At 41.2% G+C, this 57,671-nt stretch carries 60 protein-coding genes (2 of these 60 running past the window's edge); all 60 read left to right on the forward strand.

The window, feature by feature from the left end:
- On the forward strand, positions 1-461 hold the 3' portion of the coding sequence (locus tag ACFFGV_RS11195) for a MotE family protein (protein ID WP_377347790.1). Its footprint begins 136 nt before the window's first position; the window shows 461 of its 597 coding nt (coding positions 137-597); the start codon falls outside the window, past its left edge; it ends in the stop codon at positions 459-461.
- A 29-nt stretch (positions 462-490) separates the two neighbouring features.
- Entirely contained in the window at positions 491-2,026 is a 1,536-nt protein-coding gene (locus ACFFGV_RS11200; protein ID WP_377347792.1) for a flagellar hook-length control protein FliK, read from the forward strand.
- Positions 2,027-2,035: 9 nt separating this feature from the next.
- Complete coding sequence (flgD, locus tag ACFFGV_RS11205; protein WP_377347794.1) at positions 2,036-2,470, forward strand: flagellar hook assembly protein FlgD; 435 nt, start codon at positions 2,036-2,038, stop codon at positions 2,468-2,470.
- 17 nt (positions 2,471-2,487) lie between these two features.
- Positions 2,488-2,862, forward strand: coding sequence for a TIGR02530 family flagellar biosynthesis protein (locus tag ACFFGV_RS11210; RefSeq protein ID WP_377347796.1), 375 nt, complete (start codon positions 2,488-2,490; stop codon positions 2,860-2,862).
- A 78-nt stretch (positions 2,863-2,940) separates the two neighbouring features.
- Positions 2,941-3,741, forward strand: coding sequence for a flagellar basal body rod protein FlgG (gene flgG, locus ACFFGV_RS11215; protein ID WP_377347798.1), 801 nt, complete (start codon positions 2,941-2,943; stop codon positions 3,739-3,741).
- Between the two features lie 63 nt (positions 3,742-3,804).
- The gene (locus tag ACFFGV_RS11220; protein WP_377347951.1) at positions 3,805-4,023 is read left to right on the forward strand and encodes a flagellar FlbD family protein; all 219 of its coding nucleotides are present in this window, start codon (positions 3,805-3,807) and stop codon (positions 4,021-4,023) included.
- Entirely contained in the window at positions 4,020-4,442 is a 423-nt protein-coding gene (fliL, locus tag ACFFGV_RS11225; protein WP_377347800.1) for a flagellar basal body-associated protein FliL, read from the forward strand. Before ACFFGV_RS11220 ends, fliL begins: the two co-directional genes overlap by 4 nt.
- Positions 4,443-4,481: 39 nt before the next feature.
- Positions 4,482-5,480: a flagellar motor switch protein FliM gene (gene fliM / locus ACFFGV_RS11230; protein ID WP_377347802.1), complete on the forward strand. Its 999-nt coding sequence runs from the start codon at positions 4,482-4,484 to the stop codon at positions 5,478-5,480.
- A complete protein-coding gene (gene fliY, locus ACFFGV_RS11235) occupies positions 5,470-6,663 on the forward strand; it encodes a flagellar motor switch phosphatase FliY (RefSeq protein ID WP_377347953.1) in 1,194 nt (397 codons plus the stop codon). Before fliM ends, fliY begins: the two co-directional genes overlap by 11 nt.
- A gap of 27 nt (positions 6,664-6,690) precedes the next feature.
- Positions 6,691-7,053: a response regulator gene (locus tag ACFFGV_RS11240; RefSeq protein WP_377347804.1), complete on the forward strand. Its 363-nt coding sequence runs from the start codon at positions 6,691-6,693 to the stop codon at positions 7,051-7,053.
- Positions 7,054-7,066: 13 nt separating this feature from the next.
- A complete protein-coding gene (locus ACFFGV_RS11245; RefSeq protein WP_377347806.1) occupies positions 7,067-7,768 on the forward strand; it encodes a flagellar biosynthetic protein FliO in 702 nt (233 codons plus the stop codon).
- Positions 7,761-8,426: a flagellar type III secretion system pore protein FliP gene (gene fliP / locus ACFFGV_RS11250; protein ID WP_377347808.1), complete on the forward strand. Its 666-nt coding sequence runs from the start codon at positions 7,761-7,763 to the stop codon at positions 8,424-8,426. The genes ACFFGV_RS11245 and fliP overlap by 8 nt, the downstream gene beginning before the upstream one ends.
- Positions 8,427-8,453: 27 nt before the next feature.
- Positions 8,454-8,723 (forward strand): flagellar biosynthesis protein FliQ, encoded by a 270-nt coding sequence (gene fliQ / locus ACFFGV_RS11255; RefSeq protein ID WP_377347811.1) that lies wholly within the window; start codon positions 8,454-8,456, stop codon positions 8,721-8,723.
- A gap of 3 nt (positions 8,724-8,726) precedes the next feature.
- On the forward strand, positions 8,727-9,506 hold the full coding sequence (gene fliR / locus ACFFGV_RS11260) for a flagellar biosynthetic protein FliR (RefSeq protein ID WP_377347813.1): 780 nt from the start codon (positions 8,727-8,729) through the stop codon (positions 9,504-9,506).
- Positions 9,507-9,508: 2 nt separating this feature from the next.
- Positions 9,509-10,591: a flagellar biosynthesis protein FlhB gene (flhB, locus tag ACFFGV_RS11265; protein WP_377347815.1), complete on the forward strand. Its 1,083-nt coding sequence runs from the start codon at positions 9,509-9,511 to the stop codon at positions 10,589-10,591.
- Positions 10,592-10,609: 18 nt separating this feature from the next.
- Positions 10,610-12,640 (forward strand): flagellar biosynthesis protein FlhA, encoded by a 2,031-nt coding sequence (gene flhA, locus ACFFGV_RS11270; RefSeq protein ID WP_377347817.1) that lies wholly within the window; start codon positions 10,610-10,612, stop codon positions 12,638-12,640.
- Entirely contained in the window at positions 12,637-13,764 is a 1,128-nt protein-coding gene (gene flhF / locus ACFFGV_RS11275) for a flagellar biosynthesis GTPase FlhF (protein ID WP_377347819.1), read from the forward strand. The genes flhA and flhF overlap by 4 nt, the downstream gene beginning before the upstream one ends.
- The gene (locus tag ACFFGV_RS11280) at positions 13,761-14,624 is read left to right on the forward strand and encodes a MinD/ParA family protein (protein ID WP_377347821.1); all 864 of its coding nucleotides are present in this window, start codon (positions 13,761-13,763) and stop codon (positions 14,622-14,624) included. The genes flhF and ACFFGV_RS11280 overlap by 4 nt, the downstream gene beginning before the upstream one ends.
- Before the next feature lie 6 nt (positions 14,625-14,630).
- Positions 14,631-15,725, forward strand: a complete 1,095-nt coding sequence (locus tag ACFFGV_RS11285) for a protein-glutamate methylesterase/protein-glutamine glutaminase (protein WP_377347823.1) — start codon at positions 14,631-14,633, stop codon at positions 15,723-15,725.
- Entirely contained in the window at positions 15,716-17,803 is a 2,088-nt protein-coding gene (locus tag ACFFGV_RS11290) for a chemotaxis protein CheA (protein WP_377347826.1), read from the forward strand. Before ACFFGV_RS11285 ends, ACFFGV_RS11290 begins: the two co-directional genes overlap by 10 nt.
- Positions 17,804-17,818: 15 nt before the next feature.
- The gene (locus ACFFGV_RS11295) at positions 17,819-18,289 is read left to right on the forward strand and encodes a chemotaxis protein CheW (protein ID WP_377347828.1); all 471 of its coding nucleotides are present in this window, start codon (positions 17,819-17,821) and stop codon (positions 18,287-18,289) included.
- Between the two features lie 4 nt (positions 18,290-18,293).
- The gene (locus ACFFGV_RS11300; RefSeq protein ID WP_377347830.1) at positions 18,294-18,926 is read left to right on the forward strand and encodes a chemotaxis protein CheC; all 633 of its coding nucleotides are present in this window, start codon (positions 18,294-18,296) and stop codon (positions 18,924-18,926) included.
- The gene (locus tag ACFFGV_RS11305) at positions 18,919-19,416 is read left to right on the forward strand and encodes a chemotaxis protein CheD (protein WP_377347832.1); all 498 of its coding nucleotides are present in this window, start codon (positions 18,919-18,921) and stop codon (positions 19,414-19,416) included. The genes ACFFGV_RS11300 and ACFFGV_RS11305 overlap by 8 nt, the downstream gene beginning before the upstream one ends.
- The gene (locus ACFFGV_RS11310; RefSeq protein ID WP_377347834.1) at positions 19,417-19,755 is read left to right on the forward strand and encodes a hypothetical protein; all 339 of its coding nucleotides are present in this window, start codon (positions 19,417-19,419) and stop codon (positions 19,753-19,755) included.
- Positions 19,756-19,786: 31 nt separating this feature from the next.
- A complete protein-coding gene (locus ACFFGV_RS11315; RefSeq protein ID WP_377347836.1) occupies positions 19,787-20,566 on the forward strand; it encodes a FliA/WhiG family RNA polymerase sigma factor in 780 nt (259 codons plus the stop codon).
- Positions 20,539-21,972: a flagellar assembly protein A gene (locus ACFFGV_RS11320; protein WP_377347955.1), complete on the forward strand. Its 1,434-nt coding sequence runs from the start codon at positions 20,539-20,541 to the stop codon at positions 21,970-21,972. Before ACFFGV_RS11315 ends, ACFFGV_RS11320 begins: the two co-directional genes overlap by 28 nt.
- Before the next feature lie 21 nt (positions 21,973-21,993).
- On the forward strand, positions 21,994-22,551 hold the full coding sequence (locus tag ACFFGV_RS11325; RefSeq protein WP_377347838.1) for a hypothetical protein: 558 nt from the start codon (positions 21,994-21,996) through the stop codon (positions 22,549-22,551).
- A gap of 156 nt (positions 22,552-22,707) precedes the next feature.
- Entirely contained in the window at positions 22,708-23,442 is a 735-nt protein-coding gene (gene rpsB / locus ACFFGV_RS11330; protein WP_377347840.1) for a 30S ribosomal protein S2, read from the forward strand.
- 230 nt (positions 23,443-23,672) lie between these two features.
- On the forward strand, positions 23,673-24,557 hold the full coding sequence (gene tsf, locus ACFFGV_RS11335; RefSeq protein ID WP_377347842.1) for a translation elongation factor Ts: 885 nt from the start codon (positions 23,673-23,675) through the stop codon (positions 24,555-24,557).
- Between the two features lie 74 nt (positions 24,558-24,631).
- Positions 24,632-25,354 carry a UMP kinase gene (gene pyrH / locus ACFFGV_RS11340; RefSeq protein ID WP_377347844.1) on the forward strand — a complete coding sequence of 241 codons (723 nt, stop codon included), beginning with the start codon at positions 24,632-24,634 and terminating at the stop codon, positions 25,352-25,354.
- Between the two features lie 2 nt (positions 25,355-25,356).
- The gene (frr, locus tag ACFFGV_RS11345; protein ID WP_377347846.1) at positions 25,357-25,914 is read left to right on the forward strand and encodes a ribosome recycling factor; all 558 of its coding nucleotides are present in this window, start codon (positions 25,357-25,359) and stop codon (positions 25,912-25,914) included.
- 158 nt (positions 25,915-26,072) lie between these two features.
- On the forward strand, positions 26,073-26,837 hold the full coding sequence (gene uppS / locus ACFFGV_RS11350) for an undecaprenyl pyrophosphate synthase (protein WP_377347848.1): 765 nt from the start codon (positions 26,073-26,075) through the stop codon (positions 26,835-26,837).
- Between the two features lie 15 nt (positions 26,838-26,852).
- Positions 26,853-27,644 (forward strand): phosphatidate cytidylyltransferase, encoded by a 792-nt coding sequence (locus ACFFGV_RS11355; RefSeq protein WP_377347850.1) that lies wholly within the window; start codon positions 26,853-26,855, stop codon positions 27,642-27,644.
- A gap of 27 nt (positions 27,645-27,671) precedes the next feature.
- On the forward strand, positions 27,672-28,817 hold the full coding sequence (gene dxr / locus ACFFGV_RS11360) for a 1-deoxy-D-xylulose-5-phosphate reductoisomerase (RefSeq protein WP_377347852.1): 1,146 nt from the start codon (positions 27,672-27,674) through the stop codon (positions 28,815-28,817).
- 20 nt (positions 28,818-28,837) lie between these two features.
- On the forward strand, positions 28,838-30,094 hold the full coding sequence (gene rseP, locus ACFFGV_RS11365; RefSeq protein ID WP_377347855.1) for an RIP metalloprotease RseP: 1,257 nt from the start codon (positions 28,838-28,840) through the stop codon (positions 30,092-30,094).
- Between the two features lie 25 nt (positions 30,095-30,119).
- Positions 30,120-31,823, forward strand: coding sequence for a proline--tRNA ligase (locus tag ACFFGV_RS11370; protein ID WP_377347857.1), 1,704 nt, complete (start codon positions 30,120-30,122; stop codon positions 31,821-31,823).
- 143 nt (positions 31,824-31,966) lie between these two features.
- Entirely contained in the window at positions 31,967-36,262 is a 4,296-nt protein-coding gene (locus tag ACFFGV_RS11375) for a PolC-type DNA polymerase III (protein WP_377347859.1), read from the forward strand.
- A 215-nt stretch (positions 36,263-36,477) separates the two neighbouring features.
- Positions 36,478-36,954, forward strand: coding sequence for a ribosome maturation factor RimP (gene rimP, locus ACFFGV_RS11380; protein ID WP_377347861.1), 477 nt, complete (start codon positions 36,478-36,480; stop codon positions 36,952-36,954).
- A gap of 14 nt (positions 36,955-36,968) precedes the next feature.
- Positions 36,969-38,087: a transcription termination factor NusA gene (gene nusA / locus ACFFGV_RS11385; protein ID WP_377347863.1), complete on the forward strand. Its 1,119-nt coding sequence runs from the start codon at positions 36,969-36,971 to the stop codon at positions 38,085-38,087.
- Between the two features lie 15 nt (positions 38,088-38,102).
- A complete protein-coding gene (gene rnpM, locus ACFFGV_RS11390) occupies positions 38,103-38,381 on the forward strand; it encodes an RNase P modulator RnpM (RefSeq protein WP_377347865.1) in 279 nt (92 codons plus the stop codon).
- Entirely contained in the window at positions 38,374-38,685 is a 312-nt protein-coding gene (locus ACFFGV_RS11395) for a YlxQ family RNA-binding protein (RefSeq protein WP_377347867.1), read from the forward strand. Before rnpM ends, ACFFGV_RS11395 begins: the two co-directional genes overlap by 8 nt.
- A gap of 4 nt (positions 38,686-38,689) precedes the next feature.
- Positions 38,690-40,795: a translation initiation factor IF-2 gene (gene infB / locus ACFFGV_RS11400; protein WP_377347870.1), complete on the forward strand. Its 2,106-nt coding sequence runs from the start codon at positions 38,690-38,692 to the stop codon at positions 40,793-40,795.
- On the forward strand, positions 40,792-41,070 hold the full coding sequence (locus ACFFGV_RS11405) for a DUF503 domain-containing protein (protein ID WP_377347872.1): 279 nt from the start codon (positions 40,792-40,794) through the stop codon (positions 41,068-41,070). Before infB ends, ACFFGV_RS11405 begins: the two co-directional genes overlap by 4 nt.
- A gap of 29 nt (positions 41,071-41,099) precedes the next feature.
- Entirely contained in the window at positions 41,100-41,456 is a 357-nt protein-coding gene (rbfA, locus tag ACFFGV_RS11410; protein WP_377347874.1) for a 30S ribosome-binding factor RbfA, read from the forward strand.
- A 160-nt stretch (positions 41,457-41,616) separates the two neighbouring features.
- Positions 41,617-42,534 (forward strand): tRNA pseudouridine(55) synthase TruB, encoded by a 918-nt coding sequence (truB, locus tag ACFFGV_RS11415; RefSeq protein WP_377347876.1) that lies wholly within the window; start codon positions 41,617-41,619, stop codon positions 42,532-42,534.
- A gap of 19 nt (positions 42,535-42,553) precedes the next feature.
- Complete coding sequence (locus tag ACFFGV_RS11420) at positions 42,554-43,495, forward strand: bifunctional riboflavin kinase/FAD synthetase (protein ID WP_377347878.1); 942 nt, start codon at positions 42,554-42,556, stop codon at positions 43,493-43,495.
- A gap of 131 nt (positions 43,496-43,626) precedes the next feature.
- Positions 43,627-43,896, forward strand: coding sequence for a 30S ribosomal protein S15 (gene rpsO / locus ACFFGV_RS11425; RefSeq protein WP_377347880.1), 270 nt, complete (start codon positions 43,627-43,629; stop codon positions 43,894-43,896).
- 130 nt (positions 43,897-44,026) lie between these two features.
- Positions 44,027-46,147 carry a polyribonucleotide nucleotidyltransferase gene (pnp, locus tag ACFFGV_RS11430; protein ID WP_377347882.1) on the forward strand — a complete coding sequence of 707 codons (2,121 nt, stop codon included), beginning with the start codon at positions 44,027-44,029 and terminating at the stop codon, positions 46,145-46,147.
- Positions 46,148-46,367: 220 nt separating this feature from the next.
- Positions 46,368-47,339 carry a polysaccharide deacetylase family protein gene (locus ACFFGV_RS11435; RefSeq protein ID WP_377347884.1) on the forward strand — a complete coding sequence of 324 codons (972 nt, stop codon included), beginning with the start codon at positions 46,368-46,370 and terminating at the stop codon, positions 47,337-47,339.
- A 26-nt stretch (positions 47,340-47,365) separates the two neighbouring features.
- Entirely contained in the window at positions 47,366-48,583 is a 1,218-nt protein-coding gene (locus tag ACFFGV_RS11440; protein ID WP_377347886.1) for a M16 family metallopeptidase, read from the forward strand.
- Positions 48,584-48,675: 92 nt separating this feature from the next.
- A complete protein-coding gene (locus ACFFGV_RS11445; RefSeq protein WP_377347888.1) occupies positions 48,676-48,915 on the forward strand; it encodes a YlmC/YmxH family sporulation protein in 240 nt (79 codons plus the stop codon).
- 148 nt (positions 48,916-49,063) lie between these two features.
- Positions 49,064-49,960, forward strand: coding sequence for a dipicolinic acid synthetase subunit A (dpaA, locus tag ACFFGV_RS11450; protein WP_377347957.1), 897 nt, complete (start codon positions 49,064-49,066; stop codon positions 49,958-49,960).
- Entirely contained in the window at positions 49,960-50,559 is a 600-nt protein-coding gene (locus tag ACFFGV_RS11455) for a dipicolinate synthase subunit B (RefSeq protein WP_377347890.1), read from the forward strand. Before dpaA ends, ACFFGV_RS11455 begins: the two co-directional genes overlap by 1 nt.
- 93 nt (positions 50,560-50,652) lie before the next feature.
- On the forward strand, positions 50,653-51,708 hold the full coding sequence (asd, locus tag ACFFGV_RS11460; RefSeq protein WP_377347892.1) for an aspartate-semialdehyde dehydrogenase: 1,056 nt from the start codon (positions 50,653-50,655) through the stop codon (positions 51,706-51,708).
- A 23-nt stretch (positions 51,709-51,731) separates the two neighbouring features.
- Positions 51,732-52,958 carry an aspartate kinase gene (gene dapG / locus ACFFGV_RS11465; RefSeq protein WP_377347895.1) on the forward strand — a complete coding sequence of 409 codons (1,227 nt, stop codon included), beginning with the start codon at positions 51,732-51,734 and terminating at the stop codon, positions 52,956-52,958.
- 21 nt (positions 52,959-52,979) lie between these two features.
- Positions 52,980-53,843 (forward strand): 4-hydroxy-tetrahydrodipicolinate synthase, encoded by an 864-nt coding sequence (gene dapA, locus ACFFGV_RS11470; RefSeq protein WP_377347897.1) that lies wholly within the window; start codon positions 52,980-52,982, stop codon positions 53,841-53,843.
- Positions 53,844-53,942: 99 nt separating this feature from the next.
- Complete coding sequence (locus ACFFGV_RS11475; RefSeq protein ID WP_377347899.1) at positions 53,943-54,698, forward strand: ClpP family protease; 756 nt, start codon at positions 53,943-53,945, stop codon at positions 54,696-54,698.
- Positions 54,695-54,919 carry a YlzJ-like family protein gene (locus ACFFGV_RS11480; protein WP_377347901.1) on the forward strand — a complete coding sequence of 75 codons (225 nt, stop codon included), beginning with the start codon at positions 54,695-54,697 and terminating at the stop codon, positions 54,917-54,919. Before ACFFGV_RS11475 ends, ACFFGV_RS11480 begins: the two co-directional genes overlap by 4 nt.
- Before the next feature lie 92 nt (positions 54,920-55,011).
- The gene (locus ACFFGV_RS11485) at positions 55,012-57,357 is read left to right on the forward strand and encodes a DNA translocase FtsK (protein WP_377347903.1); all 2,346 of its coding nucleotides are present in this window, start codon (positions 55,012-55,014) and stop codon (positions 57,355-57,357) included.
- Positions 57,358-57,661: 304 nt separating this feature from the next.
- Positions 57,662-57,671 carry the beginning of a GntR family transcriptional regulator gene (locus ACFFGV_RS11490; RefSeq protein WP_377347905.1) on the forward strand. The gene runs 716 nt beyond the window's last position, so the window shows 10 of its 726 coding nt (coding positions 1-10); it begins with the start codon at positions 57,662-57,664; its stop codon lies off the right edge, out of view.

A 57,671-nucleotide genomic window follows, 5' to 3' on the forward strand; every position in this document is an offset into this window, starting at 1 on the left:
AGAAGGTGCAGCAATATGGAAGCAACATTCCTGGAGTATCCGCAATTGTTTCCTCAGAACAAGATTCAGGCGAGGAAGAATCAGATTCTACCAGAACCTCATCTGCAGAATTACAAGCTACCATACAGGATCAAAATGCCCAAATTACACAACTTCAAGACACGATAGCATCCAAGGATAGTACTATTGAAGAATTAAACAACGAGATTGCTACATTGACAGAGCAAATAAATAAAGAAAGTAAAAATAATGATAATCAGAAGGAAGTTATGAAGGATGTTTCTTCTTCCTTTAAAGATATGGATGCGGACAAAGCTGCTCCCATTATTACAGAGCTAGATAAATCTGTAGCTTTATCTATATTACAGGAAATACCTGATAAGGAACGAGGCAAAATCTTTGAAGAAATGGATCCAAAAACAGCAGCAAGTCTAACAAGTGCACTTGTCCAGCGTAACTAATACAAACTATAGGGAAAGGGGGTGAACAAGTGAGTAGCTCCATACAGGCATTGTTTCAAACGATAAGCTCCTCTCAGATGAGGTCCGGGGTTGGCTCGCAACCATATCAGCAAGGATCGAACGACAAACTGTCATTTGGAGATGTCGTCGCTTCCATAAGAAAGGGTGCTGATACCGATAAGGAGTTATCGATGAAACAAACTAAACAGGAAGTAAAGCAGCTGTTACACTCCTTATCAGATGAAGATCTTTCCATAGACGAGGGGATGTTTGAAGAGCTGAAAGCTTCACCAATGTGGGCCAAATTAACCTCACATCAACAAGAAGCTATAGAGGATTTATTATCACAGTCCTCTACTATAGTAGAAATAGCAGCACAACTTCCATTATCCGAACAAGGAAATGCTCATTTAGCTATTCTGCAGCAGTGGACGAAAGAGCATAAGTCACCTGCGCAAGCAAAGGCAGCAGAGGCATTAAAGCCAATGTTAAAAACGATTGCTGCTCATCTTTTACATCAATCCTTACATAATTCCACTAATACTAGTACTAATATAACATCTAGGTTGCAAAATCTTGAACGTTCACAGTTGGCAGTATCTTTACGTAATACCCAACTTCATCAGGACGTGAAACCTTTATCAGTCGAAAAAAGTGAAATGTCACCAAAAATAGAGGAATTAGCTAAAAACATAGCTGTAAAACTGCAAGAAATGCTGCACAAAAATGGTACGTCTCCTCAGACAAGCAAAACAGCTCAGCAATTAATGGACTTAGGCAGGCAATGGATGCAAGCTCAGCAAACGGGTGATAGTACGTTAGGAAAACAAGCTTTAGAGAATACACACCTGTCGAGTAAACAGATAATAGCGTGGGATAAAGCAGTTTCTATTCTGCATAATAGAAGCAGCCTTAACCAAGGTGCTCCATATTCGGCTAATGCCCAAGTAACTCCGAAAGATTTTTCAAACTGGGTGAGAGGAGCTTGGCAAAGGTTAGAGGTACAGAACACTTCCAGTAACAAAGATACATCCATTGAAAATATAATCCAGCGCTCTGTAGGCGGTTCGGACGCGATGCCGATGTCTCGACAGGAGCAGCTTTTTATCAAGTTGAACAGTTCGCAGGCAACACCATCGAATCAACAATCACTAATAGAGCAGTTCCAGAAAATAATAAGTCAAAGCCGTTTTTCCATAAGTAATGCAGGTTCTCAATTATCTATCAAGCTTAACCCTGGTAACTTAGGGGACATGATGGTACGGATGACACAGCAAAATGGGGAAATGATGGTGAAAATCCTCGTAACCTCTCAAGCTGCAAAGGAGATGCTGGAAAGTAATATGCAGCAGCTTCGCCATATGTTTAGCCCTAGTCAGGTTCAAATAGAAAGGCAAGAACAGACAGCAACCCATCAATCATCAGTACCTTTCAGCAAGGAAGAGAAACAGCAGCAAGAAGGTCAACAAAGCTCAAGAGAAAGCTATCTTGACTGGTTGAGTGAGCAAGAGGAAGAAGAAGATTCCGTCCCTTTTCACGAACTATTACAGAACGAGAAAGCGTAGGTGAACAGGATGAGCAGTATTGATCCTTCCCTTTATTTGCAAGCACAAAGCACGACTGCATCACCAAGTGGCAACAACGGTGCCACGCTTGGCAAAGATGATTTTTTGAAAATACTGATGACTCAATTACAAAACCAAGACCCAACAAGTCCTATGAAAGATCAAGAGTTTATTAATCAGATGACCAATTTCTCCATGCTGGAGCAGATGACTAACGTATCCTCCTCCATTGAAGCATTTACAAAAAGTCAATCCAATAACCCCATCGTCGAATACAGCCATATGATTGGAAAGCAAGTAACCTATGCTCTATCATCTTTTGATGAGACAAGTAACATTAAGGCAGTATCTACGAAAGAAGGAAAGGTTTATTTGGAGCTGACAAACGGAGAAAAAATTACGCCAGATCAAATAACTAGATTAAGTGCAGAGGAAAGTGAGTAAAGAAAGAAGGGATTGTAGTGGATCCAAGAATCCATTCGATACACCAGCCTATTAGCATCCCTACTGCACATAAACGGGAACTGCAAGCAGGGAAGAGCACCTTGTTTCATGACGTATTTCAACAGGAAGCTAATCGAATAACCATTAGCAAACATGCCAGAGCAAGGTTACAGGAGAGAAATATTGAAATACAGCCAAAAACATGGGCAGAAATCACAGAGAAGGTAGAAGAGGCGAAGAAAAAAGGGGTAACCGACTCAGTAGTGTTAACGAAAGATACTGCCCTTGTCGTAAGTACAAAGAATAACACGGTTATCACTGCAATGAATCGGGAAGAGGCCGCAAGCCAGATTTTTACTAATATTAATGGAACAATCATTATGAAAGAATAGGCTGGACCTACGGGAGGCCTGCTAAAGCTGTGGATGGATGGAAGCAGCTTTATACAATCACGGGAGAGGATGAAATAAATGTTACGTTCAATGTATGCCGGGGTTTCCGGTATGAAAGGTATGCAAACGAAATTAGACGTAATCGGTAACAATATTGCTAATGTCAATACTACAGGATATAAAAAAGGTCGTGTCACGTTTCAGGATATGATTAGTCAAACCGTAAGCCCTGCACAGGGTCCTGCTGGCAACCTTGGAGGGATGAACCCTTCGCAAGTTGGTCTAGGTGCACAACTTGGGACGGTAGATAACATTCATACGCAAGGGAATAACCAGACTACTAATAGACCTTTGGACATTTCTATAGAAGGGGATGGAATGTTTGCCGTCCAAGAAGGAACAGAAACCTTTTATACTCGCGCGGGTAACTTCTATTTAGATCAAGCAGGAGATATCGTAACCGGTAGCGGTCAGTACCTATTAGATACTGCTGGTGATACCATTAATATCCCTGCTAACGCAGAAAGCTTTAGCGTGCAGACAAATGGTCAAGTACAAGTGGTGCTTCCTGCCGGGGCATCTTCTGTTGGAACTATTGGCATTGCGCAGTTCTCCAATCCAGCGGGACTAGAGAAGGTGGGCTCCAATATGTATCGGCACACAGATAATGCCGATGCCGATAATGGGAACGATCTATTAGGAGCACCTAGTACAAATGGAAGAGGATCCCTTGTTTCCGGCTCATTAGAAATGTCCAATGTAGATCTTTCAGAAGAATTTACAGAAATGATCACTGCACAGCGTGGCTTCCAAGCTAACACACGTATCATAACAACGTCAGATGAAATTCTCCAGGAGCTTGTCAACTTAAAACGTTAATAGAAGGGGGCCATGGAGAAGGGGAGTGATGCTATGAATCTGCTTCTCTTTCTCCTTTTACATATGATTACGGTAACTAGGCTGAATGGAGACTCGTTTACGTTAAATGCGCTATTTATTGAGCAAATTCAAATGTTTCCAGACACTACAATTACATTAACTAATGGAAAGAAGCTGATTGTACAAGAATCAAACGAGCAGGTTAAGGAAAAAGTTATTCAATTTTACAAGCAAATAGGGCTTATAGGGACAAGTCATATATCCGGGGAGGACTCCTCATGAATTCGAGATTATTCAAAACAATGGTTACGACGTTTGTGGTAATAACGGTAGCCGGAGTGGCAGCATTATTGTTTGTGTTAAACAGTCAAGGCAGTGAGAAGGCAAGTGCCGACCGTTCCATAGATGAATTAGTAGAATACTCTTTAGATACGGAAGAAATCACAACGGATTTGCAAAATGATCGTTTTGTTCGTATTCAATTTAAAATTATTACAAGTGATAAACACGCAAAGGAAGAGCTGCAAAAGCGGGATTTCCAACTAAAAAATATACTGATTAAAGAGCTGTCCCAAATGGAAGAAAAAGAATTTAAGACCGGGGTGGATAATTTAGAAAGCATGCTCCAAACTCGTTTGAATGAATTAATGGAGGATGGAACAGTTACCGACGTGTACACCACTAAGAAAGTACTGCAATAATACAATTTAGGAAAAGCGCCAGAACGGAGGTGACCTTTCTTGGCCGAAGAAGTTCTTTCGCAGAATGAGATTGACGCACTATTGTCTGCCATATCGACAGGAGAAATGGACGCAGATGATTTAAAGAAAGAAGAGAAAGAAAAGAAAGTAAAAGTTTATGACTTTAAACGAGCGTTGCGATTTTCTAAGGATCAAATTAGAAGTTTGTCCAGGATACACGAGAATTTCGCGAGACTATTAACTACTTTTTTCTCTGCGCAGCTGCGAACATATGTGCAAATTTCTGTTGCATCTGTTGATCAAATACCTTATGAAGAGTTTATCCGATCTATTCCCAAAATGACGATTTTAAATATATTTTCCGTCGCACCGCTGGATGGACGTATTTTATTAGAGGCGAATCCAAATATAGCGTACGCAATGATGGATCGTTTATTAGGTGGTACGGGGGAAAGCGTCAATAAAATAGAGAATTTGACAGAGATAGAAACAAAAATACTTTCTCGTTTATTTGAGAAAACGATTGATAATTTACAAGAAGCATGGAGTACGGTAGTAGATATTAATCCGGAGCTGGATGAGTTTGAAGTCAATCCCCATTTTCTCCAGATGGTATCTCCCAATGAAACAGTAGTGGTAATTTCCTTAAATACGGAAATTGGTGAATCAAGCGGGATGATTAATATTTGTATTCCTCATGTGGTGTTAGAGCCAATTATTCCAAAGCTATCAGTGCACTACTGGATGCAAACCGAATCCAAAGAACGAGAGCCAGGTGAGTATGAAGCATTAACGAATAACATCCAGCGAGCTCACGTGGATATGAAGGCTATACTAGGGGAATCTACCATTTCGGTAGAGGAAATGCTTCAGTTGAAGAAAGATGATGTTATTCAGCTTACCTCCAGTATTGAAGATCCTCTAGCACTAAAAGTAGATAACGAGACAAAGTTTTTAGTACAGCCTGGAAAAGTGAAAAACAAGGCAGCTGTACAAATATTAGAAGAATACCAAGGGGGGGACTATGATGATGAGTGATGATATGCTATCACAAGACGAAATTGATGCGTTGCTCAAAGGGACAGCAGACGAAGACGAACCAGAACAGGCGGCAGCCCAACCCCCTGTTGAAAATTACTTATCAGCTATAGAACAAGATGCGTTAGGTGAGATTGGGAATATATCCTTTGGAAGTTCCGCCACGGCACTTTCTGGACTATTAAACCAAAAAGTAGATATCACAACGCCTGCAATTTCGGTTATCGCGAAGTCCAAATTATCTAATGAATTTCCGGAGCCAAATGTGGCGGTACAGGTTACATATACAGAAGGTTTCTCCGGTATGAATCTGCTCGTCATTCAACAATCCGACGCAGCAATTATTGCCGATCTAATGCTTGGAGGAGATGGTACAAGTCCTTCGGAGGAAATGAATGACATCCACCTTAGTGCTGTGCAAGAAGGCATGAATCAAATGATGGGATCAGCAGCAACAAGTATGTCCACCATTTTTAATAAACGAGTAGATATCTCCCCTCCTAGCATTGATTTACTGGATATTGCCGAAGGAGAAGGAACGGACACTATCCCTGAGAAGGATGTTCTCGTCAAAGTGTCGTTTCAATTGAAGGTTGGTAACTTAATAGATTCGAAAATCATGCAGTTGCTTCCTGTAGAGTTTGCGAAAGAATTAGTGAATGAATTGTTAAATCCTCCGACAGAACAAGCAGATGAATGGGAACAGTCATTACCATTGGATTTTCCTGAACAAGCAAATGGAAAAGAGGAAAGTCACCAAGCTGAAGCCTCACTATCTAACAGCGTACAGCAGCAAGAAGTACGACAATCTAGAACGCCAGAAGGTCCTCAGCACCTTGGAGGTATGCAGCAAGGTAATGAGCAAAACATTCAATCCGCTGAATTCAGTCAATTCCAACCGGTTGAAATGAATCAAAGCGAGCAGCGAAATCTTGATATGCTACTGGATATTCCGTTACGGGTTACCGTGGAGCTAGGGCGGACGAAACGTTCTATAAAAGAGATTTTAGAATTATCCTCAGGCTCTGTTGTGGAGTTAGATAAATTAGCAGGGGAGCCGGTTGATATTCTCGTTAATGAAAAACCGATAGCTAAAGGCGAGGTCGTCGTAATCGATGAGAACTTCGGCGTTAGAGTTACAGATATTTTAAGTCAGAAAGATCGATTAAAACGAATCCAATAATTGGGGAACCTATAGGGGGAATTAAGCATGGCAAATAAAATATTAATTGTAGACGACGCAGCATTCATGAGAATGATGATTAAGGATATCCTGACCAAGAATGGATATGACGTAGTTGGTGAAGCTCAAGATGGAAGTCAGGCTGTAGAAAAGTACAAGGAACTAGAGCCAGACCTGGTAACTATGGATATAACCATGCCTGAAATGGATGGAATTACAGCCTTAAAAGAAATTAAATCTATTAATCCTAATGCAACTATTATAATGTGTTCTGCAATGGGACAACAGGCTATGGTTATTGATGCTATTCAGGCTGGGGCGAAAGATTTTATTGTGAAACCATTCCAGGCTGATCGAGTAATTGAGGCAATCAAAAAAGCATTAAGCTAAAAGTAGGTAGATTATGAATAAACGATTTTGCATGACAATGCTACTATCAATAGGCTTGCTATTTGTGCAAAGCTCAATAGTAAATGCCGAAAACAAAACAGTAGACTGTATGTTTCAACCAGAAAAATGTCAGGATGAGGATCAACAGCAAGACAGTTCCCCATCACTAGATTCTAAAGGAGAGGATGGCGATAGTTCGCCATCCTCCCAAGATAACTCCGCAGTAAACAGTAATAGTCCCTCTCTTCTTTGGCAATTCGTCAAACTAATTGGGGTATTAATCTTTATTATTGCTCTTATCTATGGGCTGTTGAAGTTTGTTAATAAGCGCAATAAGCTATTTCAACAAGTTCGCACACTTGAGAATGTTGGAGGAGTCTCCCTCGGTCAGAACAAGTCGTTGCAAGTGATTCGTATCGGAGAACAGTATTTTGCAGTAGGGGTTGGAGATAACGTCGAACTGCTTACGGAAATTACAGATGAGGCTACCCTTCGCTCCTTTCAGTCAGAAGGAGAGTCGTCTGTTAATTCTACCACTGCCTCTTTACTGGAAAATGTATTTTCTAAAACGAGTACGAACAACGAAAAGAAAGCACCAAATGCTTCTTCTTTACCGTTTAAAGATTTATTTCAATCCGAGCTAGGGTCGTTAAAGGAGAAACGAAAACAGTTAATAGATAAACAGTCTAGACAGAAAGAGGATCGCGATGACTGAATTTGTAGAATTATTCTCAAGCTCTGATGCCACCAACATATCCACTTCTGTGAAGCTATTGCTCCTGTTAACTGTACTTTCCTTAGCACCAAGCATCTTAATACTTATGACGAGTTTTACCAGGATTGTAATAGTACTGTCGTTTGTTCGTACCTCACTGGCAACACAGACAATGCCGCCTAACCAGGTGCTGATCGGATTAGCTTTATTCCTCTCCTTCTTTATTATGGCGCCTACGCTGCAGGAAGTGAACGAAGAAGCATTGACTCCATTATTTAATGAAGAAATAACATTAGAAGAAGCATATGAGAATGCCAGTGTGCCCATGAAGGATTTCATGGCTGCCCACACAAGACAGAAGGATTTAGGCTTATTTATGGACTATGCTGAAATGGAACAACCTGAAACCATTCAGGATATACCATTAACGACGCTTGTGCCTGCATTTGCCATAAGTGAATTAAAAACAGCCTTTCAAATGGGATTTATGATTTTCATACCATTTTTAGTAATTGATATGGCGGTAGCGAGTGTGCTTATGTCCATGGGAATGATGATGCTCCCTCCAGTTATGATTTCTTTACCATTTAAAATTCTGTTGTTCGTTCTTGTTGATGGCTGGTACCTCATTACCTATTCGTTACTAGAAGGCTTCTAGGGATGGCAGAAAGGAAAGGGTGTCCTAATGAATAGTCATACCGTTATATCACTTGCAGAGCAGGGAATTTATACCGTACTCATCGTAACAGGTCCGTTGCTGATTTTAGCATTATCTGTTGGTCTGTTAGTTTCCATATTCCAGGCCACTACTCAAATACAAGAACAAACCCTAGCGTTTATACCGAAAATAGTAGCAGTAATGGGTGGATTGGTTTTCTTTGGTCCGTGGATGCTATCGAAAATGGTAGAGTTTGCTGCAGGGATTTTCCAAAACTTAAATCAATTTGTGGGGTAGGGTATGTTAGACGTAATCGACTTAACGAAAGTACCAGCATTTTTACTCATTCTTGTACGTGTCACTGCATTTTTTGTTACCTTACCCTTATTTTCATATAAAAACGTTCCTACACCACATAAAATCGGTTTCAGCTTCTTTTTAACCTGGGTGATGTATTACACCGTTGATATCCCGATTGTAGTGATTAATGAAACGTTTCTGTTGCTTATTTTGAAAGAGGCAGTTGTCGGCTTAGCAATAGGGTTTATTGCTTATTTAATCTTATCTGCTATTCAAATAGCTGGCGGGTTTATTGATTTTCAAATGGGCTTTGCAATCGCAAATGTGATAGACCCACGAACAGGAGCTCAAAGTCCGCTCATTGGACAATATTTATACACTATCACCCTGTTGTTCTTTCTAGCTGTAAATGGTCATCATCTATTATTGGATGGGATGTTCTACAGCTATGAGGCTATACCTATGCAGCAAATGGCAACAGGGCTTGGTAATGATGCTGTGGCAAGCTATGTTATAGAGACCTTTAATAAAATGTTTATTGTAGCATTTCAAATGGCCATCCCTATTGTAGGATGTTTGTTTCTCGTAGATGTCGCTTTAGGTATAGTGGCCAGGACCGTACCACAGCTCAATGTATTTGTAGTTGGATTGCCGTTAAAGATATTAGTCAGCTTTGTTGTCATTTTCATTTCATTTGGAATGTTCACTATTCTGATGAGAGAGTTATTTGAACTGATGTTCGTTTCCATGCGGGATGTGATGAGGTTAATGGGGGGATGAGGATGCAACGTCTTCCGGTGGATTTACAATATTTTTCACAGGAAAAAACAGAAAAAGCCACACCTAAGAAAAAAGAAGACAGTCGTAAAAAAGGGCAAGTGCCTAAAAGTCAGGATGTCAATACGGCCCTATTAATGTTCGCGATGTTCCTTTTGCTATTTGTTATCGGCGGATTTTTAAAAGGGAGATTTACGAATCTTCTCGAACAAAGCTTTTATGAATACATACATTGGGATCTGACTCAGCTTACCATTCATCAAATTATGGTGGAGATTGCTATAGAAATGGCAGCAACGTTAGCACCTATTATGGGAGTGGCTATCCTGGCAGGGCTAGCTTCAAACTATTTGCAGGTGGGCTTCCTATTTACAGCGGAACCTTTAAAGGTGGATATTAAGAAGTTAAATCCTATTCAAGGATTTAAGAAGATATTTGCTGCAAGAGCGTTAGTGGAGCTCGTGAAATCCTTACTGAAAATAGGCTTTGTGGGGACAGTTACCTTTTCAGTCCTATGGCTGAGAAAAGACGACATGCTGGAAATGTCTCAAAAAGGTTTGGATGCAGCGGTTAGTTTTTTTGGGCAAACCACCATTATAATGGGACTTGCCGCTTCATTACTGCTACTTGTTCTATCGGTGCTGGACTATGTTTATCAACGATATGACCATGAAAAGAATATTCGAATGTCTAAGCAGGATATAAAGGATGAAAGTAAAAACATGGAGGGTGATCCTCTCATTAAATCAAAAATTAAGGAACGGCAACGGCAAATGTCGCAGCAGCGAATGATGAGCGAGGTTCCTGAAGCAGATGTGGTTATCACTAACCCAACTCACTTTGCTATTGCTATTAAGTATGATGAAGAAAAAGCAGACGCACCATACGTTGTTGCTAAAGGAGTCGATTACGTCGCATTAAAGATAAAAGACATAGCACATAAGCATGACGTGGCAACAGTAGAAAATCGGCCTTTAGCAAGAGCGCTGTATGATGCTGTGGAGATAAACGATGCCATTAGCGAAGATTTTTATCAAGCAGTAGCTGAAATACTGGCGTATGTTTATCGGATTCAACAAAAAGCTTGAAATTAGGGAGAGAAGAACATGTCAGCTAGAGACCTCTCAGTCATTGTTGGGGTAATAATGATCATTATTATGCTGGTAATTCCGTTACCTCCAATGATGTTAAGTATTCTAATATTAATCAATATATCACTAGCGCTAGTGGTCATTCTGGTAGCCATGAATACGCAGGAAGCGTTGGAGTTTTCCATATTTCCATCCTTGCTGTTGTTATTGACTTTGTTCCGGTTAGGACTAAATGTTTCAACAACTCGGTCCATATTAGCTAACGCAGAAGCAGGCGGGGTTGTGGCAACGTTTGGAACATTTGTAACGGGTAATAGCGCCTTAGTAGGTTTTGTGATTTTTGCTATTTTAGTAATTATACAATTTTTAGTTATCACAAAAGGGGCAGAACGTGTTTCAGAGGTGGCAGCCCGGTTTACACTTGATGCGATGCCAGGTAAGCAAATGAGCATCGATGCTGATTTAAATGCCGGACTTATATCGGAACATCAAGCGAAAGAGCGTCGCGAAAAAATTGAAAATGAAGCGGATTTTTATGGCGCGATGGATGGTGCCAGTAAGTTCGTAAAAGGGGACGCTATTGCAGGTATCATAATTGTTTTAATTAACATATTGTTTGGTCTTATTATTGGAATGACCCAAAAGGGAATGGGCTTTAATGAAGCGATAGATACATATATGCGCTTAACCGTCGGGGATGGTCTTGTCAGTCAAATACCTGCACTCCTTATTTCAACTGCAACAGGTATTACCGTTACCCGAGTTGCTTCTGAAGGTAACCTTGGCCATGATGTAACAGGTCAATTGTTGCGCTATCCTAAATTATTATACATTGCAGCAGCAACTATTTTTTTCCTTGGATTAACTCCTATCCCATTTTTACTTACTACTGTACTGGCAGGGATTTTAATATTTGGCGCCTGGTACTTGTCCCGAACAGTGGTACAAGAACAGCCTGATGAGGAGGAAGCAGCGGAAGAAAAAGAAAGTGCTGATATGCAATCACCGGAAAATGTAGTCAGCCTAATCAGCATGGATCCCATCGAATTTGAGTTTGGCTATGCCTTAATCCCTATTGCAGATGCTAGTCAGGGTGGTGACTTACTTGATCGAATTGTCATGATACGACGCCAGCTAGCTATTGAGCTTGGTATTGTTATTCCAACTGTGAGGATTCGAGATAATATTCAATTGAACCCTAATGAATACCGGTTGAAGATTAAAGGCAATCAAGTAGCAAACGGGGAATTGTTATTGGACCATTATTTAGCTATGAGTCCAGGGGTGGAGGATGATGCGGTGGAAGGAATCGACACACAGGAGCCTGCATTTGGTCTTCCCGCTAAATGGATTACTGAAGAAACCAAAGAAGAAGCGGAGATGTTTGGCTATACCGTCGTAGACCCACCTTCTGTAGTTTCCACACATATTACGGAAGTTATTAAACAGCATGCTCACGAATTACTGGGAAGACAAGAAACAAAGCAGCTGATTGATCATTTGAAGGAATCTTATCCAATTCTCGTAGAAGAAGTGACACCAGAGCCGTTGTCTGTCGGAGATGTGCAAAAAGTGCTTGGTAAGCTTTTAAGGGAGAACATTTCAATTAAAAACCTGCCAATTATTTTTGAAACATTAGCGGATTTTGGAAAGATGACAAATGACACAGAATTGTTAGCTGAATATGCTCGGCAATCATTATCTCAGCAAATTACCAATCAATATGTCCAGCAAAATCACATACGCGTTATTACTGTTTCAGGAAAAGTGGAGAAAACAATTGCAGAACATGTTCAGCAAACTGAGCACGGAAGTTATCTAGCTCTCGACCCTGAAACTCAGCAGTCCATCATACAGTCTGTGGCACAGCAGGTAGAGCAGCTTTCCCTTCAAGAGGAAACACCGATTGTTTTATGTTCCCCTGCAGTGAGGATGTATGTCAAGCAGTTATTAGACAGGTTTTTACCTCAAGTTGCTGTCCTATCCTATAATGAACTAGAACCAAGTATTGAAGTGCAAAGCGTGGGGGTGGTGAATGTAGCATGAAGGTAAAAAAGTTTATAGCTCCGACCATGCTAGAGGTGATGAGTCAGGTTAGAAAAGAGTTAGGTACCGAAGCAGTTATTCTCAATTCTAAGGAGATTAAAAAGGGAGGCATCTTCGGCTTTTTCTCCAAAACGAATATTGAAGTGGTAGCTGCGATAGATCCTGAGCCAGCTAGATGGAAGCAAAAGGAGCCTAAAGCAGATAAAAGCATCCAATGGCAGGCTCAACCAGCGGAATCAGAACATATTACATCTAGCTCTGAGAAAGCTTTACAAAGAGATATAGAGGAATTGAGGACAGTAGTTCAGCAACAGCAGCGGAACCAATCGTATCCACTTGAGATACAAAAGCTATACGAAGAATTATTAAAACAAGAAGTATCAGCTCAAACAGCAGATACAATCGTCCAACCTCTTGTGGAGAAATTTTATGTACAAAGGTCGAACGGCAATGAGCTGCAGTTATGGAAGTGGATGAAGGAAGAGCTGTATATGCAATTAGAGGATGTACCCTTTGGTGGTATGGACTATACTAAACAAATTGTACATTTCGTTGGCCCGACTGGTGTCGGCAAGACGACCACAATCGCTAAAGTAGCCGCAAATGCAGTTATGAATGATCATAAACAGGTAGCCTTCATTACGACAGATACATATCGAATAGCAGCGATAGATCAGTTAAAAACGTATGCTAAGATTCTCGATCTCCCTTTGGAGGTTGCTTATAATAAGGAAGATTACCAATTGGCTAAAGAGAAATTCAGCTCCTATGATCTAGTGCTAGTCGATACTGCAGGTCGTAATTACAGAGATACGACATATGTAGAGGAATTAAAGGATATGGTCGAAATTGGTAAGGATACAGATACGTACCTAGTGCTCTCGCTTACTAGTAAAGTAAAAGATATGGAGGATATATATAATACATTCGCTACACTCCCAATAAAGAATATCATTTTTACAAAGGCAGATGAAACAACTCAATACGGTGGAGTATTGGATTTGGTTATGAAGCATGAAATTGGTGTTGCTTACGTAACAGATGGGCAAAATGTACCGGATGATTTACGAATAGCTTCCGGTGATTGGCTCATTGACCAGATAGTTGGTGATATAGAGCTATGACAGACCAAGCCCATAACCTACGTTCAAAAATAGAGAGGCTTAAGCACAATAAAGAAGCTAAAACCATCGCTATCGCAAGCGGTAAAGGAGGAGTGGGGAAGTCAAATGTTACGTTGAATTTTGCTCTTTCCCTGTGTAAAGAGCAGAAAAAAGTGTTGATTTTTGATCTGGATATAGGGATGGGCAATATTGATATTCTCCTAGGGACACCTGCGAAAAGAACTATTGTAGAAATGTTTGAAAATAACCTTTCGATTGCCGATATCATAGAAAAGGGCCCTCAAGGGCTATCTTTTATAGCAGGTGGGTCAGGCTTGAATTCACTCTTTGTGTTAAATGAGACGAAAGCCTCCCATTTCTTTGATCAATTACAGCTATTGGTAGAGGATTATGACTATATCCTATTTGATTTAGGAGCCGGAGTTAGTGAGGAAAGTCTTCATTTTATTCTTGCAGCCAATGAGTGCATTATGGTGACAACACCAGAGCCTACCTCGATAACGGATACATATGCCATGGTTAAGCACGTTATTTTACAGCAAAGTGATCTGCCCATTAATATGGTTGTCAATAAATCATTTTCATCAAAAGCGGGCCAGCAAACCATGGATAGGCTTCAGCAGGTTGTGATGCGTTTTCTAAACAAAGAGATATTACCTCTAGGGATACTGCCAGATGATTCAACAGTCACTAGAGCTGTTAGTCGACAGACCCCTTTTCTAGCCTACAATGAACATGCAGCAATAAGTAAAGCTCTTCATAAAATGACGAAACACTATTTAAGCGGTAAACAGGAGGTTCATACGAAATCTAAAGCCCCCTTCATCTCAAGATTAAAGCGTCTTATGCTGGAAAGGTAGGTCTCTATGAATCAGGTTAATGTATTAGTCGTCGACGATTCGGCGTTTATGAGAAAAATGGTAAGTGAAATGCTCCAAAGTCATGAACAAATTCATGTTATCGCTACTGCACGAAATGGGGAAGATGGGCTTAAGAAAATGAGAGAATATAAGCCTGATGTTATGACGCTGGATGTAGAAATGCCTGTCATGGGCGGATTGACGTGTCTAGAGCAGATAATGCATGAATACCCTATTCCTGTGTTGATGCTGTCAAGTGTCACCTCAGAGGGAGCAAGCAGCACCATCAAAGCAATGGAACTAGGGGCAGTTGATTTCATTCAAAAACCCTCTGGTGCTATATCGCTTGATATAGAAAAAATAAAAACGGATATCGTAAATAAAGTACTGGCAGCGGCCACTGCTAATTTACAAGAGGTAAAACCATCGACGCGTCATGAAGCACCTCCTATCCGATCCTCTCTAAGGAAAAACGTAACCAACGGGGGTGCTCGAAGGCAAAAGCAAATAATTGCCATTGGTACTTCAACGGGAGGACCTCGGGCACTTCAACACGTATTGTCTCATCTTCCTGACAATATAGAGGCACCCATTTTAGTTGTGCAGCATATGCCGCCAGGCTTCACACAATCACTAGCTAAAAGGCTGGATACCCTTTGCGCTATTGAAGTTAAAGAAGCAGAGGATAAAGAGATTCTTAGAAATGGAGTTGCTTATATCGCTCCAGGAGATTTTCATTTACAGGTGGAGGAGACAGCCAGCTCAGCAAAGGTACACTTACATCAAGAGCCTCCAGTGCATGGACATCGGCCATCAGTGGATGTCCTGTTTCAGTCCGTTTCCACACTACAACACTATCAGCCAACAGCTATCGTTATGACCGGTATGGGCTCAGATGGTGCTTTAGGATTGAGGCAATTAAAAGCTGCAGTACCAACCACCATAGCTATTGCAGAGTCTAGTCAATCTGCTGTTGTTTATGGAATGCCTAAAGCATGCGTGGCTACCAATCTAGTGGATTATGAAATACATTTGAAAGATATTAGTGCAACATTATGGAGCGTTATGGGGAATAGAAGGGGTGAAAACACATGGAAATGAGTCAATATCTAGAAGTGTTTATTGAAGAAAGCAAAGAACACTTGCAGACAGTCAACACATCTCTATTAGAATTAGAAAAAAATCCAGAAAACTTAACCATTGTTAATGAGATTTTTCGTGCAGCTCACACACTAAAAGGGATGTCCGCCACAATGGGTTATCAGGACACTGCTAATTTGACGCATAAAATGGAGAATGTACTTGATGCTGTTCGAAATGAAAAGCTCGCCGTTGACTCCGATATGTTAGATGTGGTGTTTGATGCAGTAGAAGCATTAGAGGCTATGGTAAATGATATAGCAGGAGGCGGCAGTGGTGAAAGAGATGTTACCTCCATTGTGGAGAAGTTAGATCACATTGAAAACGGTCACCACCCATCTGGAATCCTTGAGGAGGACGGTAATAATTCCTCTCCCTCCGTTCATGAAAATGAAGCAAACATGTTTTTGAACATCGATGAATTTGAATGGACAGTGCTTCAACAATCAGAAGAGAATGGCTATAGTAATTTTCAAATGGATGTCACTCTAAGAGAGGATTGTCTATTGAAGGCTGCAAGAGTCTATATGATTTTCGAAGCATTAGAGCATATTGGAGAGGTTGTGAAGGCTAATCCCCCTGTGGATCAGTTGGAAGAAGAAAATTTTGATTTTTCTTTCTCTATTTTACTGGTGACTCAATCCTCTAAGGACGAAATCTATGACGTCGTTATGAAAATCGCAGAGGTCGAAACCGTGTCTGTCACGAAATTTGAAAGAAAAAGGGAAGACCGTTCCGGTGAATTAACCAGCAATTTATCGTCTTCCTCAAACCAGATGGATAATAATAACAAAACCGCTCAAGGCTCAGCAGCTGTTGCTACCCTAGCACCAGAAAAAGATCAGAAAAAAGAAGCAGCTCCTGCTAATCAAACAACACAGCAGCCAGCGCAAAGTAAGACCATACGAGTAAATATTGACCGATTAGATGTGTTAATGAATCTGTTTGAAGAGCTCGTAATCGACCGAGGAAGATTAGAGCAAATTTCCAATGATCTTGGTCACCATGAGCTTCAGGAAACAGTTGAGAGAATGTCTCGTATATCAGGGGATTTGCAAAATATCATCCTCAATATGCGAATGGTTCCTGTAGAGCAAGTGTTTAATCGCTTTCCACGTATGGTTCGCCAGCTTACACGTGAATTACATAAAAAGGTGAGCCTGGAGATAGAAGGTGCAGAGACAGAGCTTGATCGTACTGTTATAGACGAGATCGGCGACCCGTTAGTTCACCTCATTCGCAATTCACTAGATCATGGGATTGAGACCCCGGAAGCCCGAGTGGAGAAAGGGAAGCCTGAAGAGGGAACGCTGCTCCTTAAGGCATATCATAGTGGAAATCATGTATTTATTGAAGTCTCTGATGATGGAGGCGGCATTAATAGAGATAAAGTTGTCCAAAAAGCTGTACAAAACGGAATCGTGACCCAAGATCAAGCAGATGGATTATCAAATCAGCAAGTATTCGATCTCATTATGGCAAGCGGGTTCTCCACTGCAGACAATATTTCAGATATTTCAGGGCGTGGAGTAGGTCTTGATGTTGTGAAGAATACAATAGAATCCCTTGGTGGTAACATTACTGTTGACTCTTCTTTACATGAGGGAACCGTATTCTCAATTCAACTGCCGTTAACGCTATCGATTATATCGGTCATGCTGGTAGAAGTACAAAAGGAAAAATACGCCATACCTCTATCCTCTATCATTGAAACAGCTATTATCCAAAAGCAAGATGTGATGCATGCTCATAATAAAAAGGTGATTGATTTCAGAGGGAGAGTAGTACCTCTTGTGTTTTTAGAAGAGGTACTTGAGGTTCCGAAAATGTTAGAGGATGTAGAACACTACTCGGTAGTTGTAGTGAAAAAGGGAGACAAAATGGCCGCACTTGTTGTGAACTCCTTCATTGGCCAACAGGAAGTAGTTTTAAAAGCTCTAGGAAACTATTTGCAGAATGTGTATGCCATATCAGGGGCTACGATTCTTGGAGATGGACAGGTTGCGCTTATATTAGATACGAATGCGTTAGTAAAATAAGGAGGGGGAAGCGTCATGAATGAAGTACAGACACAAGAAGAGAAGGTCATAGTGTTTCAGTTGAATGAAGAAGAGTATGGAGTTCCTGTTCAGCAAGTAGGATCGATTGAGAGAATGCAGCATATAACACGGGTACCCCAAACTTCTGATTTTGTAAAAGGAGTGATCAATTTAAGAGGTGTTGTTACTCCTATTATTGATTTACGAGCGAGATTTAATTTAGAAGAGCGAGAACACTCCCATAGCACAAGGATTATCATTACTCATATTGAAGATATGGCGGTAGGGCTCATCGTCGATGAAGCGAATGATGTGATTGATATCCCGCCAGAAGCAATTGAACCAGCTCCAGAAGTAGTTGGTACCGTACATGTGGAATATATTAGAGGTGTGGCAAAGCTTGATAAAAGATTGTTAATCCTCCTTAATTTACCAAAGGTGCTTTCTGCTGACGAGGTAGATGAATTAAAAAGCATAGAAAGGTAAGCGCATGTCTTTTACAGATCAATTTACGGAATATCATAAGGATATATTACAGGAAATCGGGAATATCGGCGCAGCACACGCAGCTACGTCGCTTTCCCAATTAATAGATAAAAAGATTGATTTAACTGTCCCGTCTGTTCGTCTCGTTACCTTTGATGACATGATGGAGATAGTGGGGGGACCTGATAGAGTTATTGTGTCTGTGTTTCTCCGGATTGAAGGTGATGCGCCTGGTAGTATGTTTTTTGTACTGCCGCCACATCAGGCCAATAGAATCATTGCTCGAATGACCAATTCTTCATTTTCTATAGAAGATAACCCGGAGGATGACATAGCCATTTCTGCAATCCATGAATTAGGAAATATATTGTCAGGCTCTTACCTATCTTCTTTATCCGATTTTACTAATTTGAGAGTGCAGCCAAGTGTCCCTTCTGTAGCTGTTGATATGGTCGGTGCAGTACTAAGCTTTGGATTAATAGAGCTATCTCAAGTAAGTGATTACGCTATTGTTGTAGATACAACATTATCTGATAGTGACGGGCAGGAGGATATCGAGGGACACTTTTTCCTGCTGCCAGATCCTGACTCGTTTGAAACAATATTCGAGGCTTTAGGGGTCCATAAATATGAATGAAACAGCGACGATTATTAAAGTTGGTATTGCTGATTTAAATATAGTAAAACCACCAAATAAAATAAAAACATCTGGGCTTGGCTCCTGCGTGGGTATCATTTTATATGATGGAAAACGTAAGCTTGGAGGCATGGCGCACATAATGCTACCTTCTTCTGAAATGGCTAGAGAAACAATAGTAAATGAAGCAAAGTATGCCGATACGGCTATACCATTGCTAATTAAAAAGCTGTCAGCTATCGGAGGGAGGAAATCAGCGTTAACGGCTAAATTGGCTGGAGGGGCGCAAATGTTTCCGTTATCCCCTTCTAGTACAGTAATGCGTATTGGTCCGCGCAATGTTGAGTCCGTAAAAAAACAATTAAGTCGTTATTCTATACCTTTGATAGCCGAGGATAGCGGAGGACATAATGGTAGAACAATAGAATTTGACCCTGAACAAGGTACATTGGAAATTCGTACTGTAAATAAAGGTGTGTCCACTATATAAATGATTGGAACAATATTATGGAATTTACTATTCGCTGTTTTTGGTGGTTCGGTAACGTTTATTCTTTCTTTAACCGCAAATAGCTTACCAACGTCCGTCTATAGAGCTGCCACTGTATTTGCTATTTTTTATCTTTCCATGTTTCTATTTCGAGCAATTTTCGCATATGTAGCTCAAGCAACTTACTCTGGTGAGACTTCCGACGTAGTAGCAAGGAGCGATTTTTATAATGCTTCGTTACAGTCTCAAGAGGAGAGGGAAAAGGAGGAGGAAGAGGAGACTGCACGACAAACCTCACAAGTAATACGGGACTTGCTGCAAGAGGAGGAGCACCAATAATTCAGCATAGAGGAGGAGGGAAACGATAACCATGACAAATCAATCAACTCCTCAGGAACAACAGCTATGGAGCCTGTGGGAAGAGGAGCGGGACATGGAAGCTGCCAACGAATTAGTGCGCATGTATATGCATTTAGTTCATTACCATGTACATCGTATCGCTGCCCATCTCCCACAAAGCGTAAGCAAGGAAGACATTAAGAGCCTTGGTTTGTACGGGCTTTATGATGCGATTGAGAAGTTTGATATTACAAGAGATTTGAAATTTGATACGTACGCTTCGTTTCGCATTCGCGGTGCCATTATGGATGGTCTTCGGAAGGAGGATTGGCTGCCTAGATCTGTACGTGACAAATCAAAGAAAATTGAAAGTACAGCTGAACAGTTAGAGCAGTCTCTCCAACGTCCGCCATCCTCAGCAGAAATTGCTAGCGTACTAGGAGTTACAGAACAAGAAGTAGAATCTGTTATGAAGGATACACTTTTTGCGAATGTGTTATCTATGGAAGAAAAGCCAAAGGATATGAAGGATAATCATAAAGAAGGGATTGGATATTCGATTCCTGACACGAATGAAACAACTCCTGATATGAACGTTGTACAAGAAGAAAATTATCAAGAGTTGGAAGAGGGAATTAAGCAACTAAATGAGAAGGAGCAGCTTGTTATTAGCTTGTTTTATACGGAAGAGCTAACGTTAACGGAAATTGGACAAGTGCTAGGGCTGACCACCTCGAGGATTTCCCAGATTCATGCCAGGGCTTTATTCAAACTTCGAACCATATTACAACAAGTCCAGTTCATTCATTAAGGAGGAGGTTTTATGGGGTAGATCAGTTTGAAGACTACTTTACGGTAACAGTAAGCAAGGATAAATTAACAGCAACACTAGAATTAGTGAAAGAGTATCACCTGGAGCTATCATTGACAGAGGATGATTTGAATAAAGAGCTGCACGATCGGTCCATTTTATTTGGTATAAACAATGAAGCAATATCCTCTATTGTAAATGGATTGGGGGAAGAAGGGTTTCCGATTGTTATTGCAAAAGGGAAGCCTCCTAAAAACGGTAGGGATGGAACGATTGAGTTTCATTGGCCTACCCCGGAAAACGCAAATACAAATCAGCCTTCTACAACGATAAACTATAGGGAGGTTCTGCAAATTCCTTCAGTTCAGGAAGGAGATAAGCTGCTAACCATTACAGATCCAACACCAGGAGAAGATGGTATGACTGTGTTACATACATCCTTGCCAGCTAAGCCTGGTAAGCCGGCTTATATTACCCCAGGAAAGAATGTAACATGGAATGAACAACAACAAACCATGTATGCAGCAACTGCAGGACAAATTAGTAGAACGAACAGACAAGTCCATGTATATCCACTATATGAAGTAAATCAAGACATCACGATGAAAACCGGGAACTTAGATTTTGTGGGCACCATTGTTGTGAGGGGAAGCATCCCGAATGGTTATACGTTAAAAGCAAAAGGTGACATAAAGGTATATGGTTTAGTAGAAGGGGCAACTCTTATCGCAGAGGGATCGGTCTACATTTCCGAGGGCATTGCAGGTGGAGCAAAAGGTTCTATCCAGGCGGGGCTAGATATCCACGCCGGCTATATTAATCAGGGGAATGTAGAAGCCAAACGGGATATATGCATTGATAATTCAATATTACACAGCAACTGTATTGCCGGAAATGATATTCATTGTGATGCAGGTAATATTATTGGAGGTTCTCTGTCTGCCGGAAGATATATTAACTGTAAAGATATAGGCAATAAAATGAGTTCCAAAACAGAGGTTTTTTTTGGACCGAATAAATTAATGGTAAATCAAGAAAAACGATTACAGGAAGAAAAAGCACAGCTAGAGGATTCTTTACATAAGCTCGTCCTAATTGGGCGTAAATTACAGCAAAAGAAAGATAATGTAGGTCAATTATCTGCTAAAGAGCGAATTACCGCTTTGAGGCAGCGTAGTTCACTTGATTATACAGAGAAGCAATTAATGATTGTAAAACAGGAATGGGCAGCACTGCAGACTAAATTTCAAGAGGAGCTAGAAGCGGCGTTATGCGTCGAAGGAACCTTGTACCCGAATACATATGTCTCCTTCGGAAAGTATAAACGGCTTATGCAGCAAGTGTTTCATTATGTTAAAGTGGATATGAATCAAGGAGAAATAACAGTGCATAGTCTAAATAGCTAAAGTGGATAAAGAAGGGGTAACATGATTAGTTTTTTGGTAGTCATTAGCTTTCTCTTACACGGAGTTACGTTATTAACCATTTTCATTCTTGCCAAACGAATCTCTACGGCTAGAGAATTAGAAGTGAAGCAGGAAAAGGTAGCTCGTGAAATTGAAGAGAGTTTTACTGCTTACCTAATGGATATAAAGGAAGAAAATGAACGCTTAATGAATATGTTGGATAAAAATGGTCAGAATGTGGAACAAAGCTTTACTCAGGGGGCTCCTGATGGGAACACTGATAAAGAAAACAGCACAAGTGTTCCCGCTATGACTAACGTCTCCAGCAGCTATAGCTCCCTAGTGAAGGAAGATATACAGGAGCAAAGCCCGGATTTGCCTTTGGAAGATACAAAGGAAAAGAGTACGTATATGCCGCCAACACCGCCGGGAGTAGAGGAAGCTTATGAGCCGTCGGTCCAATCGAGAGTATATCAGCTTTTTGATGCAGGGTACTCTAAGGAAGCTATTGCTAAAGAGTTACATTGTGGAAAGACAGAGGTAGAATTGATGTTGAAATTTCACCAAAGAAACGTTTAAAACACGCTTGCTACCAACGCATACTTATGGTATAGTTACTTTTGGTGTTAATACACACGTTTGTCGATTTATCAGGGTGGTGCTCCTGTTGAAGGAGTCCCGGGATAAAGATGAGACGAACGGAGGAGAAATAAAACCACTAGGAGGAATTGAATCATGTCTGTAATTTCTATGAAACAGCTTTTAGAAGCTGGTGTTCACTTTGGACACCAAACTCGTCGTTGGAACCCGAAAATGAAGAAATATATCTTCACGGAGCGTAACGGCATTTATATTATCGACCTTCAGAAAACTGTGAAGAAGGTTGACGAAGCATTTAACTATGTGAAAGAAATCGCTGAAAATGGCGGTAACATTCTTTTCGTAGGTACTAAAAAACAAGCACAAGAGTCTGTTAAAGAAGAAGCAACTCGTGCTGGTATGTACTACATCAACCAACGTTGGTTAGGTGGTACATTGACAAACTTCCAAACAATCCGCAAACGTATTAATCGTCTAAAAGACATTGAGCGTATGGAAGAAGACGGAACTTTTGAAGTACTACCGAAGAAAGAAACAGTGGACCTTCTTAAAGAGAAAGATCGTCTTGTTAAATTCCTAGGCGGTATTAAGAATATGGAAAGTCTTCCGGATGCAATGTTCATCATTGATCCTCGTAAAGAGCGTATTGCAGTTGCAGAAGCTCACAAATTAAACATTCCAATTATCGGTATCGTTGATACAAACTGTGATCCAGATGAAATTGATTATGTGATTCCAGCTAACGACGATGCAATCCGTGCTGTGAAACTTCTAACTTCTAAAATGGCAGATGCTGTTCTAGAAGCTAAGCAAGGCGAAGAGACTGAAGAGCCTCAAGAAGCTGAAGAAGCAGAAACAGTGCAAGACTAAGGAAGGTTTTGAAGGTGATAAGAGGGAGGAACCTTTTATCACCTTTTTTAAAGAGTATGCAAATGGCATACTCCTTTAAGGTATAGCTCAGGCGCACCTGCTAGTGGACTTGGCAGTACGCAGTGTCCTATTGGGACAAGGTAAATGAGTTCCAGGCAGGCTGTACTATTAAATATATGCACGAGAGCTAAACTTGCAGAGTAACTGAATCATTAAAGGAGGATTTACCCATGGCAGTAACAGCTAAAATGGTTAAAGAATTGCGCGAAAAAACTGGCGCAGGTATGATGGATTGTAAAAAAGCACTAACTGAAGTAGAAGGCAACATGGATAAAGCCATCGAATGGTTACGTGAAAAAGGTATCTCCAAAGCTCAAAAGAAAGCAGATCGTATTGCGGCAGAAGGTTCTACTTCTGTTGAAGTAGACGGCAATACTGCTGTCATCTTTGAAGTGAACGCTGAAACTGATTTCGTTGCGAAGAACGATTCATTCAAGCAGCTTCTTAAAGAGCTTGGTACTCACTTAGTTCAACAGAAGCCTGCTACTGTTGAAGAAGCTCTTGAGCAGCCACTACACGGTGAAGGCCAAACCGTTAACGAATACATCACAGATGCTATCGCTAAAATTGGCGAAAAACTATCTCTACGTCGTTTCACTATTATGGAAAAAGGCGAGAACCAGGCATTTGGCGCTTACTTGCACATGGGAGGCCGTATTGGCGTTCTTTCTCTTCTAGAAGGTACGACGGATGAAACTGTTGCTAAAGATGTTGCCATGCACGTTGCTGCAGTCAGCCCTCGTTTTATCAGCCGTGACGAAGTTCCTGAAAGTGAAGTAAACCAAGAGCGTGAAGTACTTAAGAAAGAAGCACTTGCAGAAGGCAAGCCTGAAAACATCGTGGAAAAAATGGTGGAAGGTCGTCTTGGCAAGTTCTTCGAAGGAATTGTTCTTACGGAGCAAGCTTTCGTTAAAGACCCAGACAAGAAAGTGAAACAATATGTTCAAGAAAACAATGCTACAATTAACAACTTTGTACGTTATGAAGTAGGCGAAGGCATGGAAAAACGTGAAGATAACTTCGCTGAAGAAGTAATGAACCAAGTAAACAAATAATAGCTTGTTGAGATGGGGGACACAATGTGTTCCCTTTTTCAAAAGCATACATATAACGAGTGATGGAGGTAATTATGACAACAGCTCATTACCGTCGTGTAGTACTAAAACTAAGTGGCGAAGCGTTAAGTGGACCTGAAGGCTATGGATTGGACCCAGAGATTCTTCAATCCATAGCAAGGCAAGTTAAAGAGATTTCAGAACTAGGTGTAGAAGTAGCCGTTGTAGTAGGCGGAGGTAACATCTGGCGAGGAAAAGTAGGTAGTGAGGTCGGTATGGACCGAGCTACAGCTGATTACATGGGCATGTTAGCAACTGTTATGAACTCACTCGCCCTTCAGGATAGTTTGGAGAATATTGGTATTCCGACAAGAGTACAAACTTCTATTGAAATGCGTCAGGTTGCAGAGCCATATATACGCCGCAAGGCTATCAGACATCTGGAGAAGAAACGCGTTGTAATTTTTGCCGCGGGTACAGGTAATCCTTACTTTTCTACAGACACAACAGCTGCATTACGCGCTGCTGAAATTGAAGCAGATGTCATCCTTATGGCGAAGAACAATGTGGATGGTGTGTACAATGCTGATCCGAAACAGGATACAACAGCTGTGAAGTATGATGAACTTTCCTATCTTGACGTATTAAATGAAGGCTTAGGAGTAATGGACTCTACTGCATCATCCTTATGTATGGACAATGATATACCTCTTCTAGTATTCTCGATTATGGATGATGGGAATATTAAAAGAGCTGTATTAGGTGAAAGTATTGGAACAATAGTGAGGGGGAAATAACTATGCCAGAATCAATTATGAACGACACACGTGAGCTGATGGAGGAAGCAGTAAAGGCGTTTAGACGTCAGCTTGCTACAGTACGTGCAGGTCGCGCAAATCCATCTATCTTAGACGCTGTGAAAGTAGAATACTATGGTGCTGTTGTACCATTGAATCAGCTTGCTACTATTTCAGCACCAGAAGCACGTTTACTAGTGATTACACCTTTTGATAAGTCTTCCATTAACGATATTGAGAAGGCTATTCAAAAAGCTGATCTAGGCTTGTCTCCATCTAGTGATGGTAACGTCATCCGTATTAATATTCCTGCCCTGACGGAACAACGTCGTAAAGATTTAAACAAGCTTGTAAAGAAATACAGTGAAGAAGCGAAAGTGCAAGTTCGTAACATTCGTCGTGAAACGAATGACTCCTTGAAGAAAATGGAAAAAGAAGGTAGCATTACTGAAGATGATCTCCGCAGCTACCAGGATGACGTTCAAAAAACAACAGACAAGCATATCAATGAAATAGATCAGATTGCTAAGGAGAAAGAAGAAGAAATCATGGAAGTTTAAAGGATTTCCTAGTACAATGAAAGTGAAAGCCCTCTTGTAAGAAGGGGGTTTTTCATTTTCAGCTAATCACGAAATGATGTTAGATTGGCTTTCGCTAAATGAGGCGAAAGCCAGATTTTTCTATAATCATAAGAATAGGGTTCTATGGAGGATCTAGTATGTTTTTAAAACTTCCTTTCTCAAAAAAGAAAGCCGATGATACAGAAGCAGTAGAATTAGATAGGAATAAGATGCCTAAACACGTAGCCATCATCATGGACGGAAATGGCAGGTGGGCAAAAAAGCGAGGACTTCCTCGCATCGCTGGTCATAAAGAGGGGATGGATGTTGTAAAAAAAATTGTACGTAAATCCTCCGACCTTGGTTTAGAAGCATTGACACTATATGCCTTTTCCACGGAAAATTGGAAACGGCCAAAAACGGAAGTAGAGTTTCTGATGAAGCTCCCAGATGAGTTTTTAACTACATATTTACCTGAGCTGATAGAAAAGAATGTTCGAGTGGAAACTATCGGTGCTATGGATCACCTACCAGGGTTTACGGTTAATGCTGTAGAAAAGGCAAAGCAAAAAACAAAGGACAATACTGGGCTAGTATTAAATTTCGCTTTAAACTATGGAGGCCGTGACGAACTGCTTCAAGCAGTTCGCTCTGTTGCATCTGACGTACAAACAGGTGATAAACGTATCGAGGATATTGATGAAGGTATGTTTGAATCCTATCTTTATACTAGTGGTTTACCAGACCCTGATTTGTTAATTAGAACTAGCGGGGAGCAACGATTAAGCAACTATTTGTTGTGGCAATTAGCATACGCTGAATTTTGGTTTACAGATATACTTTGGCCGGATTTTGACGAAGCTGTATATGAGAAAGCCATCCATGATTATCAACAAAGAAAACGCAGGTATGGTGGCGTATAAGGTGTTGGTAGAATAATGAAGCAAAGAGTCGTTACTGCTATAGTATTTGGGATATTACTCATCCCGGTCATCTTCTTGGGGGAAATGCCCTTCAAAATTCTGATTTATGGTTTTGCTACCATTGGGTTAGTGGAACTGTTACGAATGAGAAAAATATCTCCTACATCCTTTCCAGGGACAATTTCCTTGATATTGTTGTGGGTACTATTAGTACCACTTCCCTCGCTCATCTTTTTTGATTGGTTAGATGTAACAAAATCGGAAGCGACTCTCTTGGCTGTTATAGTTCTGTTGGCTTATACAGTCCTTGTGAAGAATAAATTTACATTTGATGATGTAGGGTTTCTTATCCTCTCCTGTATCTACGTAGGAATGGGCTTTTATTATTTAATATTAACGAGAGAAGCAGGGGTCGAATATGTATTTTTCGCTCTTTTCTTAATTTGGGCTACAGATACAGGAGCATTTTTCTTCGGAAAAGCCTTCGGCAGGCATAAATTATGGCCGCTCATTAGTCCGAAAAAGACCATTGAGGGAGCAATAGGCGGTATTCTTTTAGCCTGTGGTGTCGCTGCGATTTTTCAGTGGATTACTCCAGTTCATTCCTCCTGGTTCATAGTAATAGGGGTTGCAGTGGTCATTTCCATATTTGGACAAGTAGGGGACCTTGTAGAGTCAGCCTTTAAGCGTCATTATTCCGTGAAGGATTCTGGTCGTTTACTGCCAGGGCACGGAGGAGTGCTGGACCGGTTTGATAGTCTGATATTTGTATTACCAATATTGCATTTTATTCAATTTATATCATAGGATTTAAAAAGCATTGGAGTGTGCTACATGAAGAAAATTAGCTTACTAGGGGCAACGGGATCTATTGGGGTGCAAACAACCGATGTAATTCGTAAGCATCCACAATCCTTTCAATTATATGCGCTGGCGTTTGGAAGAAACGTAGAAAAAGGTATGCAGCTTATTCAAGAATTTCAGCCCGCTATTGTTGTCGTACAGAGCGAGCAGGTGAAAGACGCTCTCTTGCAGCATGGATATCGTGGTAAAATATATACAGGAATAGATGGGATGTACGAGATTGCAACCCATCCGGATGTCGATGTTGTTGTCAATGCGGTGATGGGAAGCGTGGGCCTTTCCTCTACACTCGGTGCCATAGAAGCGAACAAGCAGGTAGCATTAGCTAATAAAGAAACATTAGTAACAGCAGGTCATTTGGTAATGGATGCTGCTAAAAAGCATAATGTATCCATATTGCCGATTGACAGTGAACATTCAGCTATATATCAATGCTTGAATGGTGAATCTAAAAAAGAGGCACATAAGATCATTTTAACAGCTTCAGGTGGAAGCTTTCGGGACAAAAGCCGGGAAGAGCTTGCTGGAGTAACGGTTGAGGATGCCTTAAATCACCCAAACTGGAGCATGGGTGCAAAAATCACCGTGGATTCTGCTACCATGATGAATAAAGGGCTAGAGGTAATTGAAGCTCACTGGTTATTTGATATGCCATATGACCATATTGATGTTATTCAGCACAGAGAAAGTGTCATCCATTCAATGGTAGAATTTGTCGATAAGAGTGTAATGGCTCAATTAGGAACTCCAGATATGAGAGTACCGATTCAATATGCACTAACCTATCCTAAACGACTTGAACTCAATCAAACAAAAGAGTTAAACTTAGTGGATATAGGAACTCTACATTTTCAAGAAATGAGTTTGGAGCGGTTTCCTTGTTTACGGCTAGCCTATGAGGCTGGTCGAATAGGAGGTACAATGACAACCGTATTGAACGCTGCAAATGAACAAGCAGTGGACTTGTTTCTAAATGGTAAGATTTCCTTCTTGACGATTGAATCGTTTATAGAACGTGCGTTGGAATCTCACCACGTTATTCATACTCCTAACCTGGAGACAATCCAACAAGTTGATGAACAGACTAGAGCGTTAGTCAAGTCGTATGTAAATTAAAAGGTAGGTGCCATATTATCATGACCACGATAATCGCATTTGTATTTATGTTTGGCCTTCTCGTGTTTGTTCACGAGCTTGGTCATTTGATTTTTGCTAAACGGGCTGGCATGCTGGCAAGAGAATTCGCTATAGGTATGGGGCCTAAAATTTATAACTTTGAACGTAACGAAACGATGTACACTATTCGTTTGCTGCCAATTGGCGGTTACGTCAGAGTGGCTGGAGAAGATCCCGAAATTATTGATATTAAACCAGGTCACCACATTGGGCTTGAGTTTAATGAAGACGGGAAAGTTTCTCATATAATTGTCAACAATAAATCCAAGCATCCGAATGCACGTGTTATTGAGGTAGAACATGCGGATTTAGACCATGATTTAACGATTATTGGATATGAGTTAGATGAAGAGGAAAAGCTTACGTTTGATATACATCCTAAGGCTAAATTTGTAATGGATGGTAAAGAAACTCAAATTGCTCCATACAATCGACAATTCGCATCCAAATCACTGCCACAAAGAGCCATGCAGCTTTTTGCTGGACCGTTAATGAATTTTATTCTTGCTATGGTTCTCTTTTTACTGATTGGATTTATTCAGGGGGTTCCAGTAGAAGACTCGCAGTTAGGCGCATTAGAAGAAGGCGGACCTGCTGAAGAGGCCGGCCTTCAACAAGGCGATAAAGTGGTTACAATTAACGATGTTACTGTCGATACATGGGATGAATTAGTCTCTGTCATACAGAAAAACCCTGATCAGGCTGTAGATGTAACGTATGAGCGTAATGGACAAACCGGCACTACAACGGTCGAGACGCGTCAAATCGAACGAGAGGGTCAAAAAATCGGGCAAATTGGAGTATTTGCTCCGAAAGAAAAGTCCCTCACAGCACCATTTAGTTACAGCGTCAGTCAAACGTACGAATTCTCTAAGCTTATCCTGGTTTCTGTAGGGAAAATGGTAACCGGTCAATTTTCCATTGATCAGCTATCTGGGCCTGTTGGTATATACAATGCAACGAACACGGTCGTTGAGACGAGTTGGCAAAATTACATGCCTTGGATAGCTCTATTGAGTATAAACCTCGGTATCTTAAACTTGTTACCGTTACCCGCTCTAGATGGCGGCAGACTGTTATTCATTGGTATTGAAGCGGTGCGTGGAAAGCCAATGGATCCTCAGAAAGAAGGAATTGTTCATTTTATCGGATTTGCCTTACTCATGCTTCTCATGATTATGGTGACCTGGAATGATATACAACGATTATTTTTATAAATGAAATAGAACGAGGTGGGTTTGGATGAAACAAAGTGAAATGCTCTTACCAACACTAAGAGAGAATCCTGCAGATGCAGAAATTAAAAGCCATCAGCTATTAGTACGTGCCGGTTTCATCCGTAAAGTTGCTTCTGGTATTTACTCTTTTCTACCAATAGGAAATCGAGTGCTTAGGAAAGTGGAAGCAATTGTTCGGGAGGAGATGGAGAATGCTGGGGCACATGAAATGAATATGACGGCCTTACAGCCTTCAGAATACTGGAAGGAAACGGGAAGATGGAACACATTTGGTCCCGAATTAATGCGTATTAAAGATCGTCATGAACGGGAATTTGCTCTCGGTGCTACACACGAAGAAGAAGTTACAGCCATCATTCGTGATGAGATTAAGAGCTATAAGCAGCTGCCATTAAGCGTATATCAAATTCAGAATAAATTCCGTGATGAAAAACGTCCACGCTTTGGACTATTACGGGGACGTGAATTCCTAATGAAGGACGCTTATACCTTCCATGACTCCTATGAAAGCTTGGATGCTTCGTATGAAAAAATGTTCACGGCATACAAAAATATCTTTAGCCGTTTAGGCTTGAATTTCAGAGCAGTTATCGCTGATTCTGGAGCTATGGGTGGTAAGGACACGCACGAATTTATGGTGTTATCTGAAGTAGGAGAAGATACTATTGCCTATTCTGATTCCTCTGAATATGCAGCTAACGTGGAAATGGCACCTGTTGTTACGACTTATGAAAAATCAACCGCTGCCCCTAAACAAATGGAGAAGGCAGCTACACCTAATTGTAAAAGCATGCAGGATGCTGCAGATCATTTAGGACATCCCCTTGCCGAGGGCATTAAAGCAATTATGTTCAAGGTGGACGATAAGCTAGTACTCGTTTTATCCAGGGGAGACCATGAAATTAACGATGTAAAGCTAAAGAACTTGTATGATGCATCCATGATTGACCTTGCTACAGAGGAAGAGACAAGAGAAGCGATGGGAGCAGGCTTTGGTTCTCTTGGACCTGTAGGAGCTTCAGGGGATTTAGAAGTTGTCGCGGATAAAGCTGTTGAAGCGCTTGTCAATGTTTCCTGCGGCGCAAATGAAGACGGCTTCCACTATGTGAATGTAACACCAGAGCATGATTTCCGCATTGATCAGTACGCTGATTTACGCTTTATTGAAGAAGGTGATCCTTCTCCTGATGGACAAGGTACTATTGTTTTCGCTAAAGGAATAGAAGTAGGCCATGTATTTAAGCTAGGTACCTTCTATGCTGAAAAAATGGGTGCTAATTTCCTGGATGAGAACGGTAAAGCCATTACGCTTATTATGGGCTGTTACGGAATCGGTGTTTCTCGTACCCTTGCTTCTGTAGTAGAACAATATCATGATGAACAAGGCATCACTTGGCCTAAACAAATTGCACCTTTTCAAGTTCATTTATTAGCGTTAAACGTGAAGAAGGACGAACAGAAAGAATTAGCGGAACGCCTTTATACAAAGCTTAAAAATGCTGGCATTGAAGTGTTATACGATGACCGGAAAGAGCGTGCCGGAGTTAAATTTGCCGATAGTGATTTAATCGGTGTTCCTCTCCGCATTACCGTTGGAAAGCAAGCAGGAGAGGGAATTGTGGAAATGAAGCAAAGAGCTAATGGAGAGCAGCAAGAAGTAACTGAGGCTGAATTGCTAAGCAAAGTTACCGCTTTTTTGACTGAATAGTAATTTATAGGGATATCGATTCGCAAGTGTATCTCACCCAATAAATCCTGACACATTTCAGCAGTGTGTTGGGATTTTTCAATGATAGATAGGAATGCTTGCGAATTGGATACCCCCGCCTTGTATGACTGGGGAGGATTTATATGACAGATATGTCACAGATGGAAAAAATGGAGCTGTTATTAAAGCAGCTCGAGATGCCTGAGGAATTATGGGAAAAGCATTTTTCAAATAGTAAACTCCTCAAGCTTTCCGTGAACAAAGAAACGAAGGAATGGCATTTTTACTTTTATATACCGACCGTTTTACCGCCAAATGTTTATGCTCTCTTTACCTCAAAGCTTCATGAGACATTTGCTCATATTGCAACTATTCAATGGAGCATTGAAACCGATCATAAGCAGTTAGAGGAAGATAGTGTGTGTGACTATTGGCTTCAATTTGTTAAGTCCATCCCAGATCTTTCACCTGCATATAAAGATTTATTATATGAACAGCGGCCACAGGTGGAGGGGAATAAAGTCATTCTTCATGCACGGAATGATGCTGAGGCTCATGCATTAAAGAAAAGGCTGTCTGAACCATTTCAGGCGTATTGCCAGCGGGTCGGAGCATCGATTTATATGCTCACTGTAGAAGTGCATCATAATCAGGCCGATTTGGACAAATTTAGAGAGCAAAAAGCCAAAGAAGATCAAACATTAGTACAACAAGCTGTCATCGACAGAGAAAAAGCAAAAGAAAATGGCGATGAAGTGCTTCATGAAGGCCCGCTCCTTATTGGATATAATATTAAGGACAACCCAGAACCAATAGAAAATATCCAGGAAGAGGAAGGCCGAATGATCATACAAGGCCATATCTTTGAAGCGGAGCTTCGAGAGCTGCGTTCTGGCAGGCATTTATTAATGATTAAATTAACCGACTATACAGACTCCATTCAGGTGAAAATGTTCTCTAAAGGGGATGAGGACATTGATAAATATCAGCGCATCAAAGAAGGAATGTGGGTTAAAGCACGAGGGCGCATTCAAACGGATAATTATACAAATGAATTAACGATGATGGCCAATGATATTAATGAAATGAAACCAATAGTGCGGGAAGACAAAGCTTTAGACGAAGAAAAAAGAGTTGAGCTACATGCCCACACTACGATGAGTCAAATGGATTCTACTGTATCGGCACCAAGGCTAGTAGAACAAGCTGCTAAATGGGGACATAAAGCTGTAGCTATAACAGACCATGCCGTAGTGCAAGCATACCCAGAAGCCTATGGTGCCGGGCAAAAACACGGTATAAAAGTCCTCTATGGTGTAGAGGCCAATCTCGTGGACGACGGGGTGCCGATTGCCTATGAGGAGCAGGATCGCAACCTTGCTGATGCGACCTATGTAGTATTTGACGTGGAAACAACGGGGCTCTCAGCTATCTACGACACGATTATCGAATTAGCAGCAGTTAAGATAAAGGACGGGGAAATCGTCGATCGTTTTGAATCCTTTGCGAATCCACATGAACCTTTATCCCAAACAACGACAGATCTGACAGGCATCACCGATGATATGGTAAAGGATGCTCCGGACCCAGGTGCTGTCGTCAAGGACTTCTATGAATGGATGGGGAACGATATCCTCGTTGCTCATAATGCAAGCTTTGATATGGGCTTTTTGAATGCTGGCTTGAAGGAGATAGGCCTTGGCGCAAGCCCTAACCCAGTTATTGATACGTTAGAGCTCGCGAGACTATTAGTTCCACAATTAAAGAACCACCGTCTAAACACGTTATGTAAGCATTTTGATATAGAACTTACTCAGCACCACCGTGCTATCTATGACGCAGAAGCAACAGGGTATTTGCTTTGGAAGCTAATTAAGGAAGCACAGGAAAAAGAGATTTATAATCACCTAGATATGAATAAATATATGGGAGAAGGAAATGCTTATCAGCGCTCAAGGCCATCCCATGCTATATTACTGGCTCAGACGGAGGAAGGGCTGAAGAACATTTATAAGCTTGTGTCCATGTCGCATGTAAATTACTTCTACCGGGTACCAAGAATTCCTCGCTCTGTACTGCAGAAGTATCGAGAGGGTATTTTGATTGGGTCAGGTTGTGACAAAGGGGAAGTATTTGAAGCAATGATGCAAAAATCAGAGGATGAAGCCGAAAAGATTGCAGCCTTTTATGATTATATCGAAGTACAGCCTCCGTCTAACTATTATCATTTAATAGAAAAGGAACTCGTTCGAAATGAAGCCCATTTGTTTGATATTTTACGAAATTTAGTAAATATGGCAGAACGCTTGAATAAACCAGCAGTAGCAACAGGGAACACACATTATATTGATGAACATGAGAAAATGTACCGCCGCATTCTTATTTCGTCTCAAAATGCGAACCCGCTTAACCGCCAGACACATCCAGATGTTCATTTTAAGACTACAAACGAAATGCTGGAGGCATTCTCCTTCTTAGGTGAAGAAAAGGCAAAAGAGATAGTGGTTACGAATACGCAACATATTGCAGACATTATTGATGATGTCAAACCTGTGAAGGATGACCTATATACACCTAATATTGATGGGGCCAATGAAGAGATGCGGGAAATGACCTATAATAAGGCGAAAAGCATTTATGGGGAGCCGATTCCGGAGCTTGTAGAGAGACGTATTGAGCAGGAATTGGAGAGTATTATTGGTAACGGATTTGCTGTCATCTACCTCATTTCACAAAAGCTCGTAACGAAATCATTAAATGACGGGTACTTAGTTGGTTCCCGAGGTTCAGTAGGGTCGTCCTTTGTAGCTACCATGACAGACATTACAGAAGTAAACCCATTACCACCACATTATGTGTGTCCAAGCTGTAAGCACTCTGAATTCTTTACGGATGGCTCAGTCGGTTCTGGATTTGATCTTCCAGATAAAGATTGTTCAGAATGTGGAGCTACCTACATTAAAGATGGTCAGGACATTCCGTTTGCAACCTTCTTAGGCTTTAAAGGGGACAAAGTTCCCGATATCGATTTGAACTTCTCCGGAGAATATCAACCGCAGGCTCACAATTATACGAAGGTGTTATTTGGAGAAGACAAAGTATATCGAGCAGGTACGATAGGTACTGTCGCTGAAAAAACTGCCTATGGGTTTGTAAAGGGGTATGCAAGCGATAATGAAGTAACCTATAAAAATGCAGAAGTTGATCGGCTCGTCCAAGGATGTACGGGCGTTAAACGTACAACGGGGCAGCACCCAGGCGGTATTATTGTCGTACCAGATGATAAAGAAATTTACGATTTTACACCTATTCAGTTTCCAGCTGATGATAAGACGTCAGAATGGCGAACTACCCATTTTGATTTCCATTCCATCCATGATAATTTGTTGAAACTGGATATATTAGGTCACGATGACCCGACCGTCATTAGGATGCTTCAGGACCTCTCAGGGATTGATCCGAAAACGATTCCGACTGCAGATGAGGATGTTATGAAAATATTTAGTGGTCCGGAAGTGCTTGGTGTAACGGAAGACCAGATCATGTGTAAAACAGGAACGCTTGGAGTGCCGGAGTTCGGTACCCGCTTTGTTCGACAGATGCTTGAGGATACCAAACCATCCACTTTTGCAGAACTTGTTATTATTTCGGGTCTGTCCCACGGTACGGACGTTTGGCTGAATAATGCCGACCAGTTAATCAATGACGGTATTTGTACGCTTCCAGAAGTAATCGGGTGTCGTGATGACATTATGGTGTATTTAATGCACAAGGGATTGGAACCATCTATGGCCTTCACCATTATGGAATTTGTCCGAAAGGGTAGAGGGTTAAAGGACGAATGGATTGAAGCTATGAAGAGTAATGGGGTTCCAGACTGGTATATTGAATCCTGTAAAAAAATCAAGTATATGTTCCCGAAAGCACACGCTGCAGCTTATGTATTGATGGCTGTACGTATTGCATATTTTAAGGTCCATTACCCTATTTATTTTTATGCAGCCTATTTCTCTGTACGCGCAAGTGATTTCGAAATTGATACGATGGTAAAAGGCGCAGACGCCATTCGTAAGCGCATCGAGGAGATCAGTCAAAAAGGGCTTGATGCTACCCCGAAAGAAAAAAGCTTACTTACCGTATTAGAGCTTGCTCTAGAGATGACAATGAGAGGCTACTCCTTCCAGTCCGTGGACCTGTATCGTTCGGCTGCAAGTGAATTCATTGTTGATGGCAACACGTTAATACCGCCATTTAACTCTATTGATGGTCTCGGAACGAATGCTGCGCTGAACATTGTCAAAGTGCGCGACGATGGGGAGTTTCTTTCTAAAGAAGACTTAAGAGAACGAAGCCGTATATCCAAAACCGTATTGGAATATATGGATCAGCATGGCTGTTTACAAGGACTTCCCGACAAGAATCAATTATCCCTTTTCTAATCGATTCCTTGGGGGTTACTTGCTAAAATAACCTTGGTATGGTATATTTTTGTTGGTATGACAAATGATACGTACTAAAGTAAAGAGTGGGGCAACCCACTCTTTCGTATTATTGTTTTTATTTAGTTCCGCCCACTTTCTTCCCTGCTGCCTGTCAGCAGGGAATTTTACATGAGGCATATAATGATCGTGATGAGCTAAAGGAGGGAATTCTAATGGGTAACAACGAAATAACACAAAAAGCAGAAACGCTTGTTCAGCCAATCTTAGATGAAATGAACCTGGAACTAGTCGATATAGAATTCGTCAAAGAAGGTAAAAACTGGTATCTTAGATTATATGTTGATAAAGATGGTGGGATAGAAATAGAGGAATGTGGTCAAGTAAGCGAGCGCTTAAGCGAAAAGCTGGATGAAGAAGACCCAATTAACTTCCCTTACTTCTTAGAGGTATCTTCACCTGGCGCAGAGCGGCCGCTGCACTCTAAAAAAGACATGGAAAAACATGTAGGACATCATGTGAATGTGAAATTATACGAGCATCTCAATGGAGAGAAGGAAATAGAGGGTAAGCTGGTTTCCTTTGAACAGGATGTTGCAGCCATTGAAATGAAAAGGAAAGCAAAAACACAACGAGTAGAAGTTCCTTACGATATGATTGCCAAGGCTCGCTTGGCGGTAAGCTTCAACTAAAAGGGGGATTAAAATTGAATAGTGAGCTTTTCGAAGCCATTGATTACTTAGAAAAAGAAAAAGGGATTGATAAACAGCTTTTAATGGAAGCACTGGAGGCTGCCTTAATCTCTGCTTATAAAAAGAATTTTAAATCAGCAACCAATGTTCGAGTCGATTTAGATGAGAACACTGGCGGCATGCATGTTTATGCTAGGAAGAACATTGTAGAGGAAGTATTAGATCCCCAACAGGAGATTTCGCTGGAGGACGCTCATCAGGTAGACCCTAACTATGAGATTGATGATGTTGTAGAAATTGAGGTTACTCCGAAGGACTTCGGACGTATTGCTGCTCAAGCTGCCAAGCAAGTAGTCACACAACGTGTAAGGGAAGCGGAACGAGGCGTTATTTTCAGTGAGTATGTGGATCGTGAAGAGGATATTATGACTGGTATTATTCAACGTAAGGACAACCGCTTCACGTATGTCAATCTTGGTAAGGTGGAAGCGCGCCTGCCAGTCGGTGAGCAAATGCCGACGGAAGAATACCATGTTCATGACCGCTTGAAGGTATTTATTACCAAGGTAGAAAATACAAACAAGGGTCCTCAAATCTACGTGTCCCGGACCCATCCAGGACTTTTAAAGCGTTTATTTGAGATGGAAGTTCCTGAGATTTATGATGGGATAGTAGAGATTCTTTCCGTAGCAAGAGAAGCGGGAGATCGTTCTAAAATTTCCGTTTATGCTCCAGATCCAGATATCGATCCTGTAGGCTCTTGTGTTGGACAGCGCGGACAGCGTGTACAGGCTATCGTAAATGAATTAAAAGGTGAAAAGATAGATATCGTACAGTGGTCAGAGGACCCTGTAGCGTATGTATCTAACGCTTTAAGCCCTGCAAAGGTGCTAGATGTATTAGTGGAGGAAGAGGAAAAAGCTACTACTGTCATCGTTCCAGATTACCAATTATCTCTTGCAATTGGAAAACGCGGTCAAAATGCTCGTTTAGCAGCAAAATTAACAGGCTGGAAGATTGACATAAAAAGTGAATCTGAAGCTATGGAAGACGGAACACTTGATCCAAATCACGATAAGGAAGCAACGCAGGAAAATGCGTATTCTGAGATCGATGAGGATCCGTTCGCCTAAGGAGGTCTTTGTCAAATGGCTAAGGGAAAGAAAACTCCTTTACGAAAATGTGTAGTAACAAAAGAAATGATGCCAAAGAAACAACTGATACGAATTGTCCGCAATAAAGACGGTGATGTCTTTGTGGATGAAACCGGTAAACAAAATGGACGTGGCGCTTACGTTACCAAGGACTCTTCCGTAATTGAAACAGCCCGTGAGAAAAACATTCTAGCTCACCACTTGAAAGCAGACATACCAGCATCTATTTATGAAGAATTAATGGATATGGTAGCTAGGGAGCACCATGAGTAACTATCTTAATTTACTCGGGTTAGCTTTTCGGGCTGGAAAGTGTACGCTAGGGGAAGAAGCCATTGTTCGAGATATACAACGAAAACGAGCCTATCTCGTTTTAATTGCACAAGATACAGGAGCTTCGACGAAGAAGAAGCTGGAAGATAAATGTCGTTATTATGACATTCCAAACAGGGTAGTTGATCATCGGGATACCCTTTCGAATGCAATTGGAAAAACGGGTAGAGTAGCAGTAGCTATTACGGACAGAGGTTTTGCTAACAAAATCAAGTCCTTGCTCGACGAATCTATTCGGGGGTGAAGGTATGAGTAAAATGCGTGTATATGAATACGCCAAAGAAAAGAATGTTCAAAGTAAAGATATCATAACCAAACTAAAAAGTATCAACGTGGAAGTAAACAACCATATGTCCACTATTTCAGATGATACGAAGAAAAAGCTGGATGATATGTTTAGCGGTAACACGAATAAAGAGGATACAAACAAACAGCAGAAGCACAACCAACCTAAAGCGGGTCAAAACCAGTCTAAGGGCAATGACCAGCGTAGAAATAACAAGAATCAAAATAATCGTAACCATAATCGTAATCAAAACCGAAATAGAAACAACCGCAACCAAAACCGGAATCAACAGCCGAAGAAGACACAGATGCATACGCCGGATAAAATTACCTACACAGGCAGCCTGACAGTGTCCGAGCTTGCCTCTAAGCTTCACAAGGAATCGTCTGAGATCATTAAGAAGCTTATGTTCCAGGGTGTTATGGCTACAAAGAACCAAGATCTTGATCCAGATACAATCGAGCTAATATGTACCGAATACAATGTAGAGGTAGAGGAAGAAATCGTAATTGATGAAACAGATTTTGAAAACTACATTACAGATGATAAACCTGAAGACCTGGTAGAGCGTCCTTCTGTTGTAACCATTATGGGGCACGTTGACCACGGTAAAACAACTCTATTAGACTCTATTCGTAAAACAAAGGTAACAGCAGGAGAAGCTGGTGGAATTACACAGCATATCGGAGCTTATCAGGTTGTGGAAAATGACAAACGAATTACTTTCCTTGATACTCCTGGACACGCTGCCTTTACAAGCATGCGTTCTAGAGGTGCACAGGTAACTGATATCGCCATCCTAGTAGTAGCAGCTGATGATGGTGTTATGCCTCAAACGGTGGAAGCAATTAACCACGCTAAAGCGGCGGAAGTACCAATTATTATCGCGGTTAATAAGATGGATAAAGAAGGAGCTAATCCAGATCGAGTGAAGCAGGAACTAATGGAGTATAACCTTGTTCCTGAAGAGTTCGGCGGAGATACAATCTTTGTTCACTTGTCTGCTGTGAATGGTGAAGGAATTGATGATCTTCTAGAAATGATTGTCCTTGTATCAGAAGTAGAAGAATTAAAAGCGAATCCTGACCGTCTAGCGATGGGTACAGTGATTGAAGCAGAATTGGATAAAGGCCGTGGCCCAGTTGCAACGTTACTAGTGCAAAATGGTACGTTAAACGTAGGGGACGCTATTGTAGTAGGTAACACCTATGGTCGTATTCGCGCGATGGTCAATGATATAGGCAAACGAGTGAAAACAGCAGCACCATCCACTCCTGTTGAAATTACAGGCTTAAATGACGTGCCAAAGGCTGGAGATCGCTTTATTGTATTTGATGATGAGAAAAAAGCTCGTCAAGTCGGTGAGCTGCGTCATCAGCGCCAGGTAGAGGAAAATCGTAGTGAGAAATCAAAAGTAAGCCTGGATGATTTATTTGAGCAAATTAAGCAAGGCGACATGAAAGAAATCAACATTATTATTAAGGCAGACGTTCAAGGTTCTGCTGAAGCACTCGCTTCTTCTTTACAGAAAATTGAAGTTGAAGGTGTGAATGTTAAAATCATTCACACTGGTGTGGGGGCTATTACAGAATCAGACATTATATTAGCATCTGCGTCCAATGCAGTGGTAATCGGCTTCAATGTTCGCCCAGATGCGAATGCGAAGAAAACAGCTGAAACAGAAGACGTTGATGTTCGTCTCCATCGTATTATTTATAAAGTGATGGAAGAAATTGAAGCGGCAATGAAAGGGTTATTAGATCCTGAATTCCAAGAGAAGATTATTGGTCAAGCTGAAGTACGTGAAATCTTCAAAGTATCTAAAATTGGAACGATTGCCGGAAGCTATGTGACTGAAGGTAAAATTACACGTAACTCTGGAATAAGAGTTATTCGTGATGGAATAGTACAATTTGAGGGAGAAATTGATACACTTAAGCGTTACAAGGATGATGCCAAAGAAGTGGATAAAGGATATGAATGTGGTATTACGATTAAAAACTTCAACGACCTGAAAGAAGGCGACATCATTGAAGCATTTGTAATGGAAGAGATTAAGCCTGCATGATTGGTTATTTAGAAGTGGAATGCTTCTTATATGACGCTCAATCACTTAAGGAGAAGCGATCAGTTATTAAACGGATTGTTACGAGAGCACAAAACGAGATCAATGTTTCTGTCAGTGAGCTAGATCATCAGAATTTGTGGCAGCGGAGCTTATTGGGCTTTGTTGCTATCTCCTCAGATAAGGTACAAACGGAAAGAGAACTCCAACGGGTAGTCCGTTTAATAGATTCTTTTCCAGAGATTGAGCGCGCAACAACTAATATAGAATGGCTATAAACTCCCTCCAACTAAAGAGGTGAAAGTATATGAGCGATTTACGAGCGAATCGAGTCGGGGAACAAATGAAGAAGGAGCTTGGGGATATAATTGGCCGAAAAATTAAAGATCCTCGCATAGGCTTTGTAACTGTAACAGAAGTTAAAGTTACAGGAGATCTTCAACAAGCAAAGGTGTATATTTCTGTACTAGGTGGAGAAAAACAAAAGCAGGATACACTCGTAGGACTTGCTAAGGCGAAAGGGTTTATTCGTTCCGAGATTGGAAAACGAATTCGTCTAAGGAAGACACCGGAAATTACCTTCGAATTTGATGAAGCTATTGAATATGGTAATCGAATTGAATCCATTATTCAGGACTTAAACGATAAACCTGATACGGATTAGGAAGGTAGGAAAGGGATAGACCTGTTATAGGCTATCCCTTTTTTCATTTTATCAGGAAATGCAGTATAATAATGTAGGAACGACAGGATTGAATACAGGCAGCTGTTAGGTATTTATTTTTACATATGAAAGAATTGTAGTTAGAATGGAGGGGATGGGGATGGATGGAATCCTCCCATTATGGAAGCCAAAGGGTATGACCTCACATGATTGTGTAATGAAATTAAGAGGTATTTTACATACGAAGAAAGTAGGCCACACTGGAACTTTAGACCCTGAAGTAGAAGGGGTTTTGCCAATGTGTATAGGACAGGCTACAAAGATAGCTTCCTATGTAACAGAATCTGAAAAGGTATATGAAGCTAAAGTGACACTCGGCTACAGCACAGAAACAGAGGATGCTACAGGAGCAGTTGTCCATCGTAAAGCGGTGAAAGAGAATATAACTAGCGAAGAGATTGGGAACATTCTCACCGCCTTTCAAGGGGAGATTACTCAAATCACTCCTATGTATTCGGCAGTCAGAGTAGATGGGAAAAGGCTTTATGAGTATGCAAGAGAAGGAATTACTGTTGAAAGACCAAAGAGAAACGTAGTTATTCATACTCTGGAACTGCTAGAGAGGGAGATGGAGTATGGAGAGGACACTGTTTCATTTTATATTCGCATTGTTTGTTCGAAAGGGACGTATATCCGAACGCTTTGTGTAGATATTGGTGAAGCATTAGGATATCCTGCTCACATGTCCTCCTTGATAAGAACTGCTTCAGGCTCTTTTGAACAGTCAGAAGCATATACGTTTGAGACTATCCAATATGAGAAAGATCACGGAGACCTAATGCCACTGTTAAAGCCAATGGATCGTGGTGTGAAACATTTGAGCTCTCTTACTATTTCCGATAGCGAGGGAGATAAAGTGTATCATGGCACCGTTTTTCCAAAGCCAGATCCTGCTCCTTCCACAAATCCATTTACGATGGTGAATGAGAATGGAAAACTGCTGGCAATTTATCAAATCCATCCAGAGAAACCGCATCTTATTAAGCCAGTACGTGTGTTTCACTATGATCAGTCCTAGAAAAAGAAGGTGAATAAGAGTGGATATCGTATCATTACAACATCCTCATCATATGGCAAAAGATCACTATCCGGAGTCAGTTGTTGCCATCGGGTATTTTGATGGCGTTCATAAAGGGCATCAGCAAGTTATTCAAACAGCTGTAAAGGAAGCACAGAAGCAAAATAGGGAAAGTGCTGTTATGACTTTTCATCCACACCCTTCTGTTGTCCTTAAGAAGCAGGAGCAGCATATAGAGCATATTACTCCCCTGGATAAAAAACTAGAAGTAATAGAGTCACTTGGTGTAGATCGGGTGTTTCTAATTACATTTGACGATACGTTAGCAAATTTGCTACCGCAGCAGTTCGTCGATTATTTCTTTATCGGGCTTAATGTGAAGCATGTCGTAGCTGGATTTGACTTTAGTTATGGCAAGATGGGGAAGGGGAACATGGAAACATTACGCGAGCATGGACAGGGCGTATTATCCCAAACCGTAGTATCTAAAGTGACTGATGAGTCGGAGAAGGTCAGTTCTAGTTATATTAGAGAACAGCTTCAGGAGGGTAATGTTGGATTTGTAGCCTCTCTATTAGGGAGGTTTTATACCGTCAAAGGGACGGTTGTTATAGGGGACCAAAGAGGGAGAACAATCGGTTATCCGACGGCCAATATCCAAAGAAAAGCCCCTTACTATTTACCAAAAGTGGGCGTATATGCTGTGAAAGTGTATAGTAACGGTGAAGCCTATTATGGTATGGCGAATGTTGGCTATCGCCCGACTTTCTATGATGCCTCAGAAAAACCTTCTATTGAAGTGTACCTGTTTGATTATAATGGTGATTTATATGGGGAAGAATTAGAAGTAGAGTGGCATCAATTCATTCGAGAGGAAACAAAATTTAATGGGGTAGAGCAATTAGTAGCTCAATTACGACAAGATGAACAAGAAATTCGAGATTTTTTTTCATCCAATTGATATATCCCCTTGCAATTTATCTTTAAAAACGGTATTCTAGTATCTGTATGACAATAACCATCGCTTGGCAAAACGTACTCACCGGCGTTTGCTAGGGGAGTGGGGATTATAATTATTAGGAGGTGAACAGGATGGCCATCACACAAGAACGTAAAAATGAAATCATCAGTAAGTACAAGACACATGAAAATGACACTGGTTCTGCTGAGGTTCAAATCGCTGTCCTTACTGAAAAAATTACGAAATTAAACGAGCATCTACGTATGCACAAGCAGGATCACCATTCACGTCGTGGACTGCTAAAAATGGTAGGTAAGCGTCGTAACCTTTTAACCTATCTACGTAATAAAGACGTAACACGCTATCGTGAGTTAATCAAACAGCTTGGTTTACGTCGTTAATTTGCAAAAAGCGGGAGTATTTCCCGCTTTTTCTATACCAAAAACCAACCTTCTACATAAGAGTTCTCTTATGAAAGAACACATATGATGATTGGAAAATTTACGAAACATGAGAGGAGTACAAGTACAAATGGCTGAAGAAAAATACACTTTCTCTATAGACATTGCTGGTCGCCAATTAGTAGTCGATATCGGCGAATTAGCAAAACAAGCCAACGGTGCTTGCATGGTTCAATACGGCGATACATCTGTACTGGCAACTGCAACAGGCGCCCGCGAACCAAAGGATTTACCATTTTTCCCATTAACCGTTAACTACGAAGAGCGTTTATACGCAGTAGGAAAGATCCCTGGAGGTTTTATTAAACGAGAGGGGCGTCCTAGCGAAAAAGCAACACTTGCGTCTCGATTAATTGATCGTCCCATCCGCCCATTATTTCCAGATGGATATCGCAATGAAGTACAAGTTGTGAGTACTGTGATGAGTGTGGATCAGGATAATTCTTCTGAAATGGCTGCTATGCTTGGTTCTTCTCTTGCTTTAAGTATCTCTGACATTCCGTTTGCAGGTCCTATAGCGGGAGTAGTTGTAGGTCGTATTGATGGCGAGTTCATTATCAATCCTACAGTAGAGCAGCAAGAGAAGAGTGACATTAACCTAACAGTCGCCGGTACGAAAGATGCGGTTAACATGGTGGAAGCTGGAGCGGAAGAGGTTCCAGAGGATGTAATGCTTGAGGCTATTATGTTCGGTCATAGTGAAATCCAGCGTCTTGTAGAGTGGCAGGAAGAAATTGTTGCTCAAATCGGTCAGGAAAAAATGGAAGTACAATTGTTCCAGCCTGAGCAAGAAATCGTGGAAGAAGTAGAAGCAAAAGCGAAAGAAGCTCTTGTGAAAGCAATTCAAACAGAAGAAAAGCAGGCACGTGATGAAGCAATCAAAGAAGTGAAAAAAGACGTGGTTGCGCAGTATGAAGCTGAAGAAGCTGAAAAAGATAAACTAAGCAAGGTAGAAGCAGTGCTGGATTCCATTGTAAAAGGTGAAGTTCGTCGTCTTATTACGAAGGAAAAGGTACGTCCAGATGGTCGTAACCCAGACCAAATCCGTTCGCTGTCCTCTCGTGTCGGCGCGCTGCCTCGTACACACGGTTCCGGTTTATTTACAAGGGGACAAACACAGGCCCTAAGCGTATGTACCTTAGGTGCATTAGGCGATGTCCAGATTTTGGATGGACTAGATCTTGAGGAATCAAAACGATTTATGCACCATTATAACTTCCCTCCATTCAGTGTGGGAGAAACTGGACCAATGCGTGCTCCAGGACGTCGTGAAATTGGGCATGGAGCATTGGGTGAGCGTGCACTAGAGCAAGTAATTCCATCTGAAAAGGATTTTCCATATACCATTAGGCTAGTATCTGAGGTATTAGAATCGAATGGTTCTACTTCTCAAGCAAGTATCTGTGCAAGTACACTTGCCATGATGGACGCTGGTGTTCCCATTAAAGCTCCTGTTGCCGGTATTGCAATGGGACTTGTGAAGTCTGGTGAGGACTATACCGTCCTAACAGACATTCAAGGTATGGAAGATGCACTTGGCGACATGGACTTTAAAGTAGCCGGAACCGCCAAAGGTGTCACAGCGTTGCAAATGGACATTAAAATTGAAGGATTATCTCGTGAAATCCTTGAAAATGCTTTATCTCAAGCGAAAAAAGGCAGAATGGAAATTCTAAATCATATGCTAGAGACCATTACAGAACCACGTACAGAGCTATCAGATTATGCTCCGAAAATTCTTACTATGGCTATTAAGCCGGATAAGATTCGTGATGTCATTGGACCTAGCGGGAAGCAAATCAACAAGATTATTGAAGACACTGGTGTGAAGATTGATATCGAGCAAGACGGTACTATTTTCATCTCTTCTACAGATATGGCAAGTAATGAAGGTGCTAAGAAAATCATTGAAGACCTCGTCCGAGAAGTGGAAGCAGGTCAAATGTACCTTGGAACAGTGAAACGGGTAGAGAAGTTCGGTGCCTTTGTAGAAATATTTAAAGGGAAAGAAGGACTCGTACACATATCTGAGCTTGCTGAAGAACGCGTTGGCAAAGTCAGTGATGTAGTATCGGTTGGGGACGAAATTCTTGTGAAAGTAAAAGAAATCGATAACCAGGGCCGCGTTAACTTGTCCAGAAAAGAAGCTATCAAAGAAGAGCAGAAAGAAGAGTCTTCCAACGAATCTTAATGATGCACAAAGAAGAAGCTGGCTATCCAGTTTCTTTTTTATTGTCTTCGAATTAACTGGAAGCTTGAGGGTACCTATCAAATCCCTTGCTTGTTCTATCACAGAGGATGGAGCTACTATGAAGACGTAATGGCTTTCGTGCGTATCTCGTAAAATTCTATTACAGGTGTCATACCTTGTCCTCCCTGTTCATACTGTTTAATTAAAGGGGGGACTATATATGCTACGAAAAATGAGTACTGTACTGGTGTTTGCTGTAATGGTTGTCATCTCCTATGGAGCATTCCAAAATCCATATTCCAAGGATTTCGTTTCTTCCATTAAAGACTCAACCCTTCCTGTAGCTAAACCAGCTGACGATGCATTGTGGCAAGAAATTAAAGAAAAAGCATCATCGTATGAAAAGAAAGCTCAAAATGCCAAAATTGATAGGGTGTGGAAGAAAATACCTGGGTTAAACGGGCTAGCAGTAGATGAAGAGGCATCCTATCAAAAGATGAAGAAGAAGGGTTCTTTTGATCCATCCCTTTTCCAATATAAACAGATTACACCAGACATTCAGTTGAAAGATCTTCCTGCAGCACCTATTTATAGAGGACATCCGGATAAACAGATGGTTTCTTTAAACATTAACGTATCCTGGGGAGAAGAATACATCCCGGAAATGCTAAATATATTAAAGAAACACGGCGTTCACGCGACTTTCTTTATTGAGGGAAAATGGGCAAATAAGCATGTGGACTTAGTAAAGATGATTCAGGAACAAGGGCATGTCATTGGCAACCACGCGTACAATCATCCGGATATGAAGACACTAACAAAAGGTCAGATAGAACAACAAATAACAAAGACCAATACGATTCTAGAATCGATTACTAACGATAAGCCCGTATTATTTGCCCCGCCAAGCGGCAGCTTCTCCCAGCAAGTAGTGCTGGCGGCAGAAGAGGCTGGAATGGAAACCATCCTTTGGTCAGTAGATACTGTAGACTGGAAAAAACCTGCAAAAGAGGTATTGTTAGAAAGAGTTTTGAGCAAATTACACAATGGGGCATTTATTTTAATGCATCCTACCGCTTCTTCATCTCAAGCTCTTGATGATTTAATTTTGAAAATAGAAGCAAAAAAATATAGAATTGGTACTGTCTTGACATTATTAGATGAAAAAAGAGAAGCAATTCAAGAACAGTAATGCTAATAGAGGCTAGGAGGATTACGGTGGTAAAGAAATATACTTGTTCAAATGGACTCCGTATCGTATTGGAGGAAATCCCTAATGTACGTTCGGTGACCATTGGTGTGTGGGTGCTGACAGGCTCTCGCAGTGAAAATGACATAAACAACGGTGTTTCCCACTTTTTAGAGCACATGATGTTTAAAGGTACCAATACCCGTTCAGCTCGCGACATTGCTGAAAGCTTTGATTCTATTGGGGGACAGGTGAATGCCTTCACCTCTAAAGAATACACTTGTTATTATGCGAAAGTATTGGATACTCATGCTGAGAAAGCATTAGATATATTAGCAGATATGTTCTTTCATTCCACTTTTGATTCAGAAGAATTAGAGAGAGAAAAGAAAGTCGTGCTGGAAGAAATTAATATGAGTGAAGATACTCCAGATGATATTGTACATGATATATTAGCGAAGGCTTCCTATGGTAATCATCCGCTTGGCTTCCCAATCCTTGGAACGGAAGAAACGGTGAAATCCTTTACTAGAGACACCATTCGTGATTATATGGATCAGCACTACATACCAGAAAACGTTGTCGTATCGGTTGCGGGTAACGTAGATGATTCGTTCTTCACTGCCATTGAATCCTATTTTGGCTCTTATACAAGTAATCACACCCCTAGCGTATTTGCGACGCCAGCCTTTCAGCCTGAGCATATCCATCGTACAAAAGATACAGAGCAGGCGCATCTTTGTTTGGGATATGATGGGCTGCCTGTACAGGATGATTCCATATACAGCTTAGTTGTATTAAATAACGTATTGGGTGGAAGTATGAGCTCTAGACTGTTTCAGGAAGTAAGGGAACAAAGAGGTCTCGCCTATTCCATTTTCTCCTTCCACAGCTCTCATCTGGATAATGGTTTATTAACAATCTATGGCGGGACCGGGAAGGACCAGCTTTCCACTCTGAAGGAAACCGTTGATGATACAATTCAGGATCTTATGAAGACAGGTCTTACAGATAAAGAGCTTATTAATAGTAAAGAACAGCTAAAAGGGAATATCATGCTTAGCCTGGAAAGTACAAACAGCCGTATGAGCCGGAACGGTAAAAATGAGCTGCTACTAAACAGACATCGCAGCATGGATGAGATGATCTCCTTAATCGACAGTGTAAATCATGATACGATTGAAACCGTTATGAACAAGGTGTTTCATTCCGGTCCTTCTTCTGCGATTATTTCTCCAAGCTCCTAATAAGGAAGGTTCTATGATATTCATAGAACCTTTTTTACTACATATATATGTAGTAGGAAACGATTTTTATAGATCGGCAAAGGCGGTGTCCTATGAGATTTCGTTCACTAAGCGGGAAAGAAATTGTCGATGTGAAACAGGGGGCAAGACTCGGTGTGTTGGGACAAACTGATTTAGAAATCGACCCTAACACTGGTCAAATTAAATCCTTTCTCATCCCAAGCTATAAGTGGTTTGGGATGAAGAAAGATGGAGATGAAATTCGGATTGAATGGCAGGATGTAAAGAAAATAGGAGAAGACATGATTATTATCGATCCAAAGAACACGTAAGGATGGGCGCTTCAAAGCTCATCCTTTTTTTTATGGCTCTAAGTACTAAGCCTTTAGCCTGTACTTTTCTAATCACCTCTTAGCGGGTGTAGGCATAGGATAGGAGGGAAATGGGGAGGTCATTTTGTTGTGAGGTGAGGTGATGAGTATGTTGACAGGATATACGATAGCGATATTAGGCGGAGACGCCAGACAACTAGAAGTCATTCGTCGTCTTAGTGAATGGGATGCGAATTTATTTCTAATAGGATTCGATCAGCTAGACCATGGATTCACAGGTGCCAAGCAAGTCGAAATGGATGAAGTAGAACCTTCCGTTTTAGATGCTGTTATTTTGCCGGTGCCAGGTGCTAATGCTGAAGGTGATGTTGATACGATATTCTCGAATAAACTCATTCGTTTAACAAAGGAATGGATAGAGAAAACACCGGAACACTGCTTATTTTTCACTGGGATAACCAATCAGTTTTTAATAGATGTCACGACGGAAACGAAGCGTAAACTAGTTCCTCTATTTGATCGGGATGATGTTGCCATATATAATTCCGTACCAACCGTTGAAGGAACGATTATGATGGCTATCCAGCATACGGACTTTACGATTCATTCCTCCAAAGTTGTTGTGCTCGGTCTTGGAAGAGTAGGTATGAGCGTAGCGAGAACGTTTGCGTCACTTGGAGCTAATGTAAAAGTAGGTGCTAGAAAAACCGAGGATTTAGCGAGAGCATTTGAAATGGGCTTAGAGACTTTCTCTATACACGATTTAAAGGACCATAGTCATGATTGTGAAATTGTTATTAATACGATTCCGGCACAGGTGGTAACAGCCTCTGTTATCCAAAATATGCCGAACCGTACACTCATAATTGATCTTGCCTCCAAACCGGGCGGAACGGATTTTCGATATGCAGAAAAAAGAGGTATAAAGGCTCTGCTAGCGCCTGGCTTACCAGGGATAGTTGCTCCAAAGACGGCGGGGAATATATTGGCGAACGTTATTACTCAGATTTTATTAGAGCATTTAGGGGAAGGGAGTAATGCATAATGTCACTTAAGGATAAAGTGATTGGGTTTGGCTTAACAGGTTCGCATTGTACTTATTCAGAGGTGTTTCCGCAATTAGAAAAGCTGATGGATGAGGGCGCTAAAGTAGTGCCTGTTGTTTCTTATACAGTTCAAAAGACGGATACCTATTTTGGAGAGGCAGCAGAGCATTTAGAGAAAATTCAAGAGATAACAGGGGAGAAGCTGATCTCTACCATCCCTGAAGCAGAGCCACTAGGACCGAAACGCCCATTGGATTGTATGGTAATAGCTCCGTTGACAGGAAACTCTTTAAGTAAAATGGCGAATGCATTGACAGATTCGCCTGTTCTCATGGCAGCAAAAGCGACGCTTCGAAACCAGAAGCCAGTCGTATTAGCTGTTTCATCCAATGACATATTAGGTCTGAATGGGCAGAATTTAATGCGTCTAATGGCTACGAAGAATATTTTCTTCGTACCGTTCGGCCAGGATAATTATTTCAAGAAGCCTAATTCTATGGTGGCAGATATGGAAAAGATACCTGAAACCATTGAAGCCGCATTAGAGTATAAACAAATTCAGCCTGTCATTATTGAAAGAACAACTGAAAATGCATGATGATGGTATCTACAAAGGAATTGTATGTGGTACAATAAAATTTAATCTAATAACCTTACAATAATAATAGAGCAGAGGAAGGGAGAAACATATATGGCTGAACAAAACAGATATCACGTAGCAGTAGTTGGAGCAACAGGGGCAGTAGGTCAGAAGATGATTGAAACGCTAGAAGATCGTAATTTACCTATTGAAACATTAACGCTACTATCCTCTAAACGCTCTGCGGGGAAAACAGTACGTTTTCAAAATAAAAATATTACCGTGCAAGAAGCTACTCCAGAAAGCTTTGAAGGGGTAGATATTGCTTTATTTTCAGCAGGAGGCTCTATCTCTAAACAGCTAGCACCGGAAGCAGTGAAACGGGGAGCAGTTGTAATAGATAATACGAGTGCGTATCGGATGGATCCTGACGTACCTTTAGTCGTTCCAGAGGTCAACGAACAGGATATAGAAAAGCATCAGGGAATTATTGCAAATCCAAACTGTTCCACTATTCAAATGGTAGCTGCTCTTGAGCCGCTTCGTCAGGCTTATGGACTGTCTCGAATTATCGTTTCTACCTATCAGGCTGTTTCTGGAGCAGGTAACGAGGCGAGTGATGAGCTTCGCCAGCAGACAGAAGCTTATTTAAAGGAAGAACAATATACACCAGAGGTATTGCCTGTTAAAGGCGATGAACACCATTATCCAATCGCTTTTAATGCTCTACCACAAATTGATAAATTCCAGGAAAACGGGTACACCTTTGAAGAAATGAAAATGATTAACGAAACGAAGAAAATTATGCATGCAGCAGAATTGCCTGTGGCAGCTACTTGTGTTCGCCTGCCTATCTTCACTTCTCACGCAGAGAGTGTGTATATTGAGATTGATCAGGAGGACGTAACAGTAGAAGAACTACAGAGCAAGCTTGCAGCGGCACCTGGAATTACATTAGAAGATGACCCTAAGCATCAAGTGTACCCAACTCCACTTCACGCGGAAGGGAAGCGCGATGTGTTTGTTGGCCGCATCCGTAAAGATTTGGATCAATCGAATGGCTTCCATCTTTGGATTGTTTCTGATAACCTACTAAAAGGTGCAGCATGGAATTCTGTACAAATCGCTGAGAGCGTTATGAACCATCAATGGTTTACAAAGAATTAAGAGATAAACGATGAGGTGTCAGCATGAAATTACTTGTGCAAAAATTCGGGGGTACTTCCGTTAAAGATACAGAAGGAAGAACCCTGGCTATAAACCATGTAAAGAATGCCATCCAAGAAGGCTATAAAGTCGTAGTAGTCGTGTCGGCAATGGGTCGGAAAGGCGACCCATATGCTACCGACACGCTGCTCGATTTAATACAGTATCCTCACCATCATGTAACAAGTCGTGAAGAGGATTTACTCACTTCCTGTGGGGAAGTGATTTCTTCTGTTGTCTTCGCAAATGAGCTGAAGGACTCCGGTGTATCCGCCGAAGCTCTGACAGGAGCGCAGGCCGGCTTCTTAACGAATGAGGACTTTACACAAGCGAAGATCAAGGAAATGAATCCTGATAGAATCTATGATACTCTTCAAACGTCAGACGTAGTGGTCGTGGCAGGCTTCCAGGGACAGACAGCAAATGGGGATACAACTACAATCGGTCGTGGCGGAAGTGATACTTCTGCAGCAGCTTTAGGAGCAGCCCTTCAATCAGAATATATTGATATTTTCACAGACGTAGAAGGGATAATGACGGCTGACCCACGCCTGGTAGAAAGTGCCCGCCCATTGGGGGTTATGACTTATAATGAAATCGTTAACCTTGCCTATCAAGGTGCGAAGGTAGTCCATCCTCGAGCAGTAGAGATTGCAATGCAGGCCAAGGTGCCGATTCGCGTGCGTTCTACTTATAAGGAGGATTTCGGAACATTGGTTACCTCTTCGAGAAATGATGGAATGGGGAAAGATATTCCTGATCGTCCCGTAACAGGTATTGCTCATATGTCTGGAATTACGCAAATTAAAGTTGAAGCAAAAGATGATGAGGAAGCCTATAAGCTTCAGTCGGAAGTGTTCAAATCAATGGCAGAAGCAGGAATATCGGTGGACTTTATTAACATCTCACCTAAAGGGGTAATCTACACCATTCCTGGAGCATTCACGGAGAAAGCTAGACATATTCTTCAAGATCTTGGCTATCAACCTGAGATTGCCTTAAATTGTGCTAAAGTATCGACAGTAGGTGCCGGTATTACCGGTGTACCAGGAATTGCTGCTAAAATAGTGCATACGTTAACAACGAGAGGCGTGAGAATCCTTCAATCTGCTGATAGTCACACGACTATTTGGGTATTAATTAAAGATGAAGATTTAATTAAAACGGTCAACGCCCTGCATGAAACTTTTGAATTGCAGCTTGGAGAATAATAGAAGAAAGGAGTAGTTGATATGGATTTTGGTAAAGTATTAACAGCTATGGTTACCCCTTTTGATAATCGCGGGAACCTGGACTTGGAGAAAACCACTAAACTTGTGGATTACTTAATTGACAATGGGTCTGACGGACTTGTCATAGCAGGAACGACAGGTGAATCCCCAACGTTGACTGGCGAAGAAAAAGTAGCATTATGTGAACATGTGGTGAAAGTAGTGAATAAGCGTGTTCCTGTGCTTGCAGGTACTGGGAGTAACAATACCCATGCAACCATTGACCTTACTAAAAAAGTAGAACATACGGGTGTGGATGGGATTATGCTCGTAGCACCTTATTATAATAAACCATCTCAGGAAGGGCTGTATCAGCATTTTAGTACAATAGCTGCTGCAACTTCCTTACCGGTTATGCTTTATAATGTACCTGGTCGATCTTCTGTGAGCATAGATGTAGATACTGTTGTGCGCTTATCAGAGGTGGATAATATTGTTTCCATTAAGGATGCTGCTGGAGATTTAGACGCAATGACAGAAATGATTGCTAAAACAAGCGATGACTTTTCTGTTTATAGCGGAGAAGACAGCTTAACACTGCCATCCTTTTCTGTCGGCGCAAATGGAATTGTGTCAGTCTCAGCCCACGTCATTGGTGCTGAGATGAAAGAAATGCTGGAGGCAATCGAGAAAGGGGAACGTCAAAAGGCAGCTCAATTGCACCAGCAGCTTCTGCCTATTATGCAAGGATGCTTTATGGCTCCTTCTCCATCCCCTGTTAAGACCGCTCTACAAATGAAAGGCATAGATGTTGGCGGTGTTCGACTTCCGCTGCTTCCTCTTACCGCAGAGCAGCGTACTACATTGGCAAAGCTATTATCCTAATAGAAAGAGCTTCCTTCCACATCGTGAGGGAAGCTTTTTTGTATGCTTCTTTCCTAAATGACTCATACTACACCTAGACAAAGGAAAGGAGTGTTACGGATGCCAAAGCAAGATCCAGAACATAATCAAGAAGAACAGGAACAGGAAGAGGGCCAAGAACCAAGCCAGGCCAAAGCATTAATGCAGAAAATTCAGCAATTAGGGCAAAGTCAGGTACCCCAGGCACCAGAAAGTAATATTCATATTCTGCCTATTATCGGCCAGATAGAAGGGCATGTTCAGCTGCCTCCTAAAAATAAAACAACAAAATATGAGCATTTAATTCCTCAGCTAATAGCCATTGAACAAAATCCAAAAATTGAAGGATTAATTGTTCTCCTCAATACAGTTGGAGGGGATGTGGAAGCAGGGCTGGCTATTTCGGAAATGATTGCGACCCTATCAAAACCTACCGTATCCATAGTACTTGGGGGAGGTCATTCTATTGGAGTACCAATTGCCGTGGCAACAGACTATTCCTTTATTGTAGAAACGGCCACTATGACGATTCATCCCGTTCGTATGACTGGGCTTGTTATCGGTGTGCCGCAAACTTTCGAATATATGGAGAAGATGCAAGAACGCGTATTAAATTTTGTTACAGCACACTCAAATATAACAGAAGAGAAATTAAAGGATCTTATGTTTGCTAAAGGAAACCTGACACGGGATATTGGAACGAACGTTATTGGGGACGACGCTGTGAAATATGGTCTCATCAACGAAATTGGCGGAGTTAGTCAAGCTATGATTAAACTCAATGAACTGATTAACAAAACAAAAGGTGACGCACCAGAAGAGAGTGTGATCCAGTGATCCATTATACCCCGCTTAGTGAGCACGATATTTATGAAGATGATCCAACAGAATATGAGCAGCATAAAATTATATCGCTTCAAGGCACAACCATGAAAGTACAGCAAATGGAGGATGGTTCGTTTCAGGTGCTCCAATTATTATCAACGGACCCTCTGGATTACTTAAATGCTTCCTATACACCAGGTATGAGGCTAGACTTTAACGATTTTCAATCATGAAGGAGTATATCTCTTCTTCCTCTCTATGCTATAATAGAAATGGAAAAGCAGCCCATCCAGGCTGCTTTCTCTGATAGACGAGAGGTGAGATAATGGCAAATAAGAAACGACAAAAAAAGAAGCATAAAAAGCAGAGCCAGATGAAAGACCATATCAAATTTGAATTAGTTGGTCTTTTGCTTGTGTTTCTAGCTGTGTTTGGAAGCGGCGCAAGCGCTATTGCAGGAGGCTTCATTCCAAATACATTAGAGCATTTATTTCAATTCTTCTTTGGCATCTGGTATTTTGTAGTGTCTGTATTCCTATTGATTGTAGGAATATATTTAATGATTAAAAGAAAATGGCCATCATTCTTACATAAACGATTTATTGGATTCTACATTATATTTGCCTCATTGCTGTTATTAACGCATATATTGAGCTTTGAAGAAATTATGAAAGATAATGTGGAACCGTCTATTCTTAGAACGACATGGAACCATTATAGTGCTTATCTTTCTGGAGACCTGCCTTCCACCTATCTTGGCGGGGGAATCATTGGTGGAGCTCTCTTTGCCTTTACGTTTTATCTTTTTGCCCCAACCGGAGCAAAGATTGTCTCCGTGTTCTCCATGATTGTGGGCGTGTTGTTCATGACGGAATTATCACTTGGCGATATACTGCATAGAGTATTCGAGCGAATAAAAGGATTTTGGCAGAATCAATGGGAACAAATTCAAGACCAAAAGCAGGAGTACAAGGATAAGCGAGCACAGAAAAAGCAGCAAAAGGAAGCAGCACCAGAAGAGGAGGAATCCCCTGAATGGTACGAAAGCTCTGTCGCAGAAGCGGATACAGAGGAGGCAAGCACAGAACCCATTATACAGGATTTCACGGACATAGCTTATCGGAATGCAAACGATACGAACCCAGATGACTCGCAACAAACCGATGATGCTGCAAATTCTCAGAATGACACAGATGAAACAACACAAGCACCCACCTTCCCTCTTACCGAGGTGGAAAATGTTGATTATCAACTCCCTTCTCTTGAGCTTTTAGCGGAGCCAGTCCATAATACTCAACAGCAGGAACGCTCCAAAATACAAGCGACAGTTAAGAAGCTTGAGCAAACATTTCATAGCTTTGGTGTAAAGGCAAAGGTAACCAAAGTACACGTAGGTCCTTCGGTAACCAAATACGAAGTGTATCCTGATGTCGGTGTTAAGGTTAGTAAAATTGTGAACTTACACGATGACCTTGCGCTTGCTCTAGCTGCTAAGGATATAAGAATTGAGGCACCAATACCAGGAAAATCAGCTGTCGGTATAGAGGTGCCAAATTCTGAAATTGCTATGGTATCCTTACGAGAAGTGCTAGAGACATCTATTCAGAATACAAAATCAAAACTTCTGTTTGGTCTTGGCAGAGATATAGCGGGAGAATCCGTGGTTTCAGAGCTTAACAAAATGCCGCACATGCTTGTGGCAGGTGCAACCGGTAGTGGTAAGAGTGTTTGTATCAATGGCATTATTACTAGTATTTTAATGAGAGCAAAACCACACGAAGTAAAAATGATGATGATTGACCCGAAAAAAGTGGAATTAAATGTGTATAATGGCATTCCGCATTTACTAACACCAGTCGTAACCGATCCCAAAAAAGCCTCTAGAGCTCTAAAGAAAGTAGTAGATGAAATGGAGCGCCGCTACGAGTTGTTTTCCGACACAGGTACTAGAAATATAGAGGGATATAACGAATACGTTAGAAAACACAACCAGGATAAAGAAGAGCAAGATCAACAGCCGAAGTTACCGTATATCGTTGTTCTAGTTGATGAGCTGGCTGACTTAATGATGGTGGCATCCAATGACGTGGAGGATGCGATTACTCGACTTGCCCAAATGGCACGTGCTGCAGGGATTCACCTAATCATCGCAACTCAGCGTCCGTCAGTAGACGTTATTACAGGGGTTATAAAAGCAAACATTCCTTCTCGTATAGCCTTTAGTGTTTCATCAGCTACCGATTCCAGAACGATTTTAGATACTGGCGGAGCAGAAAAATTGCTAGGTAAAGGAGATATGCTCTTTATTCCAGTTGGCGCATCGAAGCCAACGAGGGTCCAGGGAGCCTTTCTATCTGATGAAGAGGTAGAGCGGATTGTTAACCACTGCGTGGAGCAGCAAAAAGCACAATACCAGGAAGAGATGACACCAGATGAAGAAAGTGAGACGGTACAAGAGGTAGACGACGATTTGTTTGATGACGCTGTCCAACTAGTCATGGAAATGCAAAGTGCCAGTGTTTCCATGCTGCAAAGACGATTCAGAATCGGCTACACTCGTGCAGCAAGACTAATTGACGCAATGGAAGACCGTAACATAGTAGGTCCTTATGGAGGCAGTAAGCCAAGAGAAGTATTGGTTTCGAAACAAAGTGAAGAACAATCATCTTAATGAATGAGCAGGCTGTCTATATATAGGCAGCCTGTTTTGTAAATAGTTGAGGATGGGTACGAAATGATCTCCAATCCAAGTCTCCCACATACGAGGGCGCTTTACCGTGATATGAATAATAAACACCCCAGTTCAGCAAAGTATGATAAAATCTTAATAAAAGACAGAATATTTAATACATTAGTAAAAATAGTAGAATTCTATTTATTATATTTGATAAAAATGGTATAGTAAATGCGAGATAACGTGTGAAACGTCAGATGTCAGATATCTTTATAAGTTTTAATTCACGGAGTGAACAGCCATGAGTATAA

This window comes from Pontibacillus salicampi (genome assembly GCF_042434395.1).
GTDB classification, from domain to species: domain Bacteria; phylum Bacillota; class Bacilli; order Bacillales; family BH030062; genus Pontibacillus; species Pontibacillus salicampi.

Excerpts from the sequence above, each read along its gene's own strand:
- dxr (WP_377347852.1), top strand. The coding sequence starts at position 27,672 with ATGAAGAAAATTAGCTTACTAGGGGCAACGGGATCTATTGGGGTGCAA.
- ACFFGV_RS11315 (WP_377347836.1), top strand. The coding sequence starts at position 19,787 with ATGACAAATCAATCAACTCCTCAGGAACAACAGCTATGGAGCCTGTGG.
- fliP (WP_377347808.1), top strand. The coding sequence starts at position 7,761 with ATGACTGAATTTGTAGAATTATTCTCAAGCTCTGATGCCACCAACATA.
- ACFFGV_RS11285 (WP_377347823.1), top strand. The coding sequence starts at position 14,631 with ATGAATCAGGTTAATGTATTAGTCGTCGACGATTCGGCGTTTATGAGA.
- flgG (WP_377347798.1), top strand. The coding sequence starts at position 2,941 with ATGTTACGTTCAATGTATGCCGGGGTTTCCGGTATGAAAGGTATGCAA.
- ACFFGV_RS11435 (WP_377347884.1), top strand. The coding sequence starts at position 46,368 with ATGCTACGAAAAATGAGTACTGTACTGGTGTTTGCTGTAATGGTTGTC.
- dapG (WP_377347895.1), top strand. The coding sequence starts at position 51,732 with ATGAAATTACTTGTGCAAAAATTCGGGGGTACTTCCGTTAAAGATACA.
- rbfA (WP_377347874.1), top strand. The coding sequence starts at position 41,100 with ATGAGCGATTTACGAGCGAATCGAGTCGGGGAACAAATGAAGAAGGAG.
- flhB (WP_377347815.1), top strand. The coding sequence starts at position 9,509 with ATGCAACGTCTTCCGGTGGATTTACAATATTTTTCACAGGAAAAAACA.
- ACFFGV_RS11475 (WP_377347899.1), top strand. The coding sequence starts at position 53,943 with ATGCCAAAGCAAGATCCAGAACATAATCAAGAAGAACAGGAACAGGAA.
- ACFFGV_RS11405 (WP_377347872.1), top strand. The coding sequence starts at position 40,792 with ATGATTGGTTATTTAGAAGTGGAATGCTTCTTATATGACGCTCAATCA.
- flgD (WP_377347794.1), top strand. The coding sequence starts at position 2,036 with ATGAGCAGTATTGATCCTTCCCTTTATTTGCAAGCACAAAGCACGACT.
- infB (WP_377347870.1), top strand. The coding sequence starts at position 38,690 with ATGAGTAAAATGCGTGTATATGAATACGCCAAAGAAAAGAATGTTCAA.
- fliQ (WP_377347811.1), top strand. The coding sequence starts at position 8,454 with ATGAATAGTCATACCGTTATATCACTTGCAGAGCAGGGAATTTATACC.
- flhA (WP_377347817.1), top strand. The coding sequence starts at position 10,610 with ATGTCAGCTAGAGACCTCTCAGTCATTGTTGGGGTAATAATGATCATT.
- frr (WP_377347846.1), top strand. The coding sequence starts at position 25,357 with ATGCCAGAATCAATTATGAACGACACACGTGAGCTGATGGAGGAAGCA.
- pnp (WP_377347882.1), top strand. The coding sequence starts at position 44,027 with ATGGCTGAAGAAAAATACACTTTCTCTATAGACATTGCTGGTCGCCAA.
- ACFFGV_RS11305 (WP_377347832.1), top strand. The coding sequence starts at position 18,919 with ATGAATGAAACAGCGACGATTATTAAAGTTGGTATTGCTGATTTAAAT.
- ACFFGV_RS11290 (WP_377347826.1), top strand. The coding sequence starts at position 15,716 with ATGGAAATGAGTCAATATCTAGAAGTGTTTATTGAAGAAAGCAAAGAA.
- ACFFGV_RS11485 (WP_377347903.1), top strand. The coding sequence starts at position 55,012 with ATGGCAAATAAGAAACGACAAAAAAAGAAGCATAAAAAGCAGAGCCAG.
- ACFFGV_RS11455 (WP_377347890.1), top strand. The coding sequence starts at position 49,960 with ATGTCACTTAAGGATAAAGTGATTGGGTTTGGCTTAACAGGTTCGCAT.
- dpaA (WP_377347957.1), top strand. The coding sequence starts at position 49,064 with ATGTTGACAGGATATACGATAGCGATATTAGGCGGAGACGCCAGACAA.
- rpsB (WP_377347840.1), top strand. The coding sequence starts at position 22,708 with ATGTCTGTAATTTCTATGAAACAGCTTTTAGAAGCTGGTGTTCACTTT.
- ACFFGV_RS11240 (WP_377347804.1), top strand. The coding sequence starts at position 6,691 with ATGGCAAATAAAATATTAATTGTAGACGACGCAGCATTCATGAGAATG.
- ACFFGV_RS11445 (WP_377347888.1), top strand. The coding sequence starts at position 48,676 with ATGAGATTTCGTTCACTAAGCGGGAAAGAAATTGTCGATGTGAAACAG.
- uppS (WP_377347848.1), top strand. The coding sequence starts at position 26,073 with ATGTTTTTAAAACTTCCTTTCTCAAAAAAGAAAGCCGATGATACAGAA.
- ACFFGV_RS11325 (WP_377347838.1), top strand. The coding sequence starts at position 21,994 with ATGATTAGTTTTTTGGTAGTCATTAGCTTTCTCTTACACGGAGTTACG.
- ACFFGV_RS11300 (WP_377347830.1), top strand. The coding sequence starts at position 18,294 with ATGTCTTTTACAGATCAATTTACGGAATATCATAAGGATATATTACAG.
- fliL (WP_377347800.1), top strand. The coding sequence starts at position 4,020 with ATGAATTCGAGATTATTCAAAACAATGGTTACGACGTTTGTGGTAATA.
- dapA (WP_377347897.1), top strand. The coding sequence starts at position 52,980 with ATGGATTTTGGTAAAGTATTAACAGCTATGGTTACCCCTTTTGATAAT.
- rpsO (WP_377347880.1), top strand. The coding sequence starts at position 43,627 with ATGGCCATCACACAAGAACGTAAAAATGAAATCATCAGTAAGTACAAG.
- rseP (WP_377347855.1), top strand. The coding sequence starts at position 28,838 with ATGACCACGATAATCGCATTTGTATTTATGTTTGGCCTTCTCGTGTTT.
- rimP (WP_377347861.1), top strand. The coding sequence starts at position 36,478 with ATGGGTAACAACGAAATAACACAAAAAGCAGAAACGCTTGTTCAGCCA.
- asd (WP_377347892.1), top strand. The coding sequence starts at position 50,653 with ATGGCTGAACAAAACAGATATCACGTAGCAGTAGTTGGAGCAACAGGG.
- ACFFGV_RS11280 (WP_377347821.1), top strand. The coding sequence starts at position 13,761 with ATGACAGACCAAGCCCATAACCTACGTTCAAAAATAGAGAGGCTTAAG.
- ACFFGV_RS11310 (WP_377347834.1), top strand. The coding sequence starts at position 19,417 with ATGATTGGAACAATATTATGGAATTTACTATTCGCTGTTTTTGGTGGT.
- ACFFGV_RS11395 (WP_377347867.1), top strand. The coding sequence starts at position 38,374 with ATGAGTAACTATCTTAATTTACTCGGGTTAGCTTTTCGGGCTGGAAAG.
- pyrH (WP_377347844.1), top strand. The coding sequence starts at position 24,632 with ATGACAACAGCTCATTACCGTCGTGTAGTACTAAAACTAAGTGGCGAA.
- ACFFGV_RS11370 (WP_377347857.1), top strand. The coding sequence starts at position 30,120 with ATGAAACAAAGTGAAATGCTCTTACCAACACTAAGAGAGAATCCTGCA.
- fliR (WP_377347813.1), top strand. The coding sequence starts at position 8,727 with ATGTTAGACGTAATCGACTTAACGAAAGTACCAGCATTTTTACTCATT.
- ACFFGV_RS11375 (WP_377347859.1), top strand. The coding sequence starts at position 31,967 with ATGACAGATATGTCACAGATGGAAAAAATGGAGCTGTTATTAAAGCAG.
- ACFFGV_RS11245 (WP_377347806.1), top strand. The coding sequence starts at position 7,067 with ATGAATAAACGATTTTGCATGACAATGCTACTATCAATAGGCTTGCTA.
- ACFFGV_RS11220 (WP_377347951.1), top strand. The coding sequence starts at position 3,805 with ATGATTACGGTAACTAGGCTGAATGGAGACTCGTTTACGTTAAATGCG.
- truB (WP_377347876.1), top strand. The coding sequence starts at position 41,617 with ATGGATGGAATCCTCCCATTATGGAAGCCAAAGGGTATGACCTCACAT.
- fliY (WP_377347953.1), top strand. The coding sequence starts at position 5,470 with ATGATGAGTGATGATATGCTATCACAAGACGAAATTGATGCGTTGCTC.
- rnpM (WP_377347865.1), top strand. The coding sequence starts at position 38,103 with ATGGCTAAGGGAAAGAAAACTCCTTTACGAAAATGTGTAGTAACAAAA.
- ACFFGV_RS11355 (WP_377347850.1), top strand. The coding sequence starts at position 26,853 with ATGAAGCAAAGAGTCGTTACTGCTATAGTATTTGGGATATTACTCATC.
- ACFFGV_RS11295 (WP_377347828.1), top strand. The coding sequence starts at position 17,819 with ATGAATGAAGTACAGACACAAGAAGAGAAGGTCATAGTGTTTCAGTTG.
- flhF (WP_377347819.1), top strand. The coding sequence starts at position 12,637 with ATGAAGGTAAAAAAGTTTATAGCTCCGACCATGCTAGAGGTGATGAGT.
- tsf (WP_377347842.1), top strand. The coding sequence starts at position 23,673 with ATGGCAGTAACAGCTAAAATGGTTAAAGAATTGCGCGAAAAAACTGGC.